Origin of the sequence: Mycolicibacter arupensis, assembly GCF_002086515.1 — a bacterium.
GTDB classification, from domain to species: Bacteria; Actinomycetota; Actinomycetes; order Mycobacteriales; family Mycobacteriaceae; genus Mycobacterium; species Mycobacterium arupense.
On sequence record NZ_MVHH01000031.1, the window covers coordinates 1 to 53,064 of the forward strand.

The window sequence follows — 53,064 nt, forward strand, 5'->3', positions numbered from 1 at the left end:
GTCACGGGCAACAGGACTCTAAAACAGGATGGCCCCGTTCATTGGGGACATGCCACTCAGGCCCGATCGCCTCGCTTACCTCTTGCTGCGTACTACTCACCAATCCCATCTCCTTTTCGCTGTGGCGGCGGACCTGCCGCTGCCCCATCCGTGACCGTTCATACGGTCTCATCCGGTTCATCCGTATGTCAAGCGCAATCGCAAAATCAGGATGAGACGGACTCGGTGTTAGGGTTTCCCGCATGGCAATCGAGATGCGCAGGATGCCGGTAGCGGATATCCAGCTCGGTTACGACGGCGACCGGTTGGTGAAGGTGGTCATCACCACTACGAGCGACGACGAGGATGGCCGGCTCGGCCATGACGAACTGCTCTACGCCGCTCGCCAGATTCAAGACTTCGCACGACGCGAATACCGGATGCCGGTTCGACTGACAGCGGTAAACGATTTGGTGGAGTCCTACGCCAAAGCCAACGGCAGAATCACCGACGACTATCTGGCCCGCCTGGCGCTGGCCTATGCCCAACTGGCACCACGTCGGCGGGATGTCTCCACGGCCTTGGCGGATGTCCTAGATAAACCCGTGCCGACCGTGAAGGGTCACATCATGCGGGCGCGCCGCGAGGGCTTCCTGACCGAAGCTGTTGACGGCAAAGAAGGGGGCGAAGCAACCCCTAAAGCCGTCCGAGTCATCGCCGGAGACTAAACACTGGACGAGCACTTAGGGCGGAAAACCTAGAGCCGCCTGGACGGCGACCGTTAAGGTGTCCGGGTGAAGAAACCCGAGTTCACTTTTGCAGTCCTCGCCGGATCGCTCTGCGTCGCGACGTTGTTCGCCGCAGCGCCCGCCATGGCAGCAGGAGATGAAGCGGGGTACCTGGCCGAGATCCACAGCAACGGTGCCATCCTGCCGATGGGCGGCTTGATGGGTGACGCCCAGTTGATCGCTGGCGGCTACGAGGCCTGCGGCCAGATTCGTGGGGGGATGTCGCCAGCGACACTCGCTGATTCGAAGCGCGGGTTCAACGTCTACTTCGACCCGGACAAGATGATTGCCGCGTCGCAGCGCTATCTGTGCCCAGACACGCTGTAGCCGAGTACGTAGTTGCCGGTGTGCTCGTACGCCGAGAACTGTGACGTGTTCATATGCGCGGAACGCAACATCCGGTGAGACCTCCTTACCAAGCTGATCAACGACACCGTGTCGGCCAAGAACGCCTGAAGTGACACGCCGAACACGCATCTTTGCGCGACACGCCGATCAGGTTGTCTTCCACGGCACCTCAGGCCGCTGAAGTGGGGTGACGCGGCGATTGGCGCGGGTTACTAACAACCAGCTTCGAGGTCTATCCACAGGCGCAGGATGTTATCCACACGTGTCCTCACAAGTTGACTAACAGGCAGCGTTGCGCAGCTCCCAGCAACGGCTAGCGTCGTCGGTGTCATCAGGTCGAATGCGAAGGGTGTAATTCGACTGAGACTGCCCCGCAACGCGTAGCAGGCGGTACGGGGCAGCTTGAAGTCCCGACTCGTCTCGACAACTCGAAGGAACTTAAAAAATGAGTCTAGATCGAACCCTCGGAAGTCAACCGCCCGCACCGGGCCGCAAGGACACCTTGGACCCACGCATCGTTCTCGGGATCGCGGCAGTTCTCGGCGGACTGACCGCGCACTACGTCGATTGGAGCACGGCGTCCCTGGTTTTTGTATCCGTCATTTCGTTGTTCACTCCAAGGACAGAGTGATCTTCGGGGCGGCTCACCAATCCTCGTCGCCATCCCAATTGCTTTCGTTCGGACGCAAGCCCCCTGGTGAATAGGGGCCGGTGTTGAGTGAAGGGCAAGCCCCAAACGGGCCGACCCATCCACCGGAATCTGGGCAGAAAGTTCGACTCCCGAAATCACCATCGCACAACCTTTGGTCGTAGCAATACGGCTCAATCGGATCGGCGCTTGCCAGGGGCGGGAACAACCCAAACAGCACCATCCCGAACGTTACGAGCCTCGCCAACATTCAGCTTCTCCAATCCATCCCGAATCGCCTGCTGCTCTGCCGTCAGTACCGGTTCCGGCCAATCCTCGGGGTGACACAATTCCCACGGGATGACCTTGGTCTGCGTCGTGGTCCCACGCGGTGGGAAATGCAGTACCAGCCGCACACCGCTGTCCCGAAGAACCTGGCGACGGTCGGTGGCGTCGTCGGCCCACAGCTCACGGAACGTCTTACCAGTACCCACCGACTCCCACCGTGCAGGTGTCACGGTGTTCGCGGTCAGCTCAGTCTTTCGAGCAACCAGCGCGGACAGACGCGACTTGTACAGCTCCACATCATCGACCAGGCCGTTGTCGGACTCCCACCGAAGTCGTTCTAGCGACTGCTCGGTTTGGGTCAGCTCTTGACTGTGGTCAGCACCGGGAAGAAATACCTGCTGCTGCATCTCACGATCGCCGTGTGCATCCAAAAAATCTTCTTCCAAGATGGCTTCGGCCATCTGAAGCGTTATCGCACCACGGCACCCGTTCAGCGCCCGACCACAACGGACGTAGGTGTGCAGCTTCCCGCTAGACGACCGCCTGCGGTGCAGCGCCAACGCGTACCCGCACTGGCAGAAGCCGATCCCGGCCAACGGGTTCGGTGTCATCTGACGTGCCTTACCGCTGGCCGTACGACTACCTACCGCCGCCTGTATCAGCGCCCAGTCGTCCTCGGTGAAAGTAGGCTCGGCCATCCTGATCGACTGACCTTGGGGATCGAGTACCAGCTTCTCCCCTACCCGTTTCTTGTTGTCGGGGTTCTTCTCGGTAGGAGCAGGTTCGTACACCGCCATCACCCGCAAGCCTTGCGTGCGCTGCGACGTCAGAACACGTTTCAACGTGGCGACCGACCACTTACCACCACCCCGTGACCGCGCGACGTTCGTCGTCTTGCCCTGCTCGTTAAGCCACCGGGCGATGCTGGTCAACGATTGTTGTTCGTCCACCAGCTTGGTTTTAATGTCGTGCAGCAGCTTGTAGCCCTCGGGATCACGGGCCAGCGCCTTGCCCTGGCCGCTAGGGTGCTCAACGGTGCGGTACCCCAGTGGCGGCACTCCGTGGCTTACCCGGTCAGTCATCCGCAGATAGTCGAGCCGATCCGTGGCGCGGGTCTTGAACCGCGACAACTCGATAGCCGCGAAGAAACTACCGACGTAGATAAAGAACTCGCTCATCATCTGGTCGAGCGAGTCCCCCGCCGGGTGGAGATAGTCGAGCACCACGCCGTCACCCGCGAACGCCAGGATCTTTTTGTTTTCCTTGGTCCACTTGGCGAAGTCAACGCAGTCAGCGGTAGATCGGAACGCTCGGTCGATCTTGCTGAACACCAGCACGTCCCACTCATGCAGACGTTCCGGGGCCAGCCACTTGCCCAGGTCTGGCCGCTCAAACGGAGTTGTTTTTCCCGCTGAGATTCCTAGATCCTCGAACGTCCCGACCACGGTGTATCCGTGGGACTGCGCCCACCGTTCGCCCTCTTCGGTTTGGGCGAGATGGGACACCTTGCGAGTACTGGCTTTGTCGTCGTCCAGGTGCGATACCCGCGCGCCGACGACGGCACGCAGCTGCCTACTCATTGGACCAAAACCCTGACGTCCTCGGGGTGGACATCATCAATCCGCCCGTCATCCCACCGGATCTTTACGTAACCTCGGCATACACGGGACACCCTGCCGACCGGCCCGTCTGCACGGCCTGAAATACCCACATACCGCACTCTCTGGCCGGTCGCTAGATGTTGTTCCATGTGGATCACAGTACAACGTGCGGGCCACCGGCCACGTCGCGAAACTGCGGCGGGATCTGTCGGTCTGACCGCCCACCTCACCTCCCACGGACGGACAGGAGCAGACGAGATGCCGGTGCTGCGGACCAGTTTGTGGTTCGACACCCAGGCGTTGGAAGCCGCCGAGTTCTACGTGTCGATCTTCCCCAACTCGGCGATCACCGCGATCTCTTACTGGGGCCCGGAGAAACCGGAACGTGACGGCAGCCCACTGGAGGTGCTGTTCGAGCTCGATGGTCGTTTGTTCTCCGCGATCAATGGCGGACCGGAATTCACGTTCGACGCGGCCGTCTCTATTCAGATCTACTGCGTCGATCAAGCCGAGGTGGATCACTACTGGGCAGCGCTCAGCGCGGGCGGCACAGAAGTACAGTGCGGATGGCTCACCGACCGCTACGGGTTGTCCTGGCAAGTGGTGCCGCAGGCGTTGGTGACATTGATGACCGATCCCGATCCCGAGCGGGTGCTTCGGGCGAAGCAGGCCATGTTCACCATGGTCAAGCTCGACATCGCGGCGCTGGAGGCGGCGGCCGACGGGCGCTGATCCGGACTCACAACACGAACTTGTGGCCTAACAAGGACAAACCCCCTAGCCGCGGGCTAGTGTCTGGCGAACCATTGTTACCAACGGTCGGGTAGCGCGTCCGATCGAGCGGCCACGACGGCGCACCACTCCCAATCCGTTGGAAGGTGAGGAATATGACTGTGCACAGCTGGGCCGTGATCGGAGCAGGGCCGGCGGGAATAGCCGCGGTGGGCCGGTTGCTCGACCACGGCATCCGGGGAGACGAGATCGCTTGGGTCGACCCCGACTTCGCCGCCGGCGACGTCGGCACCAAGTGGCGTGCCGTTCCGGGCAACACTCATGTCTCATTGTTCCTCGACTACTTGAACACCTCGCCGTCGTTTCGCTTCGCCGAGGCACCCCCGTTCGAGCTGACCACCATCGACCCCGGTCAGACCTGTCTCCTGGGTTTGGTCGCCGAACCACTGGTGTGGATCTCACAGCACTTGCGCGAGCGGGTCCACGTCGTTCGGGGAACGGCGACAGAGCTGACACTGAGCAACCGGCGGTGGCTGGTGCGCACCGCAGATGCCGAGATCGAAGCCAAGAACGTCATTCTTGCCACCGGCTCGGTTCCCAAGAAGCTCGATCACCCTCACCTGCAAGAGATCCCAGTCGAGGTGGCGCTGGATCCCCACCAGCTCGGGCAGTTGGACCTCACCGACGCCACGGTGGCCGTCTTCGGATCGTCACACTCCACCATGGTGGCCTTGCCCAATCTGCTGGCCACGCAGGTGCACAAAGTAGTCAACTTCTACCGCAGCCCCACCAAATACGCGGTGTACTTCGGCGACGAGATCCTCTTCGACGACACTGGCCTCAAAGGCAACGCGGCCGCGTGGTCACGGGAGAACATCGATGGCAGCTATCCAGAACGCCTGCAACGGTATTGGGTAAACAGCCCGGAGTTCGCCGAACAGTTGCAGGCCTGCACGCACGCCATCTACACCGTCGGCTTCAGCCGGCGGCGGCTCCCGGCCACCCCACAGTGGGGGGAGCTCGAATATGACCCGGTCAACGGGATCATTGCACCGGGACTGTTCGGCCTCGGAATCGCGTTCCCGGAGTACGGCATCGACTCCTTCGGGTCTGGCCAGTACCGGATCGGGCTGATCAAATTCATGCAGCGGGTCAACACTGCCCTGCCGGTGTGGCTGAACTACGGAACCTAGCGTCCACCTGAGGCGCCGGCACCCGTCAGCGCGGTGTGCCGGCGCCCCCGACGTGGTTCAGCAGGTCGCGGACCGCCCCGGCCGGTGGTGTCCGTCCGCCGGTCCAAATCGCCCGAAGGTCCCGGCGCAGATCCAGTTCCGGCACCTGCACGTGGCGCAGCCGGCCTATGGCGAGGTCTTCGGCGACAGCGAGCCTGCTCATCACCGCCGGCCCCGCCCCGTGCACGACGGCGCCGCGCACGGCCACCGAGGAGGACAGCTCCAACACCGGGCGGGCCTGTTCGACACCGTCACCCAGGGCTGCGCGCAACGCCGCCGTCAGCCAGTCGCGGGTGCCCGAGCCCTGCTCCCGCACGACCAGCGGGGTCTGGCTGAGTTCGGCTGCGGTAACGCCTTTGGCGCGCCGCGCCCATTTATGGTCAGGCGGCACGATCACGACCAGGGTGTCCTGTGCGACCACCCGGCTGCGTACCCCGGTCAGCGAGCCCGGGCTCTCGATGAAACCCAGGTCCGCCGATCCGTCTCGGACGCTCGCTATCACCTGCTCGCTGTTGGTGGCCGTCAGAATGACCTCGGGCACCTCACGGCCGGCGTGGGTGGCGAAGGTCTGCATCGACACGATCCACCGCGGTATCAGCTGTTCGGCGATCGTCAGACTGGCAGCCACTTTCATCTTCTGGCGGCTCTCGGCCCGCAGCGAGGCCAGTCCGGCGTCGACCTGGCCGGCCACATCCAGCAGCTGGTCCGCCCACTCCGTAACCACGGCCCCCGCGGAGGTCAACTGCGTACCGCGCGCACTGCGCAGGGCCAACCGCACACCGGTGTGGGCCTCCATGGCTGACAAGCGCGCCGAAACCGCCTGCTGCGTCATCCCCAAGTGCCTGGCCGCGGCGCCAAGGCTGCCCGTTCTGGCGATGGCCAGCAGCACTTCGAATGCCGACAGGTCGGGCATGCGGGAGCTCAGCGCCATGGCCTCATGCAATCACAAGTCGCGATTGTGGGCCGCCGTATCGAGGCGGGCCAGCGATCATCAGACGGGCGGGCCACCCAGCTTCGCCAGGAGCAGCGCTTCAGCGGTGGCGGCGCGTTCGAGCACGCCCAGATGCAGGCTCTCGTTGATGCTGTGGGCCTGGGTACCGGGATCCTCGACGCCGGTGACCAAGATGGTGGCCTGCGGATAGGCGGCGGCGAATTCCGCGATGAACGGGATCGAACCTCCCATGCCCATGTCGATGGGCTCGTTACCCCAGGCCTGGGCGAATGCGGCCCGAGCCGCGTCATATACCGGTCCGGTGGCGTCGATGGCGTATGGCTCGCCGACGTCGCCCGGGGTGACCGTCACCTGCGCCCCCCACGGAACATGCTGCTGCAGATGCTTGGTGAGGGCGTCCAGGTGGGCAGCGGCGTCGCCACCGGGGGCCACGCGCATGCTGACCTTGGCGCGGGCCCGGGGGATCAAGGTGTTCGACGAGGCCGCAATGCTGGTGGTGTCGATACCGATGACGGTGATCGCTGGTTTGGCCCACATCCGCTGCGGCACAGAACCGGTACCGACCTCGGTCACCCCATCGAGCAGACCGGTGTCGGCGCGTACCCGATCCGGCGGGTAATCGACTGGAGCAGCCACGCTTTCATGGAGTCCGGCTACGGCCACATTGCCGTCGTCGTCGTGCAGGCTTGCCAGCAACCGGACCAGGACGGTGAGCGCATCGGGAACCACGCCGCCCCACAGTCCCGAGTGCAGGCCGTGGTCGAGTGTGGCGACCTCCACCACACAGTCTGCCAGCCCGCGCAGCGACACCGTCAGCGAGGGCACCTCGGTGCTCCAGTTGTCGGAGTCGGCGATGATGATCACGTCGGCGTGCAGCGCATCTCGGTGTGCGGCGAGCAGCGCCCCCAGCGACGGTGATCCGGATTCCTCCTCCCCCTCGACGAAGACGGTCACGCCCACCGGCGGACGCCCACCGTGGGCCCGGAATGCCGCCAGATGTGTTGCGATGCCCGCTTTGTCGTCGGCGGTACCGCGACCGTAGAGACGCCCGTCGCGTTCGGTGGGCTCGAACGGCGGGGAATCCCACTGGGCGGCGTCCCCCTCGGGCTGCACATCATGATGGGCGTAGAGCAGCACGGTGGGTGCGCCCGGCGGCGGCGGGTAGTGGGCGATGACGGCCGGGGCACCGCCCTCGGCGACGATCTGTACCTGGGGAAAACCGGCCTGGCTCAGCAGATCTGCCACGCGCTGGGCACTGCGGTGCACGTCCGGGCGGCGGGCCGGGTCGGCCCACACCGACTCGATACGCACCAGGTCCTCCAGGTCGGCACGCACCGACGGCAGGAGGTCTCGGACCGTCTGCACCAGATCGCTCATGGCGTCGAGATTAGCCGGTGCCCCCACTGGCGCGAGCGTGCGCAGATGGACGTCCACGCGCGGCGTGTCGTGTACAAACACGCGCGCTCGCGCATGACGGAGGTGCCCCCCAGCTCGCGCCGGTGGGAGGTGCGTCAGGCCTCGAGGATGGCGACGGCGGCAGCGGTGTCGGCCTCGTGCGTCAGCGACACGTGGATCGTCACGTCGGCCAGATGCTGCGCTATCTCGCCGGAAAGCCGCACCTTGGGGCGGCCCCACATGTCAGTGACCACCTCGATGTCGCGGTGGATCGCCTCCGGCAACACCGGCTTCTGCGCGAACCGCGATCCCGACCACGCCTTGATCACCGCCTCTTTGGCCGCCCAGCGGGCCGCCAGATGCCGCGCCGCCGAAGAACTCTTGTCGGAGGCGTCGCGGCGCTCCCCGGGGGTGAACGTCTCGGCGAACACCGTCCCCGGTTGGTCGACCTGCTCGGCGAAGTCGGAGATCGACACCAGATCGATCCCGACACCAACGATGCTCATGCGCCGCTCCTCCTCATCGCTTCGCTCTGCATCGTCGCGGCGCGGCTCATGCGGCGACGCTATCCGATGTAGACGTCGCCGTCGCCCAGCCGTGCCGCCGGGTTGAGCAGCATGGCCGACTCTTGACGCTTCTCCGGTGTGTCGTGGTCGAACCGCCGGTCGGCGGGCCGCTCATACATCGGCGTTCCGCCCGCGATAGCCGAGGCGAGCCGGCGCTGACCGGCCAGCACCCGGGCACCTGCCTGCTCCTGGTAGGCCGTACGCTGGCTCGGGTCCAGCGTCGCCAGGAACGCCGCCGGGTGCACCAACGCCACCAGTCCCGACACGTGACCGAAGCCGAGGCTGGTGACCAATCCGGCCTTGAGCGGGAACTTCTCCCCCAGCTCCAGGGTCTCGCGCACCCACACGAAGTGCCCGGCGGTCGCCAGTTCGTCGTCGACGCAGTCCAGGCTGCGGTTGGGCGGAATGACCCCGTCCCGCAGGACCTGGCACAGGCCCATCATCTGGAACACCGCCGCGCCGCCCTTGGCGTGCCCGGTCAGGCTCTTCTGGCTGATCACGAACAACGGGGCACCGGGCGCGCGGCCCAGCGAGTCCGCCAACCGCTCATGCAGCTCGGTCTCGTTGGGGTCGTTCGCCAACGTCGAGGTGTCGTGCTTGGAGACCACCGCGATGTCGTCGGGACCCACACCGAGCTTGGCCAGCGAACGGGCCAGCATCGAGTCCTTGCCACCCCGGCCCGCGCCCAGGGCGCCCAGGCCAGGGGCCGGGATCGAGGTGTGCACGCCGTCGGCGAAGCTCTGCGCGTAGGCCACCACCGCCAGGACCGGCAGGCCCATCTTCGCGGCCAGGTCGCCGCGAGCCAGCAGGATGGTGCCACCGCCCTGGGCCTCGACGAAGCCCAGCCGGCGCCGGTCGTTGGCGCGGGAGAACTTCGAGTCACTGATGCCCTTGGCGCGCATCATCTCGGTGTCGGCGGTGGCCGCCATGTCACCGAAGCCGATGATGGCCTCCAGGGTCAGGTCGTCGTAGCCACCGGCGACCACCAGCTCTGCCTTGCCGAGCCGGATCTTGTCCACGCCCTCCTCGACCGAGACCGCCGCGGTGGCACAGGCCGCCACGGGGTGAATCATCGATCCGTAGGACCCGACGTAGCTCTGCACCACGTGCGCCGCAACGACGTTGGGCAGCACCTCTTGCAGGATGTCGTTCGGCTTGGCCCGCCCGAGCAGGTTGCCGTGATACATCGTCTGCATGGAGGTCATGCCGCCCATGCCGGTGCCCTGGGTGCTGGCCACCAGCGAGGGGTGCACCCAGCGCAGCAACTCCGTCGGGGTGAATCCGGCGGACAGGAACGCATCGACGGTCGCGATGATGTTCCACAGCGCCACCCGGTCGATGGAGGTGGCCATGTCCTGGCTGATGCCCCACACCGTCGGGTCGAACCCTGTCGGGATCTGAGCGCCCACGGTCCGTGACAGCTTGCTCTTGCGTGGCACCCGAATCTCGGTGCCCGCCTTGCGGATCACCTGCCAGTCCGATGAGTCCGGCACCGGGCGCACCACGGTGTGCTCGGGGTCGAACTCGACGAACGCCCGCGCGTCTGCCTCGCTGGAGACCACGAACGAGAAGTCCTTGTCCAAGAACACGCTGACCAGCAGGGGCGAGGCGTGGTCGGGGTCGATCGCCCCGTCATCAACGAACTCTCGCACGCCGACGCGTTCCACGACCTCGTCGTGATACCGCTCCACCAGCTCGGCCTCGTCGACCAGCTCGCCCGTGGCGGTGTCGTACCAACCCGGGGTCGGATCGTCTTCCCACTTGACCAATCCGGTGGTCCAGGCCAGTTCCAGCACCCCGGCGGCCGACAGCTCGCCGGCGACCTCCATCTCGAAGCGGGTCCGCGAGGAGCCCAGCGGACCCAGCTCGGCGCCGCCGACGATCACCACCAGATCGGCAGGGTCGACGTCGAGGTCGTCCCAGGCCGGCGGCGGCGCCGGGTTGTACCCGCGCGGCGGGCTCGGCAGTGCCGCAATCGTGTTGGGGTCGCTTTCGGCGTCTTCGCCGGCTGGAGCTTCGCCCGACATCTCCTCGCGAGCCCGGGCAGCCAGCTCGGCCATGTCCAGGTTCGCCTCGGCCAGCCCGCCGGTCAGGTCGGCCTCGATCGGCGTATTGGCCGCGGCCACCTTGGATTCGACGCTGCACAAGTCGAGCAACATGCCCGCCATCTGCTCACTCGAATAGGTGGTGACCCCGGCTTCCTCGACCGCGTCGACGATCACGTCGTTGTGGCCCATCAGCCCGGTTCCGCGGGTCCAGCCGATCAGGGCGTGAGCCAAGCTGACCCGAGATGCCCACGAGGACTCCGCTTTCCAGCGGGAGACCACCGCATCCAGCGACGCCTTGGCCTCGCCGTAGGCGCCGTCACCGCCGAACATGCCGCGGTTGGGCGAGCCGGGCAGCACCACATGCAACCGGGAGGCGATGTCGCGTTCGGCGCCGATCTTCGACAGGCCACCGATGAGGCGTTGCACCGCCCACAGCAGGACCTTCATCTCCATCTCGGCACGCGCACCGGCTTCGGACAGGTCGCCGGCCACCCGCGGCGCCGCGAACGGGAACAGCAGCGTCGGGGTCTGGGCGTCCTTGAGGTGAATCGACTGCGGCCCCAGGCTTTCGCTCTGCTCGGTGCCGACCCACTCCACGAGTGCATCGATATCGGCGTAGGAGGCCATGTTGGCGGGCACCACCCACAGCGCCGCACCGAACCGGGCGTGGTCGCGGTACAGGTCGCGGTAGAAGCCCAGCCGCTCATCATCAAGGCGCGACGTGGTGGCGATGACGGTCGCACCGCCGTCAAGCAGCTGTCCGACCACCGACGCGGCGATCGAACCCTTGGACGCACCGGTCACCACCGCGACTTCGTCGCTGTAGCGGCCGCGGCCGGGGTTCTCCGCACCGGCGGCGACCCGGGCGTACAGCGAGGCGTGGATCTGGCGTCCAGATGCCAGCGCGCGGGCCTGCCACCACGATGCCTGAGTGGAGACCACATGGCCGGCACCCTCGAACCGTTCGGCCAGCCGCGGCCAGTCGGCGTCGATCTCGCCTTCGTCGACCAGCCACAACTTCACCAGGTCCTCGCGAGCACTGGCCCAGCGGTCGTCGAACAGCACCGCCTTGCGGCCGTCGAACGCCGGTGCCACCAGGCGCGGCCAGTCCGAACCCAACTCGGCGGTCACCAAGTCGATCAGCTCGCTGTCAGTGGAGCCCGTCGGGGCGCTCACCGCATCGTCGAACCCGAGTTGACCGAGCACCAGACGGGCAGCCGAGGCCAGCACGCCGTCGCGGCCGGTGATCTGCGCGGTGAACTCGCCCAGCGCCGCGGCATCCACCGTGGCACCACCGCCGCCACCGCCTGCCGACGGCAGGCTCACCGCGACACCGCGCCGTGCCGCAACCGCCTGGACGGCCGCATCGATCACCTTGTCCACGGCCGCGCCGTCGGCCAGCGCACCCTCGTGCAGTCCGCCCAGCGCACCGCCCCGGACACTGGTGCCCTCGCGAGTGCCCAACGCCACCTCGATGGTGACGTGCTTGGCCCAGCCGTCACCGAGTTCCCAGGTCTTCTTGACCCGCTCGGCGATGGCGCCGGGCCGCTTGCCCGACGGCCCCAGAATGGTGCGCAACTGATCGTTGATCGCATCGGTCAGCACCGGGCCATAGGGCTTATAGGTGCGCGCCAGCTTGGTCACCTGCGACTTCAGCCCGGCCAGGTCGGCCTCGGCCGCGCCGTCGATGGCGCCGAGATTGAGCTCGGAACCCAGGTCCACCAGCAGCTGGTTACGCCGCGAGGACGCTCCGTCGGTGATGGACTCGATGGAATCCAGCGCCTCGATCTGGTCGATGCGCATCTTGGCGCTCAACGCGATCAGCGCCAACGTGGCATCGGCGGCGTCGAACGCGATGTCGTCGGGGCGCGGAGCCCCCGACGGCGCGACCGGTGCGGCCGGTGCCGGCGCCGCGGCCTCGGCCGGGGAGGCCTCTGCCGCCGCCTCAGCCGGTGCCGACTCCTCCTCGGGCTCCGGCTCGGGGTCGGTGTCGGTGGCGAACAGCACGGCGGCGTCCCGCTCGGCGTTGAGCACTTCCACGGTGCTGTGGGCGTATTCCGGCAGTTTCAACGTGTTGGTGGCCAGCCCGGCCACGGTCGGGGCGGTCTTCACCCCGATCTCGACGAAACGCTCCACCCCCAGGCCGCCTGCGGCCTGCTCGATGAACAGCAGGTCCTGTGTCTCGATCCAGCGCACCGGGCTGGCGAACTGCCAAGCCAGCAACTCGATCACGACCTTGCGGCACAACTCGCCCGGTTTCTCGTTCCGCCAGGTGTCGTAGTCGGCCAGCACCTCGTCGAGCGGCTCGGCCGGGACCAGGTCGCGGATCTCCTGGATGAACTCGCGGTCCAGGGTGAAGGGCTTGGGCACCAGGTTGGGGATGTAGCGGCCGATGATCAGGTCAGGATCGGCGTCACGCGGCATCACCCGCTCCAGCGAACGGCGGAAGTCATCGACACCGATGCGCAGCACGCTGGAGTGGAATGGCACGTCGATACCGGGCACCAAGATGAAGGACCGCTTGCCGCCGCTGAGCTCGCGACGACGCTCGACCTCGGCCTCCAGGGCCTCCAAACCGGCAACCGTTCCGGCGATCGCATACTGCGAGCCGCGCAGGTTGAAGTTGACGATCTGCAGGAATTCCCCGGTGCGCTCGGCGATCTCAGCGACGAATGCGGTGACGTCGGCGTCGTCGAGGTCGATCTGCGACGGCCGGATGGCGGCCAGCCGGTAGTTGGAACGTCCCATCGCGTCGCGCGGCACGATGTCGTGCATCTTGGAGCCGCGGTGGAACACGACCTCCAGCAGGGCCTCGAGCTCGTAGACACCGCTGACGCACGCCAGGGCGGTGTATTCACCGACGGAGTGCCCGCAGGCGATCGCTCCCTCGACGAAGGCGCCCTGCTCGCGCATCTCGGCGACCTGCGCGGCCGCCACGGTGGCCATCGCCACCTGGGTGAACTGCGTCAGGTAGAGCACACCTTCGGGGTGCTGGTAGTGCACACCGGAGGCGATCAGGCTGGTCGGGTTGTCGCGCACCACATGCAGCACCGAGAAGCCCAGGGTCTCGCGGGTGAACTTGTCCGCGGAGTCCCACACCTTGCGGGCGGCCTTGGAGCGGGCGCGAACCTCCATGCCCATGCCCTTGTGCTGGATGCCCTGTCCGGGGAACGCGTAGACCGTCTTGGGGGCGGTCAGCCGCGCGGTCGCCGACATCACCAGATCCGAGCCGATTCGGGCGCTGATCTCGAGAACCTCTGCGCCCAGGTCGATTCCGACCCGGTCTACGCGGAAGTCGACGTCGTCGCCGGGCTTGACCATGCCCAGGAATCGCGCGGTCCAGCCGACCAACCGTGCCGGCGGCCGGGCCTGCCCATCGGTGGCGGTCACCACGTGCTGAGCTGCGGCCGACAGCCACATGCCGTGCACGATCGGTGACTCCAGGCCGGCCAGCAGCGCCGCGGCGCGGTCGGTGTGAATCGGGTTGTGGTCTCCGGAGACCGCCGCGAACGGCCGCATGTCCACCGGCGCGGTGACGGTGACATCGCGCCGGCGCCGACGCGGGGTGTCGGTGGCATTGTCGGAGACCCCACCGCCGGCCCGAACCGGGTCGGTCAGTTCCGCGGCACCGGTGCGCCCGCGGATCGCGAAGCGCTCCTCGAGGGTGGCCAGCAACGTTCCGTGGGCATCGCGGACGTCGACCGTCACCGGAACGACGCGGCCGACTTCGGTGTCGGTGGCCGCTGACGCCGTTGCGGTCACGGTCAATTCGGCCGGTTCAGCGGGCAGGGCCGTACGCAGTTGCGCCGCGTGGTCCAGGTGCACCAGGGACAGCAGCCCCTCGACGACCGGGAACCCGGCATCGGTGGTGGCCGAGCCGATGGCGGCGAACACCGCCGGCCAGCACCGGCCGACCAGCACGTCGGGGACGATCGACTGCCCCGGCGCCAGCGGTGCGCCGAATGTCGCGGTCACACCGGTGTGGTCGGCGACCTCCTCGGGCTTCCACGCCACGGTGACGGTCGCTGCGCCGTCGCGCACCGGCGGCAGGGCCTCCGGGCCGTCGACGCCGGCGGCGATGGCCAGCACCGAGCGCATGGCGGCTGCGGCGTCCTCGGTGGACACCAGCGGGGCCGCTCCGTCGACGACGGCCGCGGGCAGGGTGAAGCGGATGCTGATCCAGACACCGGACAGCGGCACGCTGAGCACCACGTGGGACTGCGAGGCCACCTCCAGGCGTGCCCCGGTCGACGGGTGGGTGGCGGTGCGGTTCTCATGCACCTGCCACTCGTCGGGAGCTCCGATCCGGTGCACCGGGTTGGTGGCGGTGCGACCGGCCCACAGCACATCCGGGGCGTCGAGCACCACGGCCAGCGGGCCGGTGACGTCGACGCGGCCCAGGCGACGGGCAGCGACCGGGACGGGCTGGGCGCCGGCGGCGAGCACCTGGTCGACTGCGGCCTGCTCAAAGCGGTCCAGCAGCTCGCCGACCGGCTCGTCGACCCGGGTGATTCCGGCGACCGCGGTGATGCCCGGGATGATGCAGACCTGCTCGGCGGTGTAGCGGGCGTCGTGCGCCTGCCACAGCGAGTCGCTGCGCCACCAGCGCCGCACATCCTTGTCGATCACCGGCACGAAGTTGACCGGCTTGCCCGGGGTCTTGCACAGCTGCGTGAAGAAGGGCGCATCGGCCGGGTGCAGGCGAACCGTCTCTGCCTCCGGGTAACGGGCCACCAGCGCGGCGATCGCGTCCGCGGGACGTTCCAGGATCGCCTGTCCCTCTTCGGAATCGGCGAACAGCGTCTCGATCGGCCCGGACTCGACCTCGTGCAGGCGCGCTTCGGCGCGCTGCAACATCGAACCGAATCGCTCCCGCCAGGTGTCGGCCAGCCACGGACTGTCCGGCGAGGCCGTGTCGGCGGTCGAGTCACCCGCGCCGATGGCCAGGTCGATGTAGCGGCGCAACCACTGCGCGTACGTCATCTCGGTGACATCACCGAAATAGGGCTTGGCGGTGTCGGCCAGCGCGGCGATGATCTCGTCGCGGCGGGCCGCGACGGCCTCGCCGTCACCGGCCACCTCGTCGAGCAGGCGCCCACAACGAGAGGCGACGTTGTCGATCTCGTGGATGTCGGCTCCGAGCTGGCTGCGCGAGGAAGCCATGCCGCCCTGGGCTTTTCCTGCACCGATCCATTGGTCGGTGCCCGAGGTGTCGACCAGCATCTGCTTGACCGCCGGCGAGGTGGTGGCCTCCTTGGTGGCCATGGCCGCAGTGCCCACCAGGATGCCGTCCACGGGCATCAGCGGGAATCCGTGCTCCTGCGACCACCGGCCGGACAGATATTCGGCCGCCTGCTCGGGGGTACCGATCCCCCCGCCGACGCACAAGGTGATGTTGGGCTGCGAGCGGAGCTCGGAGTAGGTCGCCAACAGCAGGTCGTCGAGGTCTTCCCAGGAGTGGTGACCGCCGGCGCGGCCGCCTTCGACGTGCACGATCACCGGTGTGGTCGGCACTTCGGCGGCGATGCGGATCACCGATCGAATCTGCTCGACGGTGCCTGGCTTGAACACCACGTGGCTGATGCCCGCGTCGTTGAGCTCGGCGATGAGCTCGACGGCCTCTTCGAGCTCCGGGATGCCGGCGCTGACCACCAGCCCGTCGAACGGGGCTCCGGACTGACGGGCCTTCTGCACCAATCGCTTCCCGCCGACCTGCAACTTCCACAGGTAGGGGTCCAAGAACAACGAGTTGAACTGGACAGTGCGGCCGGGCTCCAGCAGTGCGGTCAGCTCCGCGACGCGGTCATCGAAGATCTCCTCGGTGACCTGCCCGCCGCCGGCCAGCTCCGACCAGTGGCCCGCGTTGGCTGCGGCGGCCACGATCTTGGCATCGACGGTGGTGGGCGTCATGCCCGCCAGCAGGATGGGCGACCGGCCGGTCAGCCGGGTGAACTTGGTGTCGAGCTTGACCCGGCCGTCCGGCAGCGCGACCACCGACGGGGCATAGCTCGTCCAGGGCCGAGCGACCTCCGGGATGGCGCCGATGGTGAAGAGGTTGCGCTGGCCGCCACGGGTGGCCACCGGCACGATCCCGATGCCCAGGCCGCGGATCACCGGTGCGGTCAGCCGAGTCAGGATGTCCCCGGGGCCCAGGTCCAGGATCCAGCGGGCGCCAGCCTCGTGCAGCTCCGTGACCTCGTCGACCCAGTCCACCTGACCCACCAGGATGGAGTCGGCGAGCCGGCGGGTCAGCTCCACGTCCAGACCCACCTTGGCGGCCCACTGCGCCACGATCTCGATACCGTCGGACAGCCGTGGCGAGTGGAACCCGACCTCGACCTGGACGGGCTCGAAGACCGGGGCGAAGACGGCTCCACCACGCAGCTTGTTCTTGCGCTCGGCGGCCTCCTTCTCGGCGATCTGCTCGCAGTACAGCTCGAAGCGCGACAGCTGCTCGGGGGTTCCGGTGATGACCACCGAGCGCCGCCCGTTGCGGATCGACAGCACCGGCGGCAGCACCGTGCGCACATCCTGGGCGAAGTCGTCCAGAAGGTCCCGGATCCGTTCCGGGTCGACGTTGGAGATCGCCACCATCGGCGAGCGATCACCCAAGATCGAGATGCCGCGACGGCGCGCGACCAGGGTTCCGGCAGCGCCCACCAGCTGAGCGATCGCCAGCAGCTGCACGTCCTTGGTGCCGCCGGCCTCAAGCGACTCGACGGCCAGGATGCCCTGCGAGTGACCCGCGGCAGCCACGGGCGGGGTGGCCGACAGGTCCAGTCCCTGCCGCTGCAGCGCGCGCATAGCGGCGATCTGCGTCAGCAGCACGCCCGGTACCGAGACGGCGGCCGAGGTCAGTTCCTTGGCGGACGGGATGGGGTCTTCTGCAGCCAGGGCCCGCACCCACTGCAGCGGCTCGAAACCGATGGGCCGGACCACGACAAGTTCTTGGGCGATCGGCTCCAGCAGCAGGTCCGCCTCCCCGGCCAGGGTGGCCAGCTCGGACTCGATCCCCGCCGAGGAGACCAACTCCTCCAGCGACTCCAACCACGCCGCGCCCTGACCGCCGAAGGCGACCGCGTAGGGCTCGCCGTCCGTCAGGCGATCCACCAGAGCGGACGCGGCGCTGGCGAACGGCCCCGAGCCAGCACCCTCGGCGGAAACCCGGTCGTGTTCGTGGATCGTCACGTTATGTTTCTCCCCTGCACTGGTTAATGTCGCGTCCTCTTCGACGCCCGCCGGAATGACCGGCCTATTGCGGGCTCTCGCGTTTCCGCGGCCGCGCTACAGCAGTAAGAGTGTCATAAGAACCTGTGCCGTTTCCGCAGCTAATTGGTTACTGATGAGTTCTACGCTCGGGTAACCCAGCCCCGGATATCTCACGGCTCGACGGCCGTCATAACGATCCGGAACAAACGTCCTGCGTGCGCGGGGTTACGGTCGAGTAGCTATAACTGCGCAGATCAAGGCTCTTTTGTTATCTAATCGTTATGTTTCTATCGGCCCGGCCAACCGGCTCCGGCGGCACCTGAGGCGCCGAACCCGAGCCGAACACCGTCTACGCCGCCGTCCACGCCCCGGTGGCGCGCCGGTTTGCTGGGCTGTGGGCCGTCCGGTCGCAGGTCAAGCCCACTGGCCGAACTGCGGCTGGAGGATCTCGTTAATGTCCACACCGACCCCGCCCACGGTACGGCGGTCGAACTCCACCTGGTGCAGATTGGCGGCCGGATGGGCGATTCCGCCGGGCGAGCCGAAGTTGTGCTGCCAGAACAGGGAGCCCAGGCCGTCCTGCACGGCCCACTCGATGGTCGTGGAGTTGGCGTAGACGCCGGTGCGCTCGGCCCCGATCACCGACTGCCATCCCCGCAGGTAGGGCGCCACCTGCTGCTGGTACTGCTCATAGGTCGGGTTGTCATCGATGGAGGCGTAGATCGGGGCGCTGCCCGGGCCACCGGCCGCGGTGTGCAGCTGCGCCCCGCGCGTGGCGTGTTCAACGCCGGCAGCCTCGCCACCGAGCCAGTCGGCGGTGGCCTGTTTGCCGAACTGATAGCAGGAGACCACCGCCAGACCGCTTTCCTGCAGGTCGCGCGCTTCGGCCGCCAGCATCGGCTTGCCGAGCATCCAGTCGGCGCCGGGCCGGCGATCCGACACGTAGCGAATGGCCCCCACCGCCCCGGAGTCGCGGATGGCGCTGGCCGGCAGGACACCGGCCGAATAGTCCAGCAGGATTCCCAGCGGGGCGGCCTGCGCGATCCCGGCGATCAGCGCCGACACCCCGGCACCCAAGCCGGCCGCGGCGGGCACAGTGACGGCGAGCTTGAACACGTCGCGCCGGGAGATCACCACGCGAGACAGACTAGGTCAGCAGCCGCCGCGGTTGTGGCCGGTCACCGGCGAATTACCCGGCGAAACGGTGTGCGACCATTGGCGTTGTCCGGCAACAGACAGACAAGGCGGGCCCAGATTGCGTCCCTGGATCGTGTGGGGCACCGGCCTGTTGTCCTACTTGGTGGCGGTGCTGGACCGGACCACTTTCGGAGTCTCGGGCCTTGATGCCGCCGAACGCTTCCACGCCGGCCCCAGCACGCTGTCGTCGTTCGTGATCGTGCAGCTGATCATCTACGCCGCCATGCAGATTCCAGCCGGCGTGCTGCTGGACCGGTTCGGTCCGCGCGCGATGATCACCACCGGCGTGGCCGTGCTGTCTGCCGCCCAGGCCACGCTGGCGCTGACGGAATCGCTGCCCGTTGCGGTCGGCGCCTACGGCGTGATCGGTCTCGGGGATTCGTTCATCTTCATCTCGGTGATCCGCCTGCTGCCCAATTGGTTTGCCCCCGAACGAGTTCCCCTGCTCACTCAGCTGACCGGAATCTGCGGCCAATTCGGCCAATTCCTCTCGGCGGTGCCGTTTCTGGCGATCCTGCTGCATGGCGGGTGGACGGCCGCATATCTTTCGGCCGCCGGCCTGGGTCTGTTCGCCGGTGTCCTGACGATCATCGTCGCCCGCGACGCTCCGGCAGGGGCACCGACCGCCGCTCATGCGCGGACCTTCCGTGAGGCATTCGGTGAGATCAAGATGGTGTGGTCGCGTCCGGGCACCAAGGCGGGTTTCTTCACCCATATGGGTAACGCGTTCTCGCCCGGCGTGTTCGCGCTGATGTGGGGTGTCCCCTACCTGACCACCGCGCAAGGTCTTTCGCGGGGCATGGCGGGCGCGGCACTGACGCTGTCCGTGGCGCCCTTCATCGTGGTGGGACTGCTGGTCGGAACCCTCTCGGCGCGCTGGCCCCAGCACCGTTCCAAGGTCGCGCTGACCATGATGGCGCTGATCGTGGTGACCTGGACGGTGTTGTTGGCGCTACCGAACCCCGCGCCGCACTGGTTGCTGGTGGTGCTGATCCTGGTGATCTCGGCAGGCCAGCCGGTGTCGATGCTGGCCTTCGACTTCGCCCGCACCTACAACCCGCCGGCGGCGTTGGGCACCGCGCAGGGCATGGTCAACACCGGTGGGTTCATCGCCACCCTGCTGGTCATGCAGGCGATGGGGGTGGTCATCGCGATGACCGGCGGCTATTCCTTCAGCGCGTTCCGGCTGGCATGGACGCTGCAGTACGTCGTGTGGGCGGTGGCCGCCATCGGCGTGATCAGCTACGCACGAAAAGCCCGGGAATCCGAGGCTCTGGGCGAGACGCCCTTGCTGGTGGCGGCAGGCGAGCGCTGAACGATTCAGCGCCCCGGCGTATGTGCATAGGGGTCCGGCAGCTGCGGGCAGTAGGCCTGCCGGGCCGCGTTGATGATGACGTGTGCCTCGCCGGGGCTGACTTCCAGATTCGCGATGACCGATAGCGGAACCAGCCTCGGTGAATCGGCGAGGGCCACGCAGACCGCGTGCCCTTCCTGCACCAGCAGCGTGCGCAGCGATTCGCATTTGATGTCGCCGCAGATCTGCTTGTCGTACTGAGGGTGCAGGCCCTCGCGCTCCAGCTCGTCGAAGAACACCTGGTCCTGGTCGGGTTGATCGGCGCCGGCCTGAGCACTGGGGTCGACGCTGGGATCGGCCACGGCCGCCGGAGCGGCCGCCCCGGCAAGGTACACAGACACCACAGTGAACACCGTTGCGAGCAGCCGTCGGTTCATAGCGCTGCACCAATCACGCGGAGGGCTAAGGCGTCCATTCTGGCACCGCCAAGCACCGGCCACATGCGGTTATCGGGTCAAATTTTGTGCGGGCGGAGGGACTCGAACCCTCACGCGCTTTCGCGCAATGGCACCTAAAGCCATCGTGTATGCCAATTTCACCACGCCCGCAAACGCAGTCATCGTAGCTTCCAGTCCGCCGCACCACACAACGCGAACCCCTTCCGCACGGCCATCGCGCCAGGCCCCGCGGTACCGTCATGGGGTGTCCACTACACGGCGTCGGAGACCGGCATTGGTGTTGCTGGTGATCCTGGCCGCCAGCGCCTGCCTGGGGCTGGGTTGGTGGCAGTGGAGCCGGTTCCAAGAGGTCAACGGCACCTTTCAGAATCTGGGTTACGCGCTGCAGTGGCCGCTGTTCGCCTGGTTCTGCGTGTACGCCTACCGCAAGTTCGTGCGCTACGAGGAAGAGCCCCCGGAGCTGCACCCCGCCGATACGCTGACCGAGATCCCGGCCGGACTGCTGCCGGAGCGACCCGCGGCGGCGGCGCCCACCGATGACCCCACGATGCGGGAGTACAACGCCTACCTGGCCGAGCTCTCCGAAAACGATCGACAGAACAGGAACAGCGCATGACCGACTCCCCCGCCCAGGCCGCTCCCGCCGACAAGATCCGCGGCGCACTGCTGCCCTACCGGGTACTGGCGTGGACGACGGGCCTTTGGCTGATCGCGCTGTGCTACGAGGTCGTGGTGCGCTATGTGGTCAAGGTGGACAACCCGCCGATCTGGATCGGCGTGGTGCACGGTTGGGTGTACTTCGCCTACCTGATGGCGACCCTCAACCTGGCCGTCAAGGTCCGCTGGCCGTTGGGTAAGACGCTGGGGGTGCTGCTGTCGGGCACCATTCCCCTGCTCGGGGTCATCGTCGAGCACTTCCAGACCCGAAAGATCAAGGCCCAGTTCAACCTCTGAGGCCTCGCACCTGTGCCGAGCGTGAAGTCAGCTTCACGCTCGACCACTCAGAGTGAAGCCAACTTCACGCTCGGCGGCGGGCGGTCGGCGGCTGAGGTCTCCGCCAGGCCGTTAAGCCAACGCGCGCAGCGCCGGTAGCAGCAGAGCCAGCGCCCGGCCGCGGTGCGAAGCGGCATCCTTTTCGGCCGGGCTGAGCTGCGCGGCGCTGCGGTCCGAGTCTGTCGGGACGAACACCGGATCATAGCCGAACCCGCCCTCACCGCGCGGTTCGCGGGCGATGTGTCCGGCCCATTCGCCGCGCACCACCACCTGCTGCTCGGGCCCATCACCCCAGACCAGCGCGCACGCGGAGACGAACGCAGCACCGCGCCGCTCCTCGGGCACGTCGTGCAGTTGCGCGAGTAGGAGCGCGGTGTTGGCTGCGTCGTCGCCGTGGCTGCCGGACCAGCGCGCCGACAACACCCCCGGCATGCCGTTGAGGGCCTCGACAGTCAGCCCGGAATCATCTGCCACACAGGGCAATCCGGTTGCAACGTAGCCATCGTGCGCCTTCGCCAGGGCGTTGCCCTCAAACGTCGGTGCGGTTTCCGGGGCTTCGGGATACGGCGGCACGTCATCGAGCGAAACCAGTTGCACGCCTAAGACTCCCGCGTGCTCAAGCACCCGGCTCAGTTCGGCCAGCTTCTTGCGGTTGCGGCTAGCCACCAGCAGTTGTGTCACCGGGCGGTCAGCTGCCGAACGCTTTCTTAGGCGCGGGCCCCTCCGGCAGTACGCCCGGATATGGCAGCGCCAGCGCTTCGCGCTGCACCACGAACAGCTTGTCGCAGGCGGCCAGCGCCGCGTCGAGCATCTTGTCCAGGGTCGAGCGCGGGAACGTCGCTCCCTCGCCGGTGCCCTGGATCTCCACCAGAGTTCCGGTGTCGGTGGCGACGACGTTCATGTCGACCTCGGCGCGCGAGTCCTCCTCGTAAGGCAGATCGACGCGGACCCGGCCGTCGACCACACCGACGCTCACGGCGGAGATCGCACACGACAGGGGACGCGGGTCGGACAGCTTGCCGGCGGCGGACAGGTAGGTGACCGCATCGGCGAGGGCCACATAGGCCCCGGTGATCGCCGCGGTGCGGGTGCCGCCGTCGGCCTGCAGCACGTCGCAGTCGATCGCGATGGTGTTCTCCCCCAGCGCGGCCAGGTCGATGCAGGCGCGCAGCGAGCGGCCCACCAGTCGACTGATCTCCTGAGTGCGCCCACCGACGCGGCCCTTGACTGACTCGCGATCCGAACGGGTGTGGGTGGCGCCGGGCAGCATGGCGTACTCGGCGGTCAGCCAACCGCGACCGGAACCCTTCCGCCAGCGTGGAACTCCCTCAGTGACACTGGCCGTGCACATGACCCGGGTGTTGCCGAATTCGACCAGCACCGAGCCGGCCGGATTCGAGGTGAATCCGCGGGTGATGACGACCGGGCGCAGCTCGTCGTCGAGGCGACCGTCTTCTCGTTTGGACACGCGGATAACCCTAGCGGTGATCGCAAGCGCGGCGGAGCCGGGCGCAGCGGGTCACCGCCAAAGGGCACAGCGGTGATCGCAAGCGCGGCGGAGCCGGGCGCTGGGGGCACCTCCCGCTTGCGGGGGACGGGTCACCGCCAAAAAGAACAGCCGGGGAGGTACGCGGCGCTGCTTCAGGACCGCTTGATGTCGAAGGATTCGTCGCACACCACGGCGTGCACCGGACCGTCGAATTCGGCCTTGGCCTCGCCGATGACATCCTCGCGTGAGGTCCACGGCGGGATGTGGGTCAGCAGCAGCTGGCCGACACCGGCGGCCGCGGCGATGCGCCCTGCCTCGGTTCCCGACAGGTGCAGGTTCGGCGGGCGGTTGCCCTCGTGGGTCCACGAGGCTTCGCACAAGAACACGTCGGCACCGCGGGCCAACTCGATCACCGCGTCGCAGTAGCCGGTGTCGGCGCTGTAGACCAGCGTTGCACCGGAGGGATCGGTGATCCGCATCCCGTACGACTCGGTCGGATGCGACACCAGCCCGGGCTGCACGCGTAGCGTGCCGAACGTGACCGCCTCACCGTCCACCCAGGGACGGACGTCGAAGATGTCGGTGATGTCATCGATCTCGCCGCCGTACGGTGAGGACGCGGCCCCCATCCGAGACCAGGTATCGCTGGGCCCGTAGAGCAACCCCTTGTCGAACGGCTTGATCGCCACCGACGGGTGGTAGCGGCGCCAGACGAACAACCCGGGCAGATCCAGGCAGTGGTCGGCGTGCAGATGCGACAACAGCACATGCACCGATCCCGGGTCGACGTGCCGCTGCAGGGCGCCCAGCACCCCGCCGCCGAAGTCGATAACCAGCGGTGGCGTGTCCGGCGCCTGCAACAGGTATCCCGATGCCGGCGAGTCCGGACCCACCACACTCCCGGAGCAGCCGAGCACGGTCAGTCGCACGTTCCCTACTGTGCCATGTTCGCCGCGGCCATGACGAAGACACCGGCGCTTTGCCCACGATTCGTCACCGAAATCACCGGCTAACGCAGGGGTGCGTGACGGTGCACCGCGCCGACGCCGCTGATGGCAGGCCCCAGAAAGCGGGTGGCCAGTTCAGCAAACGCCTCCGGGTCACCGGTGGCTTCGAAGATCCGTGTCGCCGGGGTGGCCTCATGTGGGCGCAGAAGGTCACGTTCGGTGAGCACCCGCAACAGGTCCTTGGCCGTCTCCTCCGCGCTGGACACCAACGTCACCTGATCACCCATCGCCAACTGGATCAATCCCGACAGCAGCGGATAGTGGGTGCAGCCCAACACCAGGGTGTCGACCCCGGCGCGTTGCAGCGGCTCCAGATAGCCCTCAGCAAGGCCCAACACCTGCCTGCCGCTGGTGATGCCGCGCTCGACGAAGTCGACGAAACGCGGACAGGCCACCGCGGTGATCTCGGTGTCGCGGGCGGCGGCGAACGCATCCTGGTACGCGTGACTGGCAACCGTCGCCTGCGTCCCGATCACCCCGATGCGGCCGTTACGCGTGGTGGCCACCGCCCGTCGCACCGCCGGCAGGATCACCTCGATGACCGGTACGTCATAGCGCTCCCGGGCGTCGCGTAGGCACGCCGCCGACGCGGTGTTGCAGGCGATCACCAGCGCCTTGATTCCGCGCTCGACGAGGTCGTCACCGATGGCCAGGGCGTGGGCACGAACCTCGGGGATGGTCAGCGGACCGTACGGGCCGTTGCCGGTGTCGCCGACGTAGATGGTGTCCTCGTCGGGCAGCTGGTCGATGATCGAGCGGGCGACGGTCAGCCCACCGACACCGGAGTCGAAGATTCCGATCGGGCTCACGCGGCAACCCCCCGGCGACGCTCGCGGGCCTTGCGCTCGGGGCCGGCCAGCCAGTAGGCGGCCACGACGCCGGCCAGCGCCCCGCACAGGTGTCCCTGCCAGGACACCCCGCCGCAGACGTTGAGCACCGGCACCGCCCCCCACAGGATGCCGCCGTAGAGGAACAGCACCACGACGCTGACCAGGATCTGCCAGATCCGGCGGGTGAACCAGCCGAACACCAGCAGGAAGGTCAGCCAGCCGAAAATCAGGCCGGAGGCGCCGATGTGGTCGGTCGGGCCACAGGACGATCCGAGGTTGCCGATCAGCCAGGTGCCCAGCCCCCCGAGGATCCACACGATCGCCGTGGCGAAGACGAACCGGGACAAACCGGTCAGCGTCAGCAGGAACCCGAGCACCAGCGCGGGTCCGGTGTTGGCCAGCAGGTGCGCCCAGTTGGCGTGCAGCAGCGGGGCGAACAGCACACCCCACAGGCCGTCGGCCTCCAGCGGCCGGATGCCGTTGCGGTCCAGCCGGTGGCCGCCCACCTGATCCAGGGCTTCGATGAGGTAGAGCAGCCCGACGAAAGCGATGATGGTGGCACCGCCGGTGCGCCAGGCCGGCTGCCGGTCAGGCTGCGGCGCGGGGGGTGTTCCCCCGCGGCGGGTCAGCTCCACGTCACAGCCCTCCCGTACCGCCGGTGAGCCGTTCGGCGAATGCCCCCGGCACCGTGCCCGGGTAGGTGGGGATGCCCGCCACGGGATCAGCGGCCAGCAATCCGCACAGCACCGCCCGGGACAGGCAGTCCGCCGCGGCGGCGCCGACCACCGTGACCAGCCCGGTCTCCGGGGACATTGCATCCGGCGTTCCGGGCAGCGGCGGAACCTCGACGGCCCCCGTCGCCAAGGCGAACACCGTGTCGCCGTCCACCGGGGTGTGGCAGGGCCGGATCGCTCGTGCCAGCCCGTCTTGGGCGGCCACCGCCATCCGGCGGCAGCCGGCCGGACTGAGTGCGGCGTCGGTGGCCACCACGGCGATGGTCGTGTTGAGCGAAAGAGACTTGGGTTCCAGCCCGGCCAGGATCGCCAGCTGCTCCGACGGCGGCGCCGTCAGACCGAATTCCTCGATCAGCAGGTTCGACCAGGGCAGCCCTGTGGTGGCGTCGATGAGTTCGCCGCTGGGGTTGACCACGACGATCGCGCCGACGGTGACCACCTGGTCGCCGAGTTCCAGCGTCACCGAGGCGGTCCCCACCCCGCCCTTGAACACTCCGGCGCGCGCCCCGGCTCCGGCACCGATACTGCCCGAGGCCGCCCTGTCACCGTCGGGACCGGCAGCGGCGGCGGCAGCGGCGTAGCCGAATTCGGCGGTGGGTCGTTTATCCCAGCCACCGACGGGCAGGTCGAAGATGACTGCGGCCGGCACGATGGGCACCACGCCGCCGTCCAGCGCGACGCCGCGGCCCTGCTCCTCCAGCCAGGTCATCACGCCGTCGGCGGTGGCCAATCCGTAGGCGCTGCCGCCGGAAAGCACCACGGCATCCACCCAACGCACGCTGTTGGCCGGATCCAGCAGATCGGTCTCGCGAGTTCCCGGTGCGCCCCCGCGGCCGTCGACGGCACCGACAGTCCCAGGAGGAGCGAGCACGACGGTGACGCCGGTGGCCCAGCCGGAACCGAGCGTCGCGTCCGGATCGATCCGCTGGTGATGGCCCACCCGGATGCCGGCGACATCGGTGATCGAACCCATGAATGTCATCGTCGGGGCCTTCCCATCAGCGCGACCACGAGGAACTCCTGCAGCACGGTGAGCCACTGATACACGTTCAGCTGACCAGCCATTGCATCGTCGGCGGCCAGCTGGTCGGGGCCCTCGGGGCCGATTTTGAGCACGGTGCCCAGCGCGAGCCGGATGTCGTTGACCGCCGCGATCCAGGCGTTCGCCTGCTCCTCGGTCAGCTCGAACCGCCCGCCCCGCTCCGGAACCGTGGCCAGCACTTGTTGTGCCGCGCCACGTTTGGCATCAATGATCCCGGGTTCGTGCAGGCTGCGCAGCGCAGAATTCAGGCCGTCCGCATCGACCGGAACATCGCCCACACGGTCCTCGGGCCGGTGGAAGTCCGGGAGCAACCGAAGGGTGGTCGCGTCGCGGGGTGTGCTGGTGTTGCCGGTCCGGATCCCGGTGATCTGTTCCAGCTCATCGGGGGGCGACGCGGACTCTCGTGCGTCGAGGATGTCCACGATCGAACCCGCCAGGTTCCGGAGCAGCGCGGCCTCATGCGGCGCCAGCGCAGACCGGAAGCGGGGTCCGTCGCCGGTATCAACCCGCTTCCATTTCTGCACGGTGAAGTCCCGGTTCCCTTCGGTTGAGTCTCAGCGGTCCTGCTGCATGGTCGCCCACAACCCGGCAGCGTGCAGCTTGGACACGTCGACTTCCATCGACTCCCGGCTGCCCGACGACACCACTGCCTTGCCCTCGTGGTGCACCTGCAGCATCAGCTTGGTCGCGTGCTGCTCGCTGTAACCGAACAGCTTCTGAAAGATGTAGGTCACGTAGGTCATCAGGTTGATCGGGTCGTCCCAGACGATGGTCACCCAGGGCGAAGTCGTCTGGTCGGCCGGGTCGGCGTGCCGTTGCCCGGTGCCCTGCGGTTTCACGGGGGTGGTCGTCGGTACTGACCTGGCCATACCGGTCAGGATACCGAGCCGTGGTGGGGTGCGGTCCAGTCGATACGGTTGGCGGGTGTACTCCTCGGCCAGGTACGGCGGGCTGCTCACCGACAAATACGAGCTGACCATGCTCGCCGCCGCACTGCGTGACGGCACGGCCGGTGTGCGGGTCGGTTTCGAGATGTTCACCCGCCGCCTGCCCGAAGCGCGCAGGTACGGGGTGGTCGCCGGTACCGATCGGTTTCTGGAAGCGTTGGGCCAGTTCACTTTCGACGACGACGCACTGGGCCTGCTGGACGAGTTCCTGGACCCCCGAACCCTGGCATTCCTGGCGGACTTCCGATTCAGTGGCGATATCGACGGCTACCCCGAAGGCGAGCTGTATTTCGCCGGGTCTCCGATCGTGACTGTGCGCGGCACCTTCGCCGAATGCGTCGTGTTGGAGACGTTGCTGCTGTCGGTGTTCAACCACGACACCGCAATCGCCTCGGCGGCCGCGCGGATGGTGAACGCCGCTGGTGGCAGGCCTTTGATCGAGATGGGTTCCCGCCGCACGCACGAGCAGGCCGCGGTGGCCGCGGCCCGGGCTGCCTACCTGGCGGGGTTCGCCGGAACGTCCAACCTGGAAGCGCACCGCCGGTTCGGTGTGCCTGTGCTGGGTACCAGCGCGCACGCCTTCACCCTGCTGCACACCGGCCCCGATGGAGAGTTCGCGGCGTTCCGAGCCCAAGTCGCCGCCCAAGGGGTGGGCACCACACTGTTGGTGGACACCTACGACGTCGCCACCGGGGTGGCCAACGCGGTCGCGGCGGCCGGGCCGGGACTGGGTGCGGTCCGTATCGACTCCGGGGAGCTGGCGGTGTTGGCCCACCAGGTTCGCGAACAGTTGGACCGCCTGGGTGCCACCGAAACCAGGATCGTGGTCTCGGGCGATCTCGACGAGTACAGCATCGCCGCGCTGCGGGCCGCACCGGTGGACAGCTACGGCGTGGGCACTTCGGTGGTCACCGGCTCGGGTGTGCCCGCTGCCGGGTTCGTCTACAAACTGGTTGAGGTCAACGGCCAGCCGGTGCATAAGCGCAGCGCCGGCAAGCAGACCCGCGGCGGGTGCAAACAGGCACTGCGGGTTGCGCGGGAGAGCGGCATCGTCACCGAGGAGGTCGTCTACCCGGCGGGTCGCCCACCGGCGGTGGACGCAGGGACCCGGATGTTGACGGTGCCGCTGGTACGCGGCGGTGACGTGGTGGCCGATACCGGCGTCGCGGCGCTGGCCGAGGCCCGCGAGCGAGTGGCGTCGGGACTGGACAGTCTGCCGTGGGAGGGGCTCAAGCTCGCACACGGCGAGCCGGCGATCCCGACGCGGCTGGTTCCCGGCGACGTCTGAGCTGCGCTACTTGCCGTTGCGTTCCCGGTGCTTGCATCCGGGCCAGCAGCACGGGCGGCGCATGCCTTCTTCGAGTTCCTCGCGCGTGCGGCGGATCCGTCGCTCGCGGGTCGCCTGCTGCTTGGCGTCCTCGACCCAGCAGATGAACTCGTTGCGTGCCAAGGGTGTGATGTCCAGCCACGCGGCCAGTGCCGCGGCGCTGACGGTCAGTCCGTCACGCAGGTCATCGGGAAGTTCATGCACCGCGCCGCCTGGCAATCGCTCGGTCATTGTTTCAGGCTAACGGCGGTCGGCGGGAAATTGGGTGGGGCAGCGGCGGCGGTGTCACTACCGTGCACACGATGGAGATCGATGCGCTGGCCTTCAGCCGCGACTGGGTGCGGGCGTGGAACAACCACGACGTGGAGGCCGTGCTGGCGCATTTCCACGACGAGGTGGTGTTCACCTCCCCGGTGGCGGCACAGATGTATCCCGAGACTGCGGGAGTGATCCGCGGCAAGTCCGCACTGCGCCAGTACTGGTCGGGCGCTCTGCAACGCATCCCGGATCTGCATTTCGTGGTCGAAGACGTTTACCGGGGCATCGACACCCTCGTGATCAACTACCGCAACCAGAGCGGTGGACTGGTCAACGAAGTGCTGCGGTTCGCCTATGACGGCTTGGTCATCGAGGGCCACGGAACCTACCTCGCCGCCACGGCCTGAGCGTTGAGCATGCGGGCCTTCGAGCGGGCTACCGTGTGCACACCATGGCTGACCCGTCCGTAACCGAGTTGCTTGCTGCGGCGGTTGCCGCCTTGGGCGGCAGTGAACGTGAAGGCCAGGTGCGCATGGCCGAGGCGGTGGCGCGCTGCTTCGAGACCGGCGAGCATCTGGCCGTGCAGGCCGGCACCGGTACCGGCAAGTCACTGGCGTACCTGGTGCCCGCGATCGCCCGGGCCTTGGCCGATGAGAGCCCCGTCGTGGTGTCCACGGCGACGATCGCGCTGCAACGCCAGCTGGTAGACCGCGACCTGCCACGCCTGGCCGGTGCCCTGGAAAAGGTGCTGCCCCGCCGGCCGACCTTCGCGCTGCTCAAGGGCCGGCGGAACTACCTGTGCCTGAACAAGATCCACACCGGGATCGCCGAGGAGTCCGACGACACGCCGCAGGCCGAACTGTTCGACCCCTTTGCCGCAAGCGCCCTCGGCCGTGACGTGCAGCGACTCACCGCATGGGCCGAGGAGACCGACTCCGGTGACCGCGATGACCTCAAACCTGGTGTACCGGAACGATCATGGTCCCAGGTCAGCGTCTCGGCCCGCGAATGCGTGGGTGCCGTCCGCTGCCAATTCGGCACGGACTGCTTCGCCGAGCGAGCCCGCGGTGTCGCCGCCGAGGCCGACGTCGTCGTCACCAACCATGCACTGTTGGCCATCGACGCCATCTCCGACACCACAGTGCTGCCCGAGCACCGCCTGCTGGTGATCGATGAGGCACACGAGCTCGCCGATCGGGTGACCTCGGTGGCCACCGCCGAGCTGAGCGCCACCATGCTCAGCGTCGCGGTGCGCCGGGTCGCGCGGCTGGTCTCCCCCGAGTTGGTCCAGCGCCTCGATGCTGCGGCGCTGACGTTCGGATCGGCGATCCACGACGGCACACCGGGCCGAATGGATCACCTCGACGAAGAACTGGCCACCTACCTGGCCGCGCTGCGCGATGCCGCCGGTGCGGCCCGCGCGGCCATCGACACCGCACCTGCCGATCCGAAGGTCGCCGCCGCACGTAAGGAGTCCGTCGCGGCGCTGACCGAGATCGGCGACACCGCGGCCCGGATCCTGACCTCCTTCGAGCCGGCCATCCCCGAGCGCTACGACGTGGTCTGGCTCAGTCACGAAGACAATCGGGGCTCGGTCCGGGCCGTATTGAGGGTGGCGCCACTGTCGGTGGCAGGCCTGCTGCGCGAGCGACTGTTCGCGCGGGCCACCACGGTGCTGACCTCAGCGACACTGACTGTCGGCGGATCCTTCGACGCCATGGCCGGAGACTGGGGCCTGCGGCGTGGCGCCGACGCCCAGGCGGCCCGCTGGCGTGGCCTCGATGTCGGCTCGCCCTTCGATCACGCCAAGTCGGGCATTCTCTATATCGCCGCGCACCTGCCCGCACCCGGGCGTGATGGCACCGGAACCGACCAGCAGCTCGACGAGATCACCGCGCTGATCACCGCGGCCGGCGGCCGAACGTTGGGCTTGTTCTCCTCGATGCGGGCGGCGCGGGCCGCGGCCGAAGCGATGCGAGAGCGCCTCGACACCCCGGTGCTCTGCCAGGGCGACGACACCACGGGCACGCTGGTCCAGCAGTTCGCCGACGACGCCGAGACATCACTGTTCGGCACGCTGTCTCTCTGGCAGGGCGTCGACGTACCCGGACCGTCCCTGTCGCTGGTGCTCATCGACCGCATCCCGTTTCCGCGACCCGACGATCCGCTGTTGACCGCCCGGCAGCGCGCGATCACCGCCCACGGCGGCAACGGCTTCATGGCCGTGGCCGCCAACCACGCCGCCCTGCTGCTGGCCCAGGGCGCCGGGCGGCTGCTGCGCGGGACCGATGACCGCGGCGTGGTGGCGATACTCGACTCGCGGATGGCCAACGCCCGCTACGCGGGCTACCTGCGGGCTTCGCTGCCGCCGTTCTGGGGCACCACCGACGCGGGCAAGGTGCAGCTGGCGCTGCAGCGGCTGCGCGGTGCATGAGCGCACTATCCTGGTACCTCATGCGCCCCGCCCGCCGACGGTATCGAGTTCTCTTCACCGCCTGCACGGTGATGCTGTTGCTCAGCGGTTGCGCTCGGATGCTGGACGGCTCGCCGGTGTCGGTGTTCGCCGACCCCTTCCGGGTCGGTGGCCTACAGGCAGTCGACGGCCCGACCGGGCTGCGCCCCGACGCCCCGCCGCCGACGCGGGAGGTCGAGGGCACCGATGGCGGGCGCATCGATCAGCTCGCCGCGCAGTCGGTCAGCGACCTCGAGGCGTTCTGGACCACGACCTATCCCAACACCTTCGACGGCGATTTCAGACCGGCGAAATCCCTGCTGTCCTGGGATCCCGGTCAGCTACGCGGAAGATTCTGCGACAACCGGACTTTCCTGCTGGTCAACGCCGCCTACTGCTATCTGGACAACACCATCGGTTGGGATCGCCGGCTGCTGTTGCCGGCGCTGCGCAGCGCCTACGGCGACATGGCCGTCACCATGGTGCTCGCCCATGAATACGGCCATGCGATCGCGCGGACGGCCGGTATCACCAAACGGCGCCAGACGCCCACTCTGGTGGCCGAGCAACAGGCCGACTGCCTGGCCGGTGTCTATCTGCGGTGGGTGGCGCAAGGCGACTCCCCGCGATTCACGCTGAGTACCGGCGACGGCCTCAACGGCGTGCTGGCCGCGATGCTGGCACTGCGTGATCCGTTGCTGGGACCCGACGAGAGCGTCGGCGGTAACGAGCACGGCTCGGCTTTCGAGCGGATCTCGGCCTTCCAGTTCGGCTTCACCGACGGCGCCGACTCGTGTGCGGCCATCGATGCCGAGGAGATCGAGCAGCGACGCGGCGAGTTGCCGGTGCAGTTGCAGCAGAACGAGACGGGAGAGGTGCCGGTCAGCGAGGAATCGGTCCAGCTGATCATCGATGCGATGAACACCGCGTATGCCCCCGCCCAGCCGCCACAGCTGACCTTCGACGCCGCGGCTGCCGCCACGTGCCCCGACGCCCGCCCGAGCCCACCGGCCTCGTACTGCCCCGCCACCAACACCATCGCGGTCGACCTGCCCGCCCTGCAGGCGATGGGCACGCCCAGCAAGGACCAGAAGTTGGCGACGCTGTCCGGGGACAACACCGCCTATTCGGCGCTGGTCTCGCGCTACCTGCAGCGGGTACAGATCGAACACGGCGGGCTGGTGCTCGACAACGCCGCCGCTGCGCTGCGCACCGCCTGCCTGACCGGTGTGGCGACCACCCGGCTGTCCCAGGGCGTCACCACCTCCAACGGTGGCAAGATCGCGCTGACTGCCGGCGACCTGGATGAGGCGGTCGCCGGGCTGCTGACCAATGGGCTGGCCGCCGGCGACGTCAATGGCGAGTCGGTTCCTGCGGGCTTTTCCCGCATCGACGCCTACCGCACCGGGGTGCTCGGCGATGAGGACCGCTGCCTGGCCCGCTTCCCCTGATCGCAGTCTTCCGCGGGCCGGCGAGCCGTTCAGAGTGCACTGAAGGCCGTGGGTTTCGAAAATCGGCGACCCTGAACGCAATCTCACCGCGGGAATCCTCACGCTCCCCCGGGCCGACCGGCCTCAGGCCAACGTCACCAGCCCCAGTTCGGCATCACCGGACAGCAAGGGATGGCTGGGCAGCACCCGCACGGTGTAGCCCACCGCCCCAGCCACGGGCAGTCGGCTGGTCGTGGAGAACACCTCGGTGCCGTCGGCGTCGGTGTGGGCATGCGTCATGGCCACCGTGACCGGATCCACCAGCGTGTCGCCGGAATCGACTCGGCCCAGCACCGCCTGCACCACCACTTCGTCCGGCCGCAGCCCTGCCAGGCGCACCGCGGCGGTCAGCGTCAACTCCGAACCCAGCCACGGCGCATCGGGCAGACCTGTGCTGTCGACGTCAGTGATCTGGATGTGTGGCCAGGCCTCCTGTGCCCGACGCCGGTAGTCGGCGAGCTCCCGTGCCGCACCATAGGGCACGCCGTCGACCGGCTCACAGGTGCGGCGCGACGACATTGCGGCCGGGGCATAGCACTGCTGCACATAGTCGTGCACCATCCGCGAGGCCAACACCTTGGGACCCAACGTCTGCAAGGTGTGGTGCACCATCTCGATCCAGCGCGGTGGCACACCCTGCTCGTCGCGGTCATAGAACTTCGGGACCACCGAGGCCGCCAGCAGGTCGTACAGTGCCGCGGCTTCCAGGTCGTCACGGCGATTCTCGTCGGGAACACCGTCGGCGGTCGGAATCGCCCAGCCGTTCTCGCCGTCGAACCACTCGTCCCACCAGCCGTCGCGAATCGACAGGTTCAGCCCGCCGTTGAGTGCGCTCTTCATCCCCGAGGTTCCGCAGGCCTCCAGGGGACGCAACGGATTGTTCAGCCAGACATCGCATCCGGAGTACAGGCGCCGTGCCATCGACATGTCATAGTCGGGCAGGAACGCGATGCGGTGCCGCACCTCCGGGCGGTCGGCGAAACGCACCACCTGCTGGATCAGCGCCTTGCCGTCGTCGTCGGCCGGATGAGACTTGCCGGCCACGATCAGCTGCACGGGCCGTTGCTCGTCCAGCAGCAGCTGCTCGAGCCGCTCGGGGTCGCGCAGCATCAGGGTCAGCCGCTTATATGTGGGCACCCGGCGGGCGAAGCCGATGGTCAGCACATCAGGGTCGAATGCGGTGGCGATCCAGCCCAGTTCGGCCTCCGAGGCGCCGCGCTCAAGTCCGGACTGCAACAGCCGCAGCCGGACCTCGTCGACGAGCAGCGAACGCAGCTGCGATCGAATGGACCACAGCGTCACCGAATCGACCTGCTGCAGGCGCTGCCACGTCGCCGGTTCGCTGAACGAGTCTGGTGCGGCCACGCCGCGAATCAATTGCAGCCACGGTGGCGCAGCCCAACTGGGCGCGTGCACACCGTTGGTGATCGACCCGATCGGTACCTCGTCGGCGTCGAATCCGGGCCACAGATCATTGAACATTCCCCGGCTGACCCGGCCGTGCAGCCGCGAGACGCCGTTGGCGCGCTGCGCCAACCGCAGACCCATATGCGCCATGTTGAAGGTGCCGGGGTCCTGCTCGGCCCCCAGTTCCATGATGCGTTCGATGGGCACCCCGGCGGCCAGCGCGTCATCGCCGTCGTCGAAGTAGCGGCGCACCATGTCCGCGGGGAATCGATCGATCCCGGCCGGGACCGGAGTGTGGGTGGTGAACACCGTCGCCGCACGCACCACCGTCAGCGCGGTGTCGAAGTCCAAGCCTTCTTCGGCGATCAGCTCACGGATGCGTTCGACGCCGAGGAAGCCCGCGTGGCCTTCGTTCATGTGAAACACCTCGGGGGCCGCAACGCCCTGCAATCGGGTGAACTCGCGGATCGCCCGGACCCCGCCGATGCCGGCCAGGATCTCCTGACGGATCCGGTGTTCCTGGTCGCCGCCGTAGAGGCGATCGGTGATTCCCCGCAGTTGGTGTGGGTTCTCGCCGATGTCGGAATCCAGCAGCAGCAACGGAACTCGGCCGACCTGCGCGACCCATATCCGGGCCCGCAACCGGCCCGCTCCGGGCAACGCCACCTCGACCAGAACCGGCTTGCCGTCGGCCTCGACCAACAGCCGCAACGGCAGACCCTGCGGGTCCAGCGCCGGATAGGTTTCCCGCTGCCAACCGTCAGCGGTCAGTGCCTGGCGGAAATAACCGGATCGGTAGTGCAGCCCGACCGCGATCAACGGGACACCCAGGTCCGATGCGGACTTCAGGTGATCTCCGGCCAAGATACCCAGCCCGCCCGAGTAGTTGGGCAACGCTTCGGCGACACCGAATTCCATGGAGAAGTAGGCGATCGCGGCCGGCAGTGCGGCACCGGAATCCTGCTGCCCCTGATACCACCGCGGCTCAGTCAGGTATTCGGTCAGATCAGCGTCCAACGCATCGAGCCGGGCGGTGAACGCCTCGTCGGCGGCCAACTCTTCGAGCCGATCGGGACTGACCGCACCCAACAGCGCCACCGGATCGCGGCCGCAGCTGTGCCACAGCTCGGGGTCGATCGCGGCGAACAGCTCTTGGGTGGGCTGCTCCCACGACCAGCGCAAGTTCATCGACAGCTGCTCAAGCGCAAGCAGCCTCTCGGGGAGGTGGGCGCGAACGGTGAACCGGCGGAGGGCCTTCACGCTTGCCCACACTACCGGCGACATGGATCTGGGACTGCCCCCTACATCTGACAATTCGGTTGCGAACATGTTGCGTGATGCCGGGCCGCCCGGTGGCGGTTACCGTGGGCGGAGTAGCGGAAGAGCGAATCACGACGAACGGAGTGCGGTGGCTGGCCGAGTCGAGGTCGACGATGTCGAACCGGTCATCTCCTGCGGCCGTTATCCGGCCAAGGCCGTGGTCGGCGAGACCGTGCCGGTCAAAGCCACGGTGTGGCGCGAAGGCCACGAGGCGGTCGCCGCCACGCTGGTGGTGCGCTACGTCGGGCGTCGCTATCCCCTGCCCGGCGATCCTCCGGCCGCGGCCCCGGCCGGTGCGGCCCTGCACCTGCCGATGCAAACGGGCTTCGACGCCTATGTCTTTCATGGCGCCTTCACCCCCGACGCCGTCGGCCTATGGACGTACCGGGTCGAGGGCTGGGGCGACCCGCTGCAGAGCTGGCGGCACGCGGTGACGGCGAAACTCGATGCCGGTCAGGGTTCGACCGAGCTGTCCAATGACCTGTTGATCGGCGCCGGGTTGTTGGACCGTGCCGCAGCCGGGGTGCCCTCGGCACGGCGCAAACCCGTGCGGGCGGCTGCTGCGGCGCTGCGCGCCTCGGGAGACGCGGTCTCGCGGGCTGCGCAGGCACTGTCGGCAGAACTCGACGAGCTGCTGGCCCGCTACCCCCTGCGGGAGCTGGTCACCGCCGGCGTGGAACACCAGGTCTGGGTGGATCGGCCGCTGGCGCGCAGCGGTGCCTGGTATGAGATGTTTCCGCGCTCCACGGGCGGCTGGGACTCCGACGGCCGGCCGGTGCACGGTACCTTCGCCACCGCGGCCGCGGCACTGCCCCGGATCGCGCAGATGGGATTCGACGTGGTGTACCTGCCACCGGTACATCCGATCGGCCGGATCCATCGCAAAGGCCGCAACAACTCGGCGACCGCCGAGCCCGGTGACGTCGGGTCGCCGTGGGCCATCGGCAGCACCGAAGGCGGTCACGACGCGATTCATCCGGAGCTGGGCGGCATCGGCGACTTCGACGACTTTGTCGCCGCGGCTCGCCGACTCGACCTGGAGGTCGCCCTGGACCTGGCGCTGCAGTGCGCACCCGATCATCCCTGGGCGACCCAGCATCGCGAATGGTTCACCGAACTGCCGGACGGCACCATCGCCTACGCGGAGAATCCGCCGAAGAAGTACCAGGACATCTACCCACTGAACTTCGACAACGATCCGGCAGGCCTGTACGCCGAGGTGTTGCGCGTGGTCCGATTCTGGATCGATCACGGGGTCAAGATCTTTCGGGTCGACAACCCGCACACCAAACCGCCGGACTTCTGGCTCTGGCTGATCGCCGCCGTGAAGAACATCGACGCCGACGTGTTGTTTCTCTCCGAGGCGTTTACTCCCCCGGCCCGCCAATACGGGCTGGCCAAGCTGGGATTCACCCAGTCGTATTCCTACTTCACGTGGCGGACCACCAAGGCGGAGATCACCGAGTTCGGGCAGCAGATCGCCGAGCTCGCCGACTTCCGCCGACCGAATCTGTTCGTCAACACCCCCGACATCCTGCACGCCAGCCTGCAGTATGGGGGGCCAGGAATGTTCGCGATCCGCGCGGTACTGGCCTCGACGCTGGGCCCGACTTGGGGTGTCTACTCGGGATTCGAATTGTTCGAGGACCGTGCGCTGCATGAGGGCAGTGAGGAGTACCTCGACTCGGAGAAGTACGAGTTGCGTCCTCGCGACTTCGCCGGCGCGCTCGCCGAAGGCCGGTCACTGGAGCCGTTCATCGCCCGGCTCAACGAGATCCGCCGCCTGCATCCGGCCTTCAACCAACTGCGCACCGTGCATTTCCACCATGTCGACAATGACGCACTGTTGGCCTACAGCAAGTTCGACCCGGTCTCCGGTGACACCGTGTTGGTGGTGGTCACGCTGAACCCGTTCGGCGCCGAGCAGGCGATGCTGCGCCTGGACATGTGGGCGCTGGGAATGCCCGACTACCAACGATTCTGGGTGCGTGATCAGATCAGCGGGGAAGACTACAACTGGGGCCAGGAGAACTTCGTGCGCCTGGACCCGGCGCACGCCGTCGCCCACATCGTTACCATGCCGCCGATCAATGCCGGGGCCCGCTCCGAGATGTTGCGCCGATCATGAACACGCTGACCCGACACCTGGCACCCGCTCCCAGCGAGCTGGCTCGGCTGCTCGCCGGTGAACACCACGATCCGCATTCCGTCCTGGGCGCTCACGAATATGGAGCGGCCACCATCATCCGGACCTGGCGCCCACGTGCCCGCCGCGTGGTGGTGCTCGTCGGCGATGAGCGTTTTGTCATGCGCGAGCTGGGTTCCGGCCTGTTCGCGGCCAGTCTGCCGTTCACCGACCTCATCGATTACCGGCTCGAGGTGCACTACCCGGAAACGGCCGACTTCGCCGAGCCCACCGGCGTGCACACCGTCGCCGACGGCTACCGGTTTGCGCCGACATTGGGAGAGCTGGATCTGTATCTGTTCGCCGAAGGGCGCCACGAGCGGCTGTGGGAGGTGATGGGCGCACATCACCGCACCTTCACCACGCCCGACGGCGAGGTGTCCGGGGTGTCTTTCGCCGTGTGGGCGCCCAACGCCACCGGAGTCAGCCTGATCGGAGACTTCAACGGCTGGGCCGGGGACGACGCCCCGCTGCGATCGCTGGGTTCCTCCGGTGTCTGGGAGTTGTTCTGGCCCGACTTCCCCACCGCCGGCCTCTACAAGTTTCGGGTACACGGCGCCGACGGCGCCGTCAGTGAGCGCGCCGACCCGTTCGCCTACGCCACCGAAGTACCCCCGCGCACCGCATCGGTGGTGACGGCCAGCGACTACACGTGGAACGACTCGGCCTGGATGGCGCAGCGCGCCCGACGTACGCCGGCCAACGAGCCGATGAGCACCTACGAGGTGCACCTGGGCTCCTGGAGGCCAGGACTCAGCTATCGCCAGCTCGCGGTGGAGCTGACCGAATACGTTGTACAGCAGGGCTTCACCCATGTGGAGCTGCTGCCGGTCGCAGAGCATCCGTTCGGCGGATCCTGGGGATACCAGGTGACTTCCTACTACGCCCCGACGGCCCGCTTCGGCAGCCCCGATGACTTCCGGGCACTGGTGGATGCGCTGCACGCCGCCGGTATCGGCGTCATCGTGGACTGGGTTCCGGCGCACTTCCCCAAGGACGAATGGGCCCTCGGCCGGTTCGACGGAACGCCACTGTATGAGCACTCCGACCCGCGCCGCGGTGAGCAACTCGACTGGGGCACCTACGTGTTCGACTTCGGCCGCCCGGAGGTGCGTAACTTTCTGGTCGCCAACGCGCTGTATTGGCTGACGGAATTTCATGTGGACGGGCTGCGGGTGGATGCCGTGGCATCGATGCTCTACCTGGACTACTCACGGCCCCACGGCGGGTGGACACCGAATATCCACGGCGGCAGGGAGAATCTGGAGGCCGTGCAGTTCCTTCAGGAGCTCAATGCGACCACCCATCGGGTGGCCCCCGGCATCGTGACCATCGCCGAGGAGTCCACCTCGTGGCCGGGAGTCACCCGAGACACCGGTCTTGGCGGACTCGGGTTTTCGATGAAATGGAACATGGGCTGGATGCACGACACCCTGGCTTACCTCGGTCATGATCCGGTGCACCGCAGCTACCACCACCACAACATGACCTTCTCGATGCTGTACGCGTTCAGCGAGCATTTCGTGCTGCCGATCAGCCACGACGAGGTGGTGCACGGCAAAGGCACGCTGTGGACCCGGATGCCGGGAGACGACCACCACAAGGCAGCCGGCCTGCGCACCTTGCTGGCCTATCAGTGGGCGCATCCCGGTAAGCAGTTGCTGTTCATGGGCCAGGAATTCGGCCAGCGAGCCGAGTGGTGCAACGAGCGCGGCGTCGACTGGTTCCAGCTCGACCCCGCAAGCGAGCCCGACGGCTACTCACCCGGGATCCTGCGCCTGGTCGCCGATCTCAACGCCCACTATCGGGCCCTGCCTGCCCTGTGGAGTCAGGACTCCGACCCGCGGGGCTACTCCTGGATCGATGCCAACGACTCGGCCAGCAATGTGCTGAGCTTTCTGCGCTACGGCGCTGACGGTTCCGTGCTGGCCTGCGTGTTCAATTTCGCCGGCGTGACCCACGCCGACTATCACCTGGGCCTGCCTCAGGCGGGTCGCTGGCGTGAGGTGCTCAATACCGATGCGGCCGGGTACCGCGGCTCGGGCCAGGGCAACCTCGGTGGCGTCGAGGCCACGGACGCACCCTGGCACGGCCGCCCCGCCTCCACGGTGCTGGTGCTGCCGGCCTTGTCGGCGGTCTGGCTGGCGCCCGAGTAGCGCCAGCCCTCGGGCCGGCCACTACCGCGAGCCCTGAAGGCTCGCCCGGCTCAGTAGAGCGCGTTAGCCAGGTTGCGCCGGCCCGCGACCACCTCCGGGTCTGCGGGGTCGAACAGCTCGAACAGCTCCACCAGGCGGGTCCGTACGGCGGCGCGCTCGTCACCGGCGGTGCGGCGCACCAGGGCGATCAGCCGGTCGAAGGCGGCGGTGACGTCCTGGTTGAGGATCTGCACATCGGCGGCAGCGAATGCGGCTTCGGCGTCGTCCGGGCTCGCATCGGCCCGCGCCGGAGCATCGGGGTCCCGGCCGGTGGCCCGCTCCAGGAAGGTGAGCTGTCGCAGCGCACCCTTGGCCTCGACGTGGTTGGGATCGGTCTCGAGCAACGCCTGATAGGCGGCGCGTGCCGCCGGAAAATCACCGACGTCCAGGTGGTCACGGGCCTGGGCGAGCACCGGGTCCACCTGCTCCGGCTGCTCGACCTCGCCGCCGGCCAATTTGCCCGCGGTGGCCGAGATCAGCGAGTCCACCCAGCGACGGAGCTGATCGGGCGGCTGCGGTCCCTGAAAGCTGGTGAGCGGCTGCCCGGCGGCAAGAGCCACCACGGTCGGCACGGCATCCACACCGAAAACCTGGGCAACCCGCGGGGCGACGTCGACGTTCACGGTCGCCAGCGACCACGTGGCCGCACCACCGGCACTATCGGCCTGGGCCAGCCCGGCCAAGGCGTCGGCCAGCTTGACGCAGGCCTCGCTGCGGGGCGACCACAGCAGCACCACCACCGGCACCTGGTTGGACCGGACCAGCACCTCGTCTTCGAAGTTGGCCTCGGTTATCTCGGTGGCGCCGGGCGGGGCCGCGGCATTACCGGCGGCGCCGCCGGACTGTGCCGGCTGCTTGAGGCCAGACAAATCCACTGCTCCGGCCAACGCCGGACCGATCGGGGGTCGAGGACGCGTCACGCGGTCAAGTCTGTCACGCCGCGCTCGCGGCGACACCGACGGTCGTTGTCCCGCCCAGCAACCCCACTATGACCAAGATCACACTGGGAAATCGGGGCGGGACGTCGCGCATCGCCAGCAACCTACGCAAGCGTAGGCAGGCTGTTAGCCCGCGCGCAGGATCAGTGCGTCGCCCTGGCCACCGGCACCGCAGAGCGCGGCCACCGCGTAGCCCGAACCGCGCCGCTTGAGCTCAAGTGCGGCGTGCAGGGTGATCCGCGCCCCAGACATCCCGATCGGGTGTCCGACCGCGATGGCGCCGCCGTGCACATTGACCACGTCGGGGTTCAGTCCCAGTTCCCGGGTCGAGGCCAGCGACACCGCCGCGAACGCCTCGTTGATCTCCACGACGTCGAGTTGGTCGACCGAGATCCCCTCGCGCTCGATCGCCTTCTTGATCGCGTTGGCCGGCTGCGATTGCAGGGTCGAATCCGGCCCGGCCACCACGCCATGGGCTCCGATCTCGCACAGCCAGTCCAGACCCAGTTCCTGGGCCTTGGCCTTGCTCATCACCACCACCGCGGCGGCGCCGTCGGAGATCTGCGACGACGACCCGGCGGTGATGGTGCCGTCTTTGCGGAACGCCGGCTTGAGTCCACCCAGCGACTCTGCGGTGGTGTTGGCCCGGATGCCCTCGTCCTCGGTGAACTCCAGCGGATCACCCTTACGCTGCGGGATCTTCACCGGAACCACCTCATCGGCGAAGACGCCGTCCTTCCAGGCCGCCGCGGCCTTACGGTGCGATTCGGCGGCGAACTCGTCCTGCTCGGCACGGGTGAACTTGTCTTCGTCGTTGCGCTGCTCGGTCAGCGCTCCCATCGGCTGGTCGGTGAACACGTCGTGCAGGCCGTCGTAGGCGAGGTGGTCGCGCACCGTCACGTCGCCGTACTTGTAGCCCTCACGGCTCTTGATCAGCAGGTGCGGCGCCTGGGTCATGGACTCCTGGCCGCCGGCCACCACCACGTCGAATTCGCCGGCGCGAATCAGCTGGTCAGCCATCGCAATGGCGTTGATGCCGGACAGACACATCTTGTTGATGGTCAGCGTCGGCACGTCCCAGCCGATGCCGGCCCCCACCGCCGCCTGGCGGGCCGGCATCTGGCCCGCGCCCGCGGTGAGCACCTGGCCCATGATCACGTACTGCACCAGCGACGCCGGCACCTGAGCCTTCTCCAGCGCCCCGGCGATCGCCACAGCACCCAGGTCGCTGCCGGAGAAATCCTTCAGCGAACCCATCAATCGGCCGATCGGGGTCCGAGCCCCAGCAACGATCACCGATGTCGTCATGACTACCTCCAGGGCGGGGATGAGGGGCCGATCTTTCCGGTCGGCGCAGCGCGATGTTTGCGCTCAGGTTACCGTTAGTCCTATGACGACCGAATCCGTCGCTGACTCCCTTGAGACACGTCCTGCCCTGGCTTCCGCCTTGGTGACGGCCGTCGATCATGTCGGTATCGCGGTCCCGGACCTGGAAGTGGCCAAGAAGTGGTACCACGACCAGCTCGGGATGATCGTGCTGCACGAAGAGGTCAACGAGGAGCAGGGCATCGTGGAAGCGATGCTGGCTGTGCGCGGCGCCCCGGTCGGCAGCGCTCAGATCCAGCTGATGGCTCCGATCAACGAGTCGTCGACCATCGCCAAGTTCCTGGACAAGCGCGGGCCCGGTCTGCAGCAGCTCGCCTACCGCACCAGTGACATCGATGCGCTCTCCGAGCGGCTGCGCGAGCAGGGTGTCCGGCTGCTCTACGAGGCGCCGCGGCGGGGCACGTCGAACTCGCGGATCAACTTCATCCACCCCAAGGACGCCGGCGGGGTGCTGGTCGAGCTGGTCGAACCGGCCGCGAACGCCGAAGCGCACTGAACCACTAGGAACCACTTCGTGGTCGTGGCCACTTAGGACCACTTGCGAGTCGGGCCCCGGTTGTGCCGGTTAGCCCAACACGGCGTATGCCAGTGCCTCCGATCGTCACCGGCAGCGTCGCTTGCCCCATGCAGCCATACCACGACATGGGCTATGCCACAACGGATCTCGTGATCGCAGCCCGGGCACCGATAGACCTTCACCGCGCGCGAACCCGCAATCGGAACGACGACATAGTCGTAGCCGTCGGGACCGGCCTCCACACGTTGGTGCAGCGGCAACGGCCCTAGCGGCTCTTGCCGACGCGAGGCACTGCGACGACGGGCCATGCCGACCAGCCTAGTGACCCAGCATCAGGCCAGTTTGGACAGTGCCGCCGCCGCGTCATAGCCGCTGAAGCCCTCCAGCTCGCCGTCGCGGAGGCGATTCACCCAGTTCGGGTCGGCCAGCAGCGCGCGCCCGATCGCGACGACATCGAATTCGCCGGCCTCGAACTGCTCCACAACACGGTCAATGGGAGCCGGCGCAATCACCTGTCCCCGCTTCTCACTGCGGAATTGGGTCTCCAGTCCCACCGATCCCACCGCGATGACCGGCTTGCCGGTCACCTTCTTGGTCCACCCGGCGAGGCTCAATTGGCTGTCATAGTCCGGGAATCCGGGAATGTAGTGCCGGCGCGTCGAGGGATGCAGCGCGTCCACGCCCGCCTCGACCAGCGGCGTCAGCAGTTCCTGCAGCTGCGACGGATCGTCGGCGATGGACGCCGCGTAATCGACGCCTTTCCATTGCGAGAACCGGAAGATGATCGGATAGTCCGGGCCCACTGCCGCACGCACCGCCGCGACCACTTCGGCGGGGAATCGGGTGCGCGCCGCCAGTGATCCGCCGTAGCCGTCGGTACGCAAGTTGGTCCGCTCCCAGAAGAATTCGTCCAGCAGGTAACCGTGGGCGCCATGGATCTCCACCGCATCGAAGCCGACCTCACGCGCGGCGGCGGCACTGTCGGCGTACTGCTGGGCGATCGCTGCGAGTTCGTCGGCGCGCAACGCCCGGCCACGCGGCTCACCGTGGCCGTCGACACCCGACGGGCCGACGGGTTGGACCCCGTCGTCGTCGCGCCGCTCAACTCCCTGATGCCACAACTGGGCGGCGATCGTGGCCCCCTCGGCGTGAACGCCGTCGACAACGCGAGTCCATCCGGCGAGCACCTCATCGCCGGCGATCGTCGGCACGCTGGCCGGGAATCCCGCGGCCGGGTCGGGCAACCTGATGCCCTCGGTGATGATCAGTCCGACCCCGCCCGCCGCCCGCCGCCGGTAGTACTGCGCCACGTCATCGCCAGGAATGCCGTTCGGCGAGGCCTGACGGGTCATCGGCGCCATGGCGAAGCGATTGGGCACGGTCAGTGAGCGCACCGTCAGGGGCTGGAAGAGGTCCTGGAATCGGGAGTTGACTGCCATGAGTCGCTCCAACGCGGCGTCGTCTGCTTCTATTCCAGGCGGGGGCCGCTCAGAACAGTCGGAACTCGTCGCTGTCCATGCCACGCATCGCGTCATAATCCAGTGTCAGGCAACGAATACCGCGGTCAGTGGCCAGCGTGCGGGCCTGCGGCTTGATCTGCTGGGCGGCGAATACCCCGCTGACCGGCGCCAGCAGGCTGTCGCGGTTGAGCAGTTCCAGATAGCGCGTGAGCTGCTCTACGCCATCGATCTCGCCGCGCCGTTTGATCTCCACTGCGACCGCTCGGCCTTGTTCGTCGCGACATAACAGGTCCACCGGTCCGATCGCGGTCATGTACTCGCGACGCACCAGCGTGTAACCCTCGCCCAGCAGCTCGACGTGCTCGGCAAGCAACACCTGCAGTTGGGCCTCGACGCCGTCTTTCACCAGACCGGGGTCAACGCCGAGTTCGTGACTGGAGTCGTGCTCGATCTCCTCGATGGTGATTCGCAGCTGGTCACCGGTCTTCTTGTTCGCCACCACCCACACAGGCATTTCGCCGCCGGTCTCCTCGGTGAACCGACACGGTGGACTCATCCAGTTCAGCGGCTTGTAGGCACGGTCATCGGCATGCACGCTGACCGAGCCGTCGGCCTTCAACAGCAGCAGTCGCCGGGCAGAGGGCAGGTGCGCAGTGAGCCTGCCGACGTAGTCGACGGTGCACTGGGCGATCACGAGTCGCATCCGATCCACCTTAAGGGCAGCCCCGAGCAATTATTCTTACGCCACGATGAAGCCGCCGAAGACAACCGCACAACGCCTGGGCCGCGCCCTGGAGATGCTCACCCGTCAGAGCGGCCGGCTGCCCGAGACACCCGAATACGGCTCCTGGCTGCTGGGCCAGGTGTCGGAAAGCCAGTACCTGCGGCGGATTCGCATCCAGTTCATCCTGACCGTCGTCATGGTGGGAACGAACCTGCTGGGCGTTGCCGTGGACGTGCTCCTGGTGACGGTGGCGTTCCCCGTTCCCAGTGTGTTCGACGACGCCCCGGCGTGGCTCACGTTCGGTCTGGTACCGGCCTACGTGGTGGCCGCGCTGGTGGGCGGAACCTACGTGATCACCCGGCGCACCATCAAGAAACTGCGGTGGGCCATCAAGGAACAGCCACCGACGCGCGAGGACGAGCGCAACGCATTCCTCACCCCGTGGTGGGTGGCGCAGGTCGTGCTGGCCCTCTGGGGGGTCGCGACGGTGGTGTTCACCGTGCTCTACGGATTGTCCGACAAGATCTTCATCCCGATCATCGGGTTCACCATGAGTGTGTGCGGCATCTTGGTGGCCACCGCCTGTTACCTGTTCACCGAATTCGCCTTGCGGCCGGTGGCCGCCCAAGCGCTCGCCGCCGGCCCACCGCCACGGCGAATCCTGTCCGGGATCATGGGCCGGACCATGCTGGTCTGGTTTCTCACCTCGGGTGTCCCGATCATGGGCATCGCCCTGGCGGCGTTTTTCGCTGTGGTGCTCAAGAACCTGACGTTGACCCAATTCGGGGTCGCTGTGCTGACCGCCTCGGTAACGACGCTGATCTTCGGTTTCCTGCTGATGCTGATTCTGTCCTGGCTCACCGCAACCCCGGTACGGGTGGTACGCGCGGCCTTGAAGCGCGTCGAGCAGGGCAATCTGCAAGGCGACCTCGTGGTGTTCGACGGAACCGAACTCGGCGAGCTGCAAAGCGGATTCAACGCGATGGTGCACGGCCTGCGCGAGCGTGAGCGGGTGCGCGATCTGTTCGGCCGTCACGTGGGGCGCGAGGTGGCGGCCGCCGCGGAACGCGAACAGATCCAGCTTGGCGGCGAAGAGCGCCACGTCGCCGTGGTTTTCGTCGATATCGTCGGCTCAACACAGATCGTGACCGCTAGACCCGCGACCGAAGTCGTCAGTCTGTTGAACCGGTTCTTTGCGGTGGTCGTCGACGAGGTCGATCGCCGCCAGGGCCTGATCAACAAGTTCGAGGGCGATGCCACGCTGGCGATCTTCGGTGCCCCCAACCACCTCGACCAGCCCGAGGAAGAGGCCCTGGCCGCTGCCAGGGGCATCCTGTACCGCCTGGCCGAGGAGGTGCCCGAGATCCGGGCGGGTATCGGCGTGGCCGCCGGACAGGTGGTTGCCGGGAACGTCGGCGCCAAGGAGCGGTTCGAATACACCGTGATCGGTGAGCCGGTCAACGAGGCCGCCCGGCTGTGTGAATTGGCCAAGAATCAACCCTTACCGCTGTTGACCACCGCGAAGACCATGTACGCGGCCAGCATCAGCGAACAGGCCCACTGGGTGGTGGGTGATTCGATCGTGCTGCGCGGCTATGAGCAGCCCACCGTTCTCGCCAGCCCGCTGTAGTTCAGTCCCCCCAGGTCTCGGTGGCGCCCAACGCGTCTTCGACGGTGGCGAACACCAGCCCGGCATACGCAGACGGATCGGGCGTCACCGATCCGTCGGGATCGACCAGGAGTCCCTGCTTGCCCAAGGCCCGCAACTCCTCCGACAGACCGGCGAGCAACCCACGCGCCGGCTCACTGATGGTGTGCAGGCGTGAGACGTCGAGAATCGCGGTGTCGTACTCGCCGCAGTCGCGCGTCGCGGTGCGGGCCACCTGCTCGGCCCCCGCGAAGAGCAGATCACCGTGCACCTCATAGACCCGAACGCCCGGCCGTGGCATGTGTACCCCGCGAATGGCCGCATGGGCTTCACTGCTCACCGTCAGGAAGTGCAGGCCCAGTTGTTGGGAAAGACTGCGACACACCAGCATCCCGCGCACACTGTTGCCCTTGGCGTCGATCTGCGGCGAATAGACACCGATACCCAGCTGGCCGGGCAGTACCGCCACGATCCCGCCGGCCACACCGCTTTTGGCCGGCAGCCCGACTGCACTGACCCACGCGCCCGCCGCGTCGTACATGCCGCAGGTGACCATGACCGAGAGCGTGCGCCGCACCACCGAGGCATCGGTCACCTGTCGACCGGTCAACGGATTGAGTCCCCCGCGGGCGAGGGTGGCCCCCATCCGGGCCAGGTCGACACTGGTGACCTTCAGTGAACATTGGCGGATGTAGAGATCGAGGGCATCGTCGGGGTCAGCCCCCAGTGCGCCGAAACTGTCCAGCAGATAGGCGATCCCGCGGTTTCGGCTGCCGCTGGCCCGCTCCGAGTCGTAGACGGCTTCGTCAAAGTCCAAGATGCGCCCGGCGCAGGCACTGAAGAACTCCCGAACCAGGTCGAACCTGGCTTCGACGGTCGCACCCGGGATCAGCGAGCACGCCACGATCGCGCCGGCGTTGATCATGGGGTTCTTGGGCACGTTGGTGACCTGATCGACACTGATCTTGTTGAAGCCCTCCCCCGAGGGTTCCACTCCGATCCTGGCGTCGACGTCGGCGTGGCCGAGCTGATCGAGTGCAAGGGCGTAGGTGAACGGCTTGGATATCGACTGCATCGTGAACGGGACCTGGGCATCGCCGCATTCGTAGACGTAGCCGTCCGACGACGACAGCGCCAGGCCGTACTTCGTCGGGTCGACCTGAGCGAGCTCGGGGATATAGCTGGCCAGTGCCCCATGATCGGCCCCTGCATGTTCGGCCAGGATCCCGTCCAAATACTGCTGCACCAGCGCCGCCACGCACCGATGCTAGCCCCCGTGGCGGTAGCCGGGCCGTCACTGCATGGTCGTTTTTCCGCTAGTGTTGCCGCCCGCGGCGTGCCATCTTTGAAGGCGTGCACGACGACTTCGACCGCTGTTACCGCGCCGTGCAGTCCAAGGACTCCCGCTTCGACGGCTGGTTCATCACCGCGGTACGCACGACGCGCATCTACTGCCGGCCCAGCTGCCCGGCACGCACCCCGCTGCGGCCGAATGTGGAGTTCTACCCCACCGCCGCCGCGGCACAGCGAGCCGGCTTCCGCGCCTGTAAGCGGTGCCGACCGGACGCCGCAGCGGGTTCGCCGGAATGGAACGTGCGCGGCGACGTGGTGGGCCGCGCAATGCGCCTGATCGCCGACGGCACCGTCGAACGCGACGGCGTGGTGGGACTTGCCGATCGCCTCGGCTACTCCGCCCGCCACGTGCAGCGCCTGCTGCAGGCCGAGGTCGGTGCTGGCCCGCTGGCGCTGGCCCGCGCACAGCGCGCCCAGGCCGCACGCGTGCTCATCGAAACCACGGATCTGCCCCTTGGCGACGTCGCATTCGCCGCCGGATTCGCCAGTATTCGGCAGTTCAACGACACCATCCGAACGGTGTGCGCCACCACCCCCACCGCGTTGCGTGCCGCAGCCGTTGGGCGCGCACGGCTTGGAGCCGACCGCGACGTCGCCGGGCCTGGTGTCGTGTCGCTGCGCCTGCCGGTTCGGACTCCCTTCGCTTTCGAGGGTGTATTCGGCCATCTGGCGGCATGCGCGGTACCGGGTTGCGAAGAGATTCGCGACGGCGCCTACCGGCGCACTTTGCGTCTGCCCCACGGCAACGGGTTCGCCAGCCTTCGGCCCGCGCCCGACCACGTCCGCTGCCGACTGGTCCTTGAAGATTTCCGCGACCTCACGGCGGCGATCACCCGGTGCCGGCGACTGCTCGATCTCGATGCCGATCCGCAAGCCATCGTCGAGACCCTCGCGGGTGACCCCGAGCTGGCCCCCCTGGTGGCCAAGGCGCCGGGGCAACGCATTCCGCGGACGGTGGACGAGCAGGAACTCGCCGTACGCGCGGTGCTCGGTCAGCAGGTGTCGACCAAAGCCGCCCGCACCCACGCCCATCGCCTGGTGCTCGCGCACGGTCAGCGCATCGGCGATCCCGACGGTGGCCTCACCCACGTGTTTCCCCCGGTGGAGCGCCTCGCCGACCTCGATCCAGAGCAACTCGCCCTCCCCCAGGCCCGCCGACGGACCCTCCGCGCCCTGGTCGAGCGTTTGGCCGACGGCTCCATCGACCTGGGCGCCGGATGCGACTGGGAGCGCGCCCGCCACGACCTGATTGCCGTACCGGGGATCGGAGCCTGGACCGCCGAGGTGATCGCCATGCGCGGCCTCGGCGATCCCGACGCCTTTCCGGTCACCGACCTGGGGCTTCACGCGTCAGCCCGCCACCACGGGCTGCCCCACACTCCACGGGCACTGATCCAACGCAGTGCCCGCTGGCGGCCGTGGCGTTCTTATGCCACCCAACATCTCTGGACCAGCCTCGACCACGCCGTGAACCACTGGCCCCCGGTATCGAAGGAGATCGCATGACGTGTTTCCGTACGATCGACAGCCCGATCGGACCTCTCACCTTGGCCGGTGCTGACGGCAGGCTCAGCCACCTGCTCATGCTCGACCATGCTCACGCTCCCAGCCGAGACGGCTGGTGGCGTGACGACTCCGCGTTTCCCGAGGTGGCGCACCAGCTATCGGCATACTTCGCCGGAGACCTCACCGAGTTCGACGTGGACTACACACTGGTGGGCACCGAATTCCAGCGACGAGTGTGGACCGCCCTGCTGACCATTCCCTACGGCCAGACGCGGTCTTATGGCGAGCTGGCCGGTCAGATCGGATCGCCCACCGCGTCGCGGGCCGTCGGTTTGGCCAACGGCCGCAACCCGATCTCGATCATCGTGCCGTGCCACCGCGTTATCGGCAGCAACGGCAGCCTCACCGGCTACGGCGGAGGCATTGACCGCAAGAAGTCGCTGCTGGAGCTAGAACGCCGGCGCAGCCACGCCACCCTGTTTTGAACGACGAGCTCAGCCCAGCAGGTCTACCGGGTCGGGCATGGGGTATGGGGTGGTGTCGGTGAACGCCGCCAAGAAGTTGGCCAGACCGGTGAGCGCTTCGTCCAGCGGCGGGTTCGGCGAGTCGAGGTACCCCGCGAGGTAGCCGGTGTTGATGATCCCCCCCAACGAGGGATGGTCCTCGAGGGAGTAGATCGTGTACGTGTCGGGGTCGAACCAGCTACTGATCGAGTTAGTAATCCCGTCGAACACGCCCTTGCCCAGTGCGGTGAAGAGATCGCCCAGGTCAATATCGGTGGGGAACAATCCCGAAGCGGCCGACCCATCGACATCTCCCGGCGGCCAACCGTTCTCGATGCTGCCGTATCCGAGGTTCACCAGGATCCGTGTGACGGGCTCAAACAGCTCGTAGAGCGGCTGGCCCAGGATCGGGATCAACTGCAGCGGGGCCAGCAGCGGCAGGATCTCCGAGGGGATCATGTAGAACGTGGTCAGCGAGTCAGGGTCGGAGACAGGCAGCTCAATCGCCGAGGCGATCTGCTCGGGCGTCACGCTCGGCAGCACCGAGTGTCCGTAGATGAAGCCGAGGGTGGAGTTGAGGTCGGACAGCGGGTTGAAGTACGTCGGCCGGAAGGCGACCGGGTCGTATTCATGGTTGTAGACGTCGGTGTGGTACAGGTCGGTCGGGACAGAGCTGGTGACCGTCGAACCGATCAGCACGAATCGGACGAGATCATTGGAGACGTCGTTCTCGGCAAGCCAGTGCATCAATCCGACGGAGATTCCCGCGCTCTGCGAGTAGCCGAACACCACCACCGGGTTGTCTGAGTCCACTTCCCCACTGTTGAGCTCGGTGGCCACCGCGTTCTTGAGCAGCTGCAGACCGACGTCACGTGATGTCTCACTGACATTCTCCGGCGTGAAGAGCGAGACCGTCTCGCCACCGAACCCGTGCGGCTGCAGATACAACTCGTTGATCGCATCGAGATAGGCTGGCGGGGGCTGCGGTATGCCGGTGCCGCCCATCACGAGGGCGGTCCCGTCCCCCAGTGACGTTCCGTTGCCGGTCAGCATGACCGCGGGAGCGTGAGTGCTCGCCGCCGAAGCGAGCACCGGCGGCCCGGCCATGACGCTGGCGGCCGCAACGCTGGCCACGAGCGGTAGGCAAGAGTAAACCCGCACGCCGACCTCCTAGTAATTTACTGAGTCAGACCTGAACGGTACTGCCCAGTAAATGCGCGGACAAGAGGAGCGGCGGGATCCACGGCGACCCGCACCCCGGCTCGACCAACACCTAGTCCGGCATCGGATACTCAGTGGTGTCGGTGAAGCCCTGGAAGAACTCGACCAGACCCGTTAGGGCTTCACTCAACGTCGGGGTCGGCGAGTCTATGGCACCCACGATGTAGCCCTCTTGAATGATGGCGGCCAGCGAGGGGTGCTCGATCAGGGGAATGATCTGGTAGTTCTCCGGGTCCAGCAAGGTATCGATTGCGTTGGTGATTCCAGACTGCACACCATTGCCCAGCGCGGAGAGCAGCTCGCCGAGGTCGACATTGGGGAACAGTCCGGAACCGCCGGGCCCATCGACGGCGCCGGGCGGCCAGCCGTTCTCGATGTTGCCGTAGCCGAGGTTCACCAAGATCCGGGTGACGGGTTCCAGCAGCTCGTAGAGGGGCTGCCCCAGAATCGGGATCAACTGCAGGGGCGCCAGAATGGGGAGCAGCTCCGAGGGAATCATATAGAAGCTGGCCAGCGAGTCGGGGTCCGAGGTGGGCAGTTCAATGGCCGAGGCCACCTGTTCGGGTGTCGCACTCAGTAACACCGAATGCCCGTAGAGGAACCCCAAGGCCGCGTTGATATCCGCCAGCGGATTGAAGTAGGTCGGCCGGAACGCGACGGGATCGTATTCATAGTTGTAGACGTCGGTGCGATACAGGTCGGTGGGAACGCCGCTGGTTCCCGGGGAGCCGATCAGCACGAAACGCACCAAGTCGTCGGATACGCCTTCGTCGGCGAGGCGCTCCATCAGACGGACGGAGATCGATGCGCTCTGCGAGTAACCGAAGACCACCACCGGGTTGTCGGCATCCACCTCGCCGCCATTGATCTGGCCCATGACCGCGTTGTAGAGGATCTGGCCACCGACCGCCTGGGAGGTCGAACTGACGTTCTCCGGGGTCCACAACGAGAACAGTTCGCCGCCGAATCCATGAGGTTGCAAGTACAGCTCGTCAACGGCGTCAAGGAACCGCTCCGACGGTTGCGGCATCCCCGTCCCGCCCATGATGTAGGCGATGCCGTCACCGAGAGACGTGCCGTTGCCTGTCAGGGTGAAGGCAGACGTGTACGCGGGGGTGGCCGACGATGCAACGGGCGCTCCCGCGACGAGGCCGGCGGCTGCGACACTCGCGACGAGCGGCAGGCAAAGTTGTGGGTGCACGCGAATCCTCCTGTTAAGCAGCTTAACTGCGGCTTAACGCTATAGTTCCGCCTCGCTTCCCGCAACAGCAAACATGGGGCCATCGCGCCGGCCATCCTTTGCGGCACTGTCCGCAGCGCAGAAATGGAAACGCCCCCCGACTGAGTCGGGGGGCGTTTCACTAAATTGTGTTCGGCGGTGTCCTACTTTTCCACCCGTGTGGGCAGTATCATCGGC

Annotated in this window: 42 protein-coding genes and 1 tRNA gene; 17 read left to right on the forward strand and 26 right to left on the reverse strand. The window is 67.4% G+C overall.

The genetic code is table 11. The features are described from left to right. Positions 1-242 precede the first annotated feature (242 nt). Positions 243-707 (forward strand): hypothetical protein, encoded by a 465-nt coding sequence (locus BST15_RS14295; protein WP_046190957.1) that lies wholly within the window; start codon positions 243-245, stop codon positions 705-707. A gap of 66 nt (positions 708-773) precedes the next feature. Further along, a complete protein-coding gene (locus BST15_RS14300) occupies positions 774-1,094 on the forward strand; it encodes a DUF732 domain-containing protein (RefSeq protein WP_046190958.1) in 321 nt (106 codons plus the stop codon). 843 nt (positions 1,095-1,937) lie between these two features. Here BST15_RS14300 and BST15_RS14310 read toward each other — a convergent pair. Then, positions 1,938-3,611: a recombinase family protein gene (locus BST15_RS14310; protein ID WP_052751428.1), complete on the reverse strand. Its 1,674-nt coding sequence runs from the start codon at positions 3,609-3,611 to the stop codon at positions 1,938-1,940. Between the two features lie 279 nt (positions 3,612-3,890). On the opposite strand from BST15_RS14310, the gene BST15_RS14315 reads away from it, so the two are divergent. Further along, positions 3,891-4,364, forward strand: a complete 474-nt coding sequence (locus BST15_RS14315; protein ID WP_046190959.1) for a VOC family protein — start codon at positions 3,891-3,893, stop codon at positions 4,362-4,364. Between the two features lie 155 nt (positions 4,365-4,519). Next, on the forward strand, positions 4,520-5,557 hold the full coding sequence (locus tag BST15_RS14320; protein WP_046190960.1) for an FAD-dependent oxidoreductase: 1,038 nt from the start codon (positions 4,520-4,522) through the stop codon (positions 5,555-5,557). Between the two features lie 25 nt (positions 5,558-5,582). Here the strand turns inward: BST15_RS14320 and BST15_RS14325 are convergent, their stop codons facing one another. From BST15_RS14325 to BST15_RS14345, 5 genes are all read right to left on the reverse strand, one after another. Then, the gene (locus BST15_RS14325) at positions 5,583-6,527 is read right to left on the reverse strand and encodes a LysR family transcriptional regulator (protein WP_046190961.1); all 945 of its coding nucleotides are present in this window, start codon (positions 6,525-6,527) and stop codon (positions 5,583-5,585) included. Positions 6,528-6,587: 60 nt separating this feature from the next. After that, positions 6,588-7,925, reverse strand: coding sequence for a dipeptidase (locus tag BST15_RS14330; protein WP_046190962.1), 1,338 nt, complete (start codon positions 7,923-7,925; stop codon positions 6,588-6,590). Between the two features lie 134 nt (positions 7,926-8,059). After that, positions 8,060-8,449 carry a holo-ACP synthase AcpS gene (gene acpS, locus BST15_RS14335; protein WP_046190963.1) on the reverse strand — a complete coding sequence of 130 codons (390 nt, stop codon included), beginning with the start codon at positions 8,447-8,449 and terminating at the stop codon, positions 8,060-8,062. A gap of 59 nt (positions 8,450-8,508) precedes the next feature. Continuing rightward, complete coding sequence (locus BST15_RS14340) at positions 8,509-17,745, reverse strand: type I polyketide synthase (protein ID WP_046686400.1); 9,237 nt, start codon at positions 17,743-17,745, stop codon at positions 8,509-8,511. 435 nt (positions 17,746-18,180) lie between these two features. Continuing rightward, positions 18,181-18,903: a DUF1906 domain-containing protein gene (locus BST15_RS14345; protein WP_046190206.1), complete on the reverse strand. Its 723-nt coding sequence runs from the start codon at positions 18,901-18,903 to the stop codon at positions 18,181-18,183. 118 nt (positions 18,904-19,021) lie between these two features. Here BST15_RS14345 and BST15_RS14350 point away from each other — a divergent pair, with 118 nt between their 5' ends. Beyond that, complete coding sequence (locus BST15_RS14350) at positions 19,022-20,278, forward strand: MFS transporter (RefSeq protein WP_046190207.1); 1,257 nt, start codon at positions 19,022-19,024, stop codon at positions 20,276-20,278. A 5-nt stretch (positions 20,279-20,283) separates the two neighbouring features. Here the strand turns inward: BST15_RS14350 and BST15_RS14355 are convergent, their stop codons facing one another. Next, positions 20,284-20,694: a DUF732 domain-containing protein gene (locus BST15_RS14355; protein ID WP_046190208.1), complete on the reverse strand. Its 411-nt coding sequence runs from the start codon at positions 20,692-20,694 to the stop codon at positions 20,284-20,286. 87 nt (positions 20,695-20,781) lie between these two features. Continuing rightward, positions 20,782-20,865 (reverse strand) — tRNA-Leu (locus BST15_RS14360). A 94-nt stretch (positions 20,866-20,959) separates the two neighbouring features. On the opposite strand from BST15_RS14360, the gene BST15_RS14365 reads away from it, so the two are divergent. Beyond that, positions 20,960-21,331 carry a hypothetical protein gene (locus BST15_RS14365; protein ID WP_188108832.1) on the forward strand — a complete coding sequence of 124 codons (372 nt, stop codon included), beginning with the start codon at positions 20,960-20,962 and terminating at the stop codon, positions 21,329-21,331. Continuing rightward, positions 21,328-21,669, forward strand: a complete 342-nt coding sequence (locus tag BST15_RS14370) for a DUF3817 domain-containing protein (RefSeq protein WP_046190209.1) — start codon at positions 21,328-21,330, stop codon at positions 21,667-21,669. Before BST15_RS14365 ends, BST15_RS14370 begins: the two co-directional genes overlap by 4 nt. A gap of 111 nt (positions 21,670-21,780) precedes the next feature. On the opposite strand, the gene BST15_RS14375 is transcribed toward BST15_RS14370, so the two are convergent. The 8 genes from BST15_RS14375 to clpS form a co-directional block, all read right to left on the reverse strand. Then, the gene (locus BST15_RS14375; RefSeq protein ID WP_046190210.1) at positions 21,781-22,389 is read right to left on the reverse strand and encodes a non-canonical purine NTP pyrophosphatase; all 609 of its coding nucleotides are present in this window, start codon (positions 22,387-22,389) and stop codon (positions 21,781-21,783) included. Between the two features lie 7 nt (positions 22,390-22,396). Further along, positions 22,397-23,176: a ribonuclease PH gene (gene rph / locus BST15_RS14380; protein WP_046190211.1), complete on the reverse strand. Its 780-nt coding sequence runs from the start codon at positions 23,174-23,176 to the stop codon at positions 22,397-22,399. Positions 23,177-23,349: 173 nt separating this feature from the next. Next, the gene (locus BST15_RS14385; RefSeq protein ID WP_046190212.1) at positions 23,350-24,126 is read right to left on the reverse strand and encodes a cyclic nucleotide-degrading phosphodiesterase; all 777 of its coding nucleotides are present in this window, start codon (positions 24,124-24,126) and stop codon (positions 23,350-23,352) included. 80 nt (positions 24,127-24,206) lie between these two features. Then, on the reverse strand, positions 24,207-25,013 hold the full coding sequence (murI, locus tag BST15_RS14390) for a glutamate racemase (RefSeq protein WP_046190213.1): 807 nt from the start codon (positions 25,011-25,013) through the stop codon (positions 24,207-24,209). After that, positions 25,010-25,663, reverse strand: a complete 654-nt coding sequence (locus tag BST15_RS14395; RefSeq protein WP_083071022.1) for a rhomboid family intramembrane serine protease — start codon at positions 25,661-25,663, stop codon at positions 25,010-25,012. Before BST15_RS14395 ends, murI begins: the two co-directional genes overlap by 4 nt. A 7-nt stretch (positions 25,664-25,670) precedes the next feature. Beyond that, positions 25,671-26,741 (reverse strand): P1 family peptidase, encoded by a 1,071-nt coding sequence (locus BST15_RS14400; protein WP_046190223.1) that lies wholly within the window; start codon positions 26,739-26,741, stop codon positions 25,671-25,673. 5 nt (positions 26,742-26,746) lie between these two features. Continuing rightward, positions 26,747-27,334, reverse strand: a complete 588-nt coding sequence (gene aosR / locus BST15_RS14405; protein ID WP_046190215.1) for an oxidative stress transcriptional regulator AosR — start codon at positions 27,332-27,334, stop codon at positions 26,747-26,749. Positions 27,335-27,364: 30 nt separating this feature from the next. Then, the gene (clpS, locus tag BST15_RS14410) at positions 27,365-27,679 is read right to left on the reverse strand and encodes an ATP-dependent Clp protease adapter ClpS (protein WP_046190224.1); all 315 of its coding nucleotides are present in this window, start codon (positions 27,677-27,679) and stop codon (positions 27,365-27,367) included. A 109-nt stretch (positions 27,680-27,788) separates the two neighbouring features. On the opposite strand from clpS, the gene BST15_RS14415 reads away from it, so the two are divergent. Further along, complete coding sequence (locus tag BST15_RS14415; protein WP_046190216.1) at positions 27,789-29,045, forward strand: nicotinate phosphoribosyltransferase; 1,257 nt, start codon at positions 27,789-27,791, stop codon at positions 29,043-29,045. 6 nt (positions 29,046-29,051) lie between these two features. Here the strand turns inward: BST15_RS14415 and BST15_RS14420 are convergent, their stop codons facing one another. Continuing rightward, a complete protein-coding gene (locus tag BST15_RS14420; RefSeq protein WP_046190217.1) occupies positions 29,052-29,315 on the reverse strand; it encodes a YdeI/OmpD-associated family protein in 264 nt (87 codons plus the stop codon). 71 nt (positions 29,316-29,386) lie between these two features. Between BST15_RS14420 and BST15_RS14425 the strand changes: the two genes are divergently transcribed. From BST15_RS14425 to BST15_RS14435, 3 genes are read left to right on the forward strand one after another with little or no spacing between them, the layout of a single operon-like run. Next, the gene (locus tag BST15_RS14425; RefSeq protein ID WP_046190218.1) at positions 29,387-29,749 is read left to right on the forward strand and encodes a nuclear transport factor 2 family protein; all 363 of its coding nucleotides are present in this window, start codon (positions 29,387-29,389) and stop codon (positions 29,747-29,749) included. A 44-nt stretch (positions 29,750-29,793) separates the two neighbouring features. Beyond that, positions 29,794-31,776: an ATP-dependent DNA helicase gene (locus BST15_RS14430; RefSeq protein ID WP_046190225.1), complete on the forward strand. Its 1,983-nt coding sequence runs from the start codon at positions 29,794-29,796 to the stop codon at positions 31,774-31,776. After that, a complete protein-coding gene (locus BST15_RS14435) occupies positions 31,773-33,245 on the forward strand; it encodes a neutral zinc metallopeptidase (protein WP_083071017.1) in 1,473 nt (490 codons plus the stop codon). The genes BST15_RS14430 and BST15_RS14435 overlap by 4 nt, the downstream gene beginning before the upstream one ends. Before the next feature lie 123 nt (positions 33,246-33,368). Here the strand turns inward: BST15_RS14435 and glgP are convergent, their stop codons facing one another. Then, a complete protein-coding gene (glgP, locus tag BST15_RS14440; RefSeq protein ID WP_046190220.1) occupies positions 33,369-35,951 on the reverse strand; it encodes an alpha-glucan family phosphorylase in 2,583 nt (860 codons plus the stop codon). A 148-nt stretch (positions 35,952-36,099) separates the two neighbouring features. Between glgP and BST15_RS14445 the strand changes: the two genes are divergently transcribed. Continuing rightward, positions 36,100-38,139, forward strand: a complete 2,040-nt coding sequence (locus BST15_RS14445) for an alpha-1,4-glucan--maltose-1-phosphate maltosyltransferase (protein ID WP_046686399.1) — start codon at positions 36,100-36,102, stop codon at positions 38,137-38,139. Beyond that, positions 38,136-40,352: a 1,4-alpha-glucan branching protein GlgB gene (gene glgB, locus BST15_RS14450; RefSeq protein ID WP_046190684.1), complete on the forward strand. Its 2,217-nt coding sequence runs from the start codon at positions 38,136-38,138 to the stop codon at positions 40,350-40,352. The genes BST15_RS14445 and glgB overlap by 4 nt, the downstream gene beginning before the upstream one ends. Before the next feature lie 50 nt (positions 40,353-40,402). Here glgB and BST15_RS14455 read toward each other — a convergent pair whose 3' ends face one another. Together BST15_RS14455 and BST15_RS14460 are read right to left on the reverse strand one after the other, a co-directional pair. Next, the gene (locus BST15_RS14455) at positions 40,403-41,311 is read right to left on the reverse strand and encodes a tetratricopeptide repeat protein (protein ID WP_046190683.1); all 909 of its coding nucleotides are present in this window, start codon (positions 41,309-41,311) and stop codon (positions 40,403-40,405) included. Positions 41,312-41,455: 144 nt separating this feature from the next. Next, positions 41,456-42,637 (reverse strand): acetyl-CoA C-acetyltransferase, encoded by a 1,182-nt coding sequence (locus tag BST15_RS14460; protein ID WP_046190682.1) that lies wholly within the window; start codon positions 42,635-42,637, stop codon positions 41,456-41,458. A gap of 82 nt (positions 42,638-42,719) precedes the next feature. On the opposite strand from BST15_RS14460, the gene mce reads away from it, so the two are divergent. Next, positions 42,720-43,211: a methylmalonyl-CoA epimerase gene (mce, locus tag BST15_RS14465; RefSeq protein WP_046190681.1), complete on the forward strand. Its 492-nt coding sequence runs from the start codon at positions 42,720-42,722 to the stop codon at positions 43,209-43,211. A 32-nt stretch (positions 43,212-43,243) separates the two neighbouring features. Here the strand turns inward: mce and BST15_RS22780 are convergent, their stop codons facing one another. The 3 genes from BST15_RS22780 to nucS are packed head-to-tail and all read right to left on the reverse strand — an operon-like array spanning position 43,244 to position 45,395. Beyond that, the gene (locus BST15_RS22780) at positions 43,244-43,540 is read right to left on the reverse strand and encodes a hypothetical protein (protein WP_083071019.1); all 297 of its coding nucleotides are present in this window, start codon (positions 43,538-43,540) and stop codon (positions 43,244-43,246) included. Positions 43,541-43,564: 24 nt separating this feature from the next. Further along, entirely contained in the window at positions 43,565-44,671 is a 1,107-nt protein-coding gene (locus tag BST15_RS14475) for an NADH:flavin oxidoreductase (RefSeq protein WP_046190680.1), read from the reverse strand. A gap of 49 nt (positions 44,672-44,720) precedes the next feature. Then, positions 44,721-45,395 carry an endonuclease NucS gene (nucS, locus tag BST15_RS14480; RefSeq protein WP_046190679.1) on the reverse strand — a complete coding sequence of 225 codons (675 nt, stop codon included), beginning with the start codon at positions 45,393-45,395 and terminating at the stop codon, positions 44,721-44,723. Between the two features lie 46 nt (positions 45,396-45,441). On the opposite strand from nucS, the gene BST15_RS14485 reads away from it, so the two are divergent. Continuing rightward, the gene (locus BST15_RS14485; protein ID WP_046190678.1) at positions 45,442-47,046 is read left to right on the forward strand and encodes an adenylate/guanylate cyclase domain-containing protein; all 1,605 of its coding nucleotides are present in this window, start codon (positions 45,442-45,444) and stop codon (positions 47,044-47,046) included. Position 47,047: 1 nt separating this feature from the next. Here the strand turns inward: BST15_RS14485 and glsA are convergent, their stop codons facing one another. Then, on the reverse strand, positions 47,048-48,322 hold the full coding sequence (gene glsA, locus BST15_RS14490) for a glutaminase A (RefSeq protein WP_046190677.1): 1,275 nt from the start codon (positions 48,320-48,322) through the stop codon (positions 47,048-47,050). A 95-nt stretch (positions 48,323-48,417) separates the two neighbouring features. Here glsA and BST15_RS14495 point away from each other — a divergent pair, with 95 nt between their 5' ends. Continuing rightward, positions 48,418-49,923, forward strand: coding sequence for a DNA-3-methyladenine glycosylase 2 family protein (locus BST15_RS14495; RefSeq protein WP_046190676.1), 1,506 nt, complete (start codon positions 48,418-48,420; stop codon positions 49,921-49,923). Beyond that, complete coding sequence (locus BST15_RS14500; protein ID WP_046190675.1) at positions 49,920-50,408, forward strand: methylated-DNA--[protein]-cysteine S-methyltransferase; 489 nt, start codon at positions 49,920-49,922, stop codon at positions 50,406-50,408. The genes BST15_RS14495 and BST15_RS14500 overlap by 4 nt, the downstream gene beginning before the upstream one ends. 9 nt (positions 50,409-50,417) lie before the next feature. Here the strand turns inward: BST15_RS14500 and BST15_RS14505 are convergent, their stop codons facing one another. Together BST15_RS14505 and BST15_RS14510 are read right to left on the reverse strand one after the other, a co-directional pair. Beyond that, positions 50,418-51,560: a PE-PPE domain-containing protein gene (locus tag BST15_RS14505; RefSeq protein ID WP_234708265.1), complete on the reverse strand. Its 1,143-nt coding sequence runs from the start codon at positions 51,558-51,560 to the stop codon at positions 50,418-50,420. Positions 51,561-51,699: 139 nt separating this feature from the next. Continuing rightward, on the reverse strand, positions 51,700-52,848 hold the full coding sequence (locus tag BST15_RS14510; protein ID WP_234708264.1) for a PE-PPE domain-containing protein: 1,149 nt from the start codon (positions 52,846-52,848) through the stop codon (positions 51,700-51,702). Positions 52,849-53,064: the final 216 nt, after the last annotated feature.

What these genes read in the sequence shown, in the direction of transcription:
- BST15_RS14295 (WP_046190957.1), top strand. Translation starts at nt 243, where the DNA reads ATGGCAATCGAGATGCGCAGGATGCCGGTAGCGGATATCCAGCTCGGT.
- BST15_RS14310 (WP_052751428.1), bottom strand. Translation starts at nt 3,611, where the DNA reads ATGAGTAGGCAGCTGCGTGCCGTCGTCGGCGCGCGGGTATCGCACCTG.
- BST15_RS14315 (WP_046190959.1), top strand. Translation starts at nt 3,891, where the DNA reads ATGCCGGTGCTGCGGACCAGTTTGTGGTTCGACACCCAGGCGTTGGAA.
- BST15_RS14320 (WP_046190960.1), top strand. Translation starts at nt 4,520, where the DNA reads ATGACTGTGCACAGCTGGGCCGTGATCGGAGCAGGGCCGGCGGGAATA.
- BST15_RS14325 (WP_046190961.1), bottom strand. Translation starts at nt 6,527, where the DNA reads ATGGCGCTGAGCTCCCGCATGCCCGACCTGTCGGCATTCGAAGTGCTG.
- BST15_RS14330 (WP_046190962.1), bottom strand. Translation starts at nt 7,925, where the DNA reads ATGAGCGATCTGGTGCAGACGGTCCGAGACCTCCTGCCGTCGGTGCGT.
- acpS (WP_046190963.1), bottom strand. Translation starts at nt 8,449, where the DNA reads ATGAGCATCGTTGGTGTCGGGATCGATCTGGTGTCGATCTCCGACTTC.
- BST15_RS14355 (WP_046190208.1), bottom strand. Translation starts at nt 20,694, where the DNA reads ATGAACCGACGGCTGCTCGCAACGGTGTTCACTGTGGTGTCTGTGTAC.
- BST15_RS14370 (WP_046190209.1), top strand. Translation starts at nt 21,328, where the DNA reads ATGACCGACTCCCCCGCCCAGGCCGCTCCCGCCGACAAGATCCGCGGC.
- BST15_RS14400 (WP_046190223.1), bottom strand. Translation starts at nt 26,741, where the DNA reads ATGGGTTCGATCACCGATGTCGCCGGCATCCGGGTGGGCCATCACCAG.
- clpS (WP_046190224.1), bottom strand. Translation starts at nt 27,679, where the DNA reads ATGGCCAGGTCAGTACCGACGACCACCCCCGTGAAACCGCAGGGCACC.
- BST15_RS14415 (WP_046190216.1), top strand. Translation starts at nt 27,789, where the DNA reads ATGCTCGCCGCCGCACTGCGTGACGGCACGGCCGGTGTGCGGGTCGGT.
- BST15_RS14420 (WP_046190217.1), bottom strand. Translation starts at nt 29,315, where the DNA reads ATGACCGAGCGATTGCCAGGCGGCGCGGTGCATGAACTTCCCGATGAC.
- BST15_RS14425 (WP_046190218.1), top strand. Translation starts at nt 29,387, where the DNA reads ATGGAGATCGATGCGCTGGCCTTCAGCCGCGACTGGGTGCGGGCGTGG.
- BST15_RS14430 (WP_046190225.1), top strand. Translation starts at nt 29,794, where the DNA reads ATGGCTGACCCGTCCGTAACCGAGTTGCTTGCTGCGGCGGTTGCCGCC.
- BST15_RS14435 (WP_083071017.1), top strand. Translation starts at nt 31,773, where the DNA reads ATGAGCGCACTATCCTGGTACCTCATGCGCCCCGCCCGCCGACGGTAT.
- glgB (WP_046190684.1), top strand. Translation starts at nt 38,136, where the DNA reads ATGAACACGCTGACCCGACACCTGGCACCCGCTCCCAGCGAGCTGGCT.
- BST15_RS14460 (WP_046190682.1), bottom strand. Translation starts at nt 42,637, where the DNA reads ATGACGACATCGGTGATCGTTGCTGGGGCTCGGACCCCGATCGGCCGA.
- mce (WP_046190681.1), top strand. Translation starts at nt 42,720, where the DNA reads ATGACGACCGAATCCGTCGCTGACTCCCTTGAGACACGTCCTGCCCTG.
- BST15_RS22780 (WP_083071019.1), bottom strand. Translation starts at nt 43,540, where the DNA reads ATGGCCCGTCGTCGCAGTGCCTCGCGTCGGCAAGAGCCGCTAGGGCCG.
- BST15_RS14475 (WP_046190680.1), bottom strand. Translation starts at nt 44,671, where the DNA reads ATGGCAGTCAACTCCCGATTCCAGGACCTCTTCCAGCCCCTGACGGTG.
- nucS (WP_046190679.1), bottom strand. Translation starts at nt 45,395, where the DNA reads ATGCGACTCGTGATCGCCCAGTGCACCGTCGACTACGTCGGCAGGCTC.
- BST15_RS14485 (WP_046190678.1), top strand. Translation starts at nt 45,442, where the DNA reads ATGAAGCCGCCGAAGACAACCGCACAACGCCTGGGCCGCGCCCTGGAG.
- BST15_RS14500 (WP_046190675.1), top strand. Translation starts at nt 49,920, where the DNA reads ATGACGTGTTTCCGTACGATCGACAGCCCGATCGGACCTCTCACCTTG.